Genomic DNA, 57370 nt, shown 5'->3' with positions numbered 1-57370 from the left:
GAGGGCCTCCCGCGCCGCACGGCGCTTCTGCTCCTCCGCGCGGTCGTCCAGCCCCTCATCCGGGTGCTCTTTCGGCGAGGGCTCTTCCCGCGGGGGCTCGGCGGGTCCGGCCTCGTCGAGCTTCGCGCCCCGGGCGACCGAGCCCCAGAACCCGTCCTCCAGGCCGAGGCTCCGTTCGACGGCGGCGTGGACGAGGTCGTGCGGCAGACGCCCCACGCGCACCGCGGGCAGCCTGAAGTCCGGGCCCTTTCGGCCGGTGACGCTGATCTCGCACCTGCTCCCGGGCAGCCGGGTGAACCTGATCTCCATGCCTTCCACGATAGGAACCCGGGATCCGCCGGGTGGATCCGGCCGGGGCCGACTCCGTGGTCTCAGGCGTGGCCGCCCACGGTGACCGGGCCGAGGGTCAGGTTCGGTTCGGCTTCGAGGACGGCGGCGACGCGTTCCGCCTGATGGCCGAGATCGTCGAGCCGGGCGGGGGACAGCGGGATCAGGGGCTCCACGGTGAGGTGGAGGTGGCGGCCCGAGCGGCGGTGGTGCCACAGGCCCGCGACGACGCCGTCGACCAGGAGGACCTGGAAGTTGCCCCGCAGTACGCGTTCGCCGGCGGCGCCGGGATAGAGGAACTCGGGCGGCTGGTTGCCCACGCGGTAGGCGTAGCCGTCGAAATAAGGAAGAAGCCGGACGCCCTGCGGGGGCATGGACGGTACTTCCAGGTCGTCGCGTGCCACCCAGGCGGGGACGCCTTCGACCTCCACCCGCTGGAGCTCGTCGTGCAGAGAGTCGAAGACGTCGACGGCCCAGCGTGCCGGGGCGTTCAGCCAATGCGCGAAACGTTGCGGTGTGGACGGCCCGTACGCGTGCAGGTAACGCTTCACTACATGTGCCAAGGCGGCCTGTGTCTCGGCGGGACGGAAGCCGGGAAGCCACCTTTGCGGGCTGGTGTAGGTGACCTTGCGTCCTCGGTTGGGGCCGAAGCACAACGCTCCGCGGATCCCGGCCAGGTGCAGGGCCTGCCGCCAGCGCGGCCACATGCCCTGGAAGGCGGGCATGACGAGGTCGCCCGCCCACGGGCCGGTGGCCTCGATCACCGCTTCGCTGAGTTCGTCGATGGTCAGTTCGGCCCCGTCCAGCCCCTTCGTGATCGCCGCGACCACTTCCTCTGTCTGCTCGGAGGTCATCCGGACATCGGCGGAAGCGGCGTTCGCCGACACGGGGACCGCTGAGAGAGCCGCCGTCCACAGCGGCAGCTCCTCGGCGGGCAGCAGATGAACGGTGCCGCGCGGCCCGAACGTCTTGATGACGCTGCGCTCGCTCCACAACGCCTCGCGAACATCGAGGCGAGTCGTCCCGGCGGCACGCAACCCGATGGCCAACTCGGCCGCGGACATGACCTGCGCATGCGTACCGGCCATCGCGGCGACGACGTCAACGGCCCGTACGCCCTCCGCCGGGGCGGCCAACCCGTGCCGGGCCAGCCGCCGCGCGCACACTTCGGACCACGAGAAACGCGGGACATCAGACATTCGGGGATCTCCTTCGAGGGCGTTCAGCGGACCTTGGCGAAGAACAGGCGCATGTCAGCGGCGACATGATCGGGCTGTTCCATCGCCACGAAGTGGTGTCCGCCGGGATTGCCTTCCGGCCAGTGGATGATCGTGTTGTGCCGTTCGGCGAGCCGCCGGATGGAGGGGGATTCGCCGCTGTAGACCCCGGTCGGAACGGCCATCTGCCCCTCCGGCCACGCGAATTCGGTGCTGTCGTACATGAGCCAGGACGATGAGCCGAACGTCCCGGTGAACCAGTACAGGCTCACGTTGGTGAGAAGCAGATCGCGGTCGAGGGCTTCGTCCGGTGCCTTCCCGCCGAAGCTGAACTCGTTGAACTTCTGCATCATCCAGGCCAGCGCGGCTACGGGAGAGTCGTGCCAGCCGTAGGCGAAGGTCTGCGGCGCCGCGCGGAGCAGGACGTGATGGTCCACGCCGGTCATCCAGTCCTGTTCCTGCATCCAGGCGAAGGCGGCGCGCTCGTCCTCGGTCATTTCCGGAAGGTCCTCCTCGGTGGGGAAGCCGAGTCCGCCGATGATGTAGACGCCGACGACGTTCTCCGGCGCGGCCTTGGCGATCTCCGGGGCGACGTACGCGCCGAGGTCGCCTCCCTGGACGCCGTAGCGGTCGTAGCCGAGACGACGCATCAGTTCCGCCATCATGCGTCCGACGCGGGCGGTGTTCCAGCCCGTCTCGCGCGGCGGCGCGGAGAAACCGAAGCCCGGAACCGACGGGACGACGACGTGGAACGCCTGGGACGGGTCGCCGCCGTGCGCGGCGGGGTCTGTGAGCCGGCCGATGAGGTCGGTGAACTCCACGAAGGAGTTCGGCCAGCCGTGCACGAGGACGAGCGGCAGCGCGTCCGGCTCTGCGGAACGGACGTGCAGGAAGTGCACGTCCTGGCCCTCGATCTCGGTGAGGAACTGCGGGAAGCCGTTCAGCCGCGCCTCCTGCCGGCGCCAGTCGTACCCGTCGCGCCAGTGGTCGGCGAGTTCCCTGAGGTAGGCGACGGGGACGCCGCGGCTCCAGCCTTCGCCGGGAAGCTCGCGGGACCAGCGGGTGCGGGCCAGCCGGTCGCGCAGGTCGTCCAGGTCCGCCTGGGAGACGTCGATGCGGAACGGGCGGATCTCGTCGTTCATGATTCTCCTGGTCGTTCGTGCTGACGACATCGACAGTAGAAGTGATCTAGGTCAGTTCCTGTCCTAGATCGACGTGCATGATGGATTCCGTGAACACCGCTTCCGCCCGGTTGCTCCGGTTGCTGTCCCTGCTGCAGACTCCGCGCGAATGGCCGGGCACCGAGCTGGCCGAACGGCTGGAGGTCAGCCCCCGCACGGTCCGCCGTGACGTCGACCGGCTACGCGACCTGGGATACCCGGTACAGGCGACGATGGGGACGACCGGCGGCTACCGGCTCGTCGCGGGCAAGGCCATGCCGCCGCTTCTCCTGGACGACGAGGAGGTGGTCGCCATCGCCGTAGGGCTGCGTACGGCGGCCTCCCACCCGGTGGACGGCATCGAAGAAGCGTCCGTACGCGCGCTGGCGAAGCTGGAACAAGTCCTGCCGCCCCGGTTGCGGCACCGCGTCAACGCGCTGGGAGCGGCCACCGTATCGATGTTCAACGGCGGTGAGCCCAACGTTGATCCGGAGATCCTGGTGGTGCTCGCCGGAGCCACAACCGTTCAGGAACGCCTGCGTTTCGCTTACGAGGCGGCCGACGGCACTTCTACCAGGCGTCTGGTCGAGCCATGCCGCCTCGTAGCCTCCGGTCGGCGCTGGTATCTGCTGGCCTACGACAACGACCGCGACGACTGGCGCGTCTTCCGTGTCGACCGCATCAGTGACCCGCACCCCACCGGCGTTCGGGTCCCGTCACGCGTCCCGCCGGACGAGGACGCCGCCGCGTTCGTCACCCGCAAGCTGTACTCCTCGGCCCCCACCTACGAGGTCGTGGCGACCCTCCACCTCCCGGCCGGAGAGGTGGCCCGGCGCCTCGGAGTCCCTCCGGACGCCCTTCAGCCGATCAACGAGCACACCTGCCGTCTGCACGGCCCCGGAGACACCCTGGAATGGCTGGCCGCCCGGCTGCTCATGCTCGGCTGCGAACTCGAAGTCCACGAACCCCCGGAACTACGGACCTACCTCAACGAATTGGGCACCCGCGCCGCCCGCGCCGCCGGGGGCGAGAGATCTGTTTCAGGATGATCGCTGTGGGCGAACACGGGAGAGGAATGAAACATCGCTCCGTTTTCTTGAGTGGTAGTGACTCAAGAATCGTGACTGGGGAGTGGAATGAGCGAGAAGCTGACGGTGCCGGTGCTGCCGCTGGACGACACGGTCGTGCTGCCCGGCATGGTCGTCCCGCTGGAACTGAGCGACGGGGAGGTCCGGGCCGCGATCGAGGCGGCGAGGGCCGCGGGCCAGGACGGGAAGCCGCGGGTGCTGCTGGTCCCCAGGATCGACGGGGCCTACCCGGCGATCGGGGTGCTCGGCGTCGTGGAGCAGGAGGGGCGGCTGCCCGGCGGAGAGCCGGCGGCCGTCGTGCGGGCCGTGTCCCGGGTGCGGATCGGCACCGGGACGACCGGGCCGGGCGCGGCGCTGTGGGTCGAGGGCGCCGTCGTGGAGATCCCCGAGGCCGCCGGCGCCGAGAAGCCGGCCAAGGAGTACAAGGGCCTCGTCCAGGCGATCCTCCAGCACCGGGGGGCCTGGCAGCTCGTCGACATCATCCAGCAGATCGAGGACCCGTCGGTCCTGGCGGACCAGGCCGGGTACGCGCCGTACATCACGGTCGAGCAGAAGGTCCGGCTGCTGGAGACCGTCGACGTGCTCGAGCGCCTCGACCTCGTGATCGGCTGGACCCGCGACCACCTGGCCGAGCTGGACGTCGCCGAGACCATCCGCAAGGACGTCCAGGAGGGCATCGACAAGCAGCAGCGCGAGTTCCTGCTCAAGCAGCAGCTCCGCGCCGTCCGCAAGGAGCTGTCGGAGCTCAACGGCGACACCGAGGGCGAGGAGGAGGACTACCGCGCCCGCATCGAGGCGGCGGACCTGCCGGAGAAGGTGGAGAAGGCCGCGCTCAAGGAGGTCGACAAGCTCGAGCGGTCCAGCGAGGCCTCACCCGAGGGCGGCTGGATCCGCACCTGGCTGGACACCGTCCTGGAGATGCCGTGGAACGAGCGCACCGAGGACGCCTACGACATCGCGGGCGCGCGCGAGATCCTGGACGCCGACCACGCGGGCCTCGATGACGTGAAGGAACGCATCATCGAGTACCTGGCCGTCCGCAAGCGGCGGGCCGAGCGCGGTCTGGGCGCCGTCGGAGGACGCCGTTCCGGCGCGGTCCTCGCGCTGGCGGGCCCTCCCGGAGTCGGCAAGACGTCGCTGGGCGAGTCCGTCGCCCGCGCGATGGGGCGTTCGTTCGTTCGCGTGGCGCTCGGCGGCGTGCGGGACGAGGCCGAGATCCGGGGCCACCGCCGCACGTACGTCGGCGCTCTGCCCGGCCGGATCGTCCGTGCCATCAAGGAGGCCGGCTCGATGAACCCGGTCGTCCTGCTCGACGAGATCGACAAGGTCGGAGCCGACTACCGGGGCGACCCGACGGCCGCGCTGCTGGAGGTGCTCGACCCGGCGCAGAACCACACGTTCCGCGACCACTACCTCGAGGTCGAGCTCGACCTGTCGGACGTGCTGTTCCTGGCGACCGCCAACTCGCTGGAGACCATCCCCGGCCCGCTGCTGGACCGCATGGAGCTGGTGACCCTCGACGGCTACACCGAGGACGAGAAGGTCACCATCGCCCGCGACCACCTGCTGCCCCGGCAGCTGGAGAAGGCGGGCCTGGAGGAGGGCGACGTCGTCCTCCCCGAGGAGTCGCTGCGCCTGATCGCCGGCGAGTACACCCGTGAGGCGGGCGTGCGCTCCCTGGAGCGGGCGATCGCCCGCGTGCTGCGCAAGGCCACCGCGAAGGCCGCGCTCGGCGAGACGGAGCTGCCCGTCACCGTCGACGACCTGGTGCCGTACCTGGGCCGCCCCCGGTTCACCCCGGAGGTCTCCCTCAAGGAGTCCGAGCGGCGCACCGCCGTCCCCGGAGTGGCGACCGGCCTGGCCGTGACGGGAACGGGCGGCGACGTCCTGTACGTCGAGGCGTCCCTGGCCGACGCCGAGACCGGCGACACCGGAGTGACGCTCACCGGCCAGCTCGGCGACGTCATGAAGGAGTCCGCCCGGATCGCGCTGTCCTACCTGCGCTCCCACGGCGCGGAGCTGGACCTGCCGGTCGGCGATCTGAAGGACCGCGGCGTACACGTCCACGTCCCCGCGGGCGCCGTCCCCAAGGACGGCCCGTCGGCGGGCGTCACGATGACGACGGCCCTGACGTCCCTGCTGTCGGGCCGACCGGTCCGCCCGGACGTCGCCATGACCGGCGAGGTCTCCCTGACGGGCCGCGTCCTGCCCATCGGCGGCGTCAAGCAGAAGCTCCTCGCCGCCCACCGCGCCGGCATCACCACCGTGGTGATCCCCAAGCGCAACGAACCCGACCTCGACGACGTCCCGGCCGAGGTCCTGTCCGAACTGACCGTCCACCCCGTCTCCGACGTCCGCGACGTCCTCGCGATCGCCCTGGAGGCCCCCGCCGCGGCCCGGACCGAGGCCGCCTGACCCGCACCACCCGGAAGCCCCGCCCACGGGCGGGGCTTCCGCCTTCCCGGCATCCGGTCCCGGCATGAGCGCCGACGCCGGCAGGTTGTCGGCGAGTCCTGCTTCAAGGGGGTCTCCGCCATGGGGGCGACGGAGGAAGAGGGCCCCGGCCGCTATCGGGGTGTGAGGCGGAAGATGCGCAGTTCGCGGTCGACGCGGGCCTGGTAGCGCTCGTAGACGGGCCAGACCTCGTTGAGGCGCTTCCATATGCGGACGCGCTCCTCGCCTTCGAGGAGGGTCCCGACGACCTTGCAGGTCCTCTTCTCGTACTCGACCGTGGCCTCGGGGGTCTTCAGGAGGTTGCCGGTCCAGGCGGGGTGCTTGTCCTGCCCGAAGTTGCTGCCCACGACGATCCATCCGTCGCCTTCGGGCATGCAGAGCAGCGGCGAGACCCGCTCCTGCCCGCTCCTGATCCCGACCGTCGTGAGGTACAGGGTCGGCACCAGCAGCTGGGACAGCATGACCCGGCCCCCGGTCATCTTGTGCAGCCCCCGGTCCAACCCCGGGATCACCTTGGGCCCGACCTTGCTGAACCACTTCGCGCCGGAGATCTTCTGGAAGAGCGGCCCGAACACGCGCTGGATCAGGGTCGGTTGTGCGGACATGGGCCCTCCCGGCGAGAAACGATGCAAGCAAACTAACGCTTGGTACCAGCCGGTGTCATCCTCTGCCGATCATCCGGTTCGGGGAATGCCCCGAAGGTCAGACGACGACTTCGAGAGTGGAGCCGGTACGGGACTTGCGGAGCCGGAGTTGGGCGGGGATGCGGGTGCGGAGTTCGGCGACGTGGCTGACGACGCCCACGGCGCGGCCGCCGTCCCGGAGGGAGTCCAGGACGGTCATGACCTCGTCGAGGGTGTCCTCGTCAAGGGTGCCGAAGCCCTCGTCGACGAAGAGGGTGGCGATCTCAGTGCCCCCGGCCTCGGTGGTGACGACGTCGGCCAGGCCCAGGGCGAGGCTGAGGGAGGTGATGAAGGACTCGCCGCCCGACAGGGTGGCGGGGTCGCGTTCCTGGCCGGTCCAGCCGTCGATGACGCGCAGGCCCAGGCCGCCGCTGGCGCGCTTGGTGTCGCCCGCGGACTTGTCGATGGTGTGCTTCAGGAGGTAGCGGCCCGCGGACATGGTGGTGAGGCGTTCGTTGGCGGCGGCGACGACCTGCTCCAGGCGGGCGGCCAGGACGTAGGCCGACAGGCGCATGTGGAGGGTGTTGGGGGGCTGGCCGTTGACGAGGTTGGCCAGGCGGGCGGTCAGGGCGTGGGCGCGGGCGGCGGGCTCCCACTCGCGGAGCCGCGCGCGCAGCTCGGAGTGCAGCTCCGTCAGGCGGGTGTGGCGCTGGGCGGCGCGGTCGCGGGCGGAGACCAGGGCGGTGTGGGAGAGCTCGGCCCGCCGCGCGGCGGCCTCCAGGGAGGCCGGGTCGGGGGCGGGCGCCGCCACGGCGGCGGTGAGGTCGGGGGAGGACAGGAGGTCGCCCACCGCGGCCTCCTCCGCGTCGTACTCCCTGGCCCGGGATTCCAGGCGGGCCCGGACGTCGGGGGCGAGGAGCGCCCGCGCGGCCTCGTCGGCGGAGGCGAAGCCCTCGGCCGTCCACGCCTCGACCAGCGCGCGTTCGGCGGCTTCCGACTCCGAGCGGGCCGCGGCGACGTGGCCGTCCGCTTCGATGGCGCGGGTGAGCAGGTCGGCTTCGCCGCCCAGCCTGGCGGAGCGGGCCAGGAGGGAGGCGTCCCCGCCCCGGGCGGCGTCCAGCTCGACGCGCAGCCTGGCCTCTTCGCCGTCCAGCGCGGTGAGGGACGCCCGAGTCTCGGCGAGTCGGCGGCCCGCGTCCGCGTGGGTCCGCTGGACGGTGTCCAGCTCGGCCTCGACGGCCTTCAGCCGGGGTGCGAGGTCCTCGGCGCGGACGGCGGCGGCCTGGCGCGCGGTGAATTCCGCCCTGGCCTCCTCCAGCGCCTCGGCGAGGGCCTCGACGGGCAGCCCGGCGCGTTCCAGCAGCATGTCCCGTTCTGCGCGCAGGCTCTCCACCTGCCCGGTCAGCTCCTCCCGGCGCCGCTGGGCCGCCTCGTCCTCCCGCGCGGCCCGTGCCTCCTCGTCCCGGGAGGGCACCTCGGCCGAGCCGAGGGCGGGCTCCGGATGCTCAGCCGAACCGCAGACCTTGCACGGCAGCCCGGGCACGAGGTCGGCCGCCAGCGCCGCGGCCATCCGGGTCAGCCGCAGCTCCCGCAGCTCCTGTACCCGGTCGCGGGTCCGCTGGGCCAGGTCGACGGCATGGCGGAACTCCTCCTCCGCCGCGGCCAGCCGCCCTTTCACCCGGTCGCGCAGCCGCGCGTCCTCCACGGCCTGCGCCGCGTCGTCGACGGCCTTGGCCGCGGCCTCGGCCCCGGCCGCCTGGATTCGCGCCTCCTGCAGCGATGTCCGCCGCTCCTCGACCTGGCCGGGCAGCTCTTCCAGACGCGCCCGCAGCCGCTCCTCCTCACCCGTCCAGTGCAGCTCCCGTTCGCGGTGGTCGATCAGTTCCCGCAGCACCTCGTGGTGCCGGACCTCCTGCCCTCGCAGGGCCTCCAGCCGCGCCAGCTCCGCCCGCCACACGCGTTCCGCATGTCCGAGCGCCTCCACCGGCGAGTCCGCGGACAGCGGCGGGCATGAGTGCCCCCGCCCGTCCCGAAGCGGGCCGCCCTCCTCGAAGAGGCGGCCGTCCGAGGCCCGGGGGCCTCCGGAGAGCGCGGACCCTTCTCCGGCCACCCGGTTCGCCTCATGGGGGAAGCCCTCGGAAGCGTCGCGTGGAGCAGCGTTCCCTTCTGAGGATCGGCCGTCCGGGACGCCGGGGCCGGCGATGGGCGTGGAGTTGCGGGCCGTCACCCCGCCCGCCTCGCCGGAAGGGGGGCAGACGCAGGAGGGCGGGATCAGCGAGGGCAGGCGGCGGCGCAGGTCGGCGGCGCGGGCGGAGGCCCGGGAGAAAGCGTCGCGGCGGGCCGTGACGGCCTGCGCGTAAGGGAGGACCCGGGCGGCGCAGTCGGCCAGGCCCAGGCTCTCGGCCCAGGACGTGCGTTCGCCGGCGCGGGCGGTGAGGGCGTCCCGGCGCTGGACGGCGTGGGCGTGGCGCGCCTTGCGGTCGGCCAGCTCGCGGCCCTCGTCGAGGCGGCGGCGAGCGGCGTCCAGATTCTCCTGGGAGGCGGCGAGCATGCCGGACGTCACCGTCAGGAGGTCGTGGTGGTGGGCGGTGAGCTCGGTCGCCCAGCCCAGGAGCGCCTCGTCGGGACGGGAGGCGGCGGCGATCTCGGCGACGCGGTCGGCGGTCGCCAGGGCCGCGGTGTGGAGCGCCTCGGCCTCGCGGTTGGTCCGGGCGCGCTCGTCGGCGAGCCACTTCTCGACGGCGGCGTAGATCTCGGTGGCGAAGAGCTTCTCCAGCACCTTGCGGCGGTCCTCGGCTCCGGCGCGCAGGAATGCCGCGAACTCGCCCTGGGGAAGCATGGCGACCTGGTTGAACTGGGGGGCCGTCATCCCCAGCAGGCGCTGGACGAGGTCGCCCGCCTCGTCCAGGCGGTTGGTGTGGCCGATCCACTCGCCGTCCGCCCACTCCTGGATGAGGACCTTCGACTGCTCCACGCGGGTCCCGGAGCCGCGGAGCTTGGGCCGCTCCCAGGCGGGGGAGCGGGTGAAGCGGAAGCGGCGGCCCCGGATGCCGGCCTCCAGCACCACCTCGGGCGCGGCGCCGGGGGCGGCGTGGTCGCTGCGCAGGAGCTTCACCGCGTTGCGCGCCCCGGGCACCTGGCCGTACAGCGCGAAGCACACCGCGTCGAGCACGCTCGTCTTGCCCGCGCCCGTCGGGCCGTTGATGAGGAACAGGCCCGCCTCGCCGAGCGCCCGGAAGTCGATCGTTTCCGTGCCGGAGAACGGGCCGAACGCGGTGACCTTCAGCTGGAGCAGTCTCATCGGGACGTTCCCCTCTCCCCGGGACGCGGGGCCGGAACCCGGGCGCGTTCCTCCTGGCGGCAGTGCGTGAACGCGTCCTCCAGAAGGGCGCGTTCTTCGGGCAGGGCCTCCTCGCCGCCGACCTCGTCCAGGAAGTCGCAGGCCAGCTCGACGCCGGAGCGCTCCTTGACCCTCTCGGCCCAGGTGCGTTCGCCCTCCACCGAGGCGGAGGGCTCGAACCCGAGCACCAGCGTGTGCGGGAACCGCGCCTTCAGCCGCTCCATCGCGCCCGAAGGGCGTTTGACGTCCGTCAGCGTCACCTTCAGCCAGTGCCCGGTGCAGGAGTCATGCCGCGGATCGGACAGCAGTTCCTCCAGCGTGCCGCGCAGCTGCGCGATCGGCCGGGGCACCGGCGCCTCGACGAACGAGGCCTCCCGCAGTCCTCCCGCGTCGACGTCGACCAGCCACGAGCCCTTCTTGTGACGCTCCTCGGAGAAGGAGTAGGCGATCGGCGAACCCGAGTAGCGCACGCCCTCGCGCAGCGTCTGCCGCCCGTGCAGATGCCCCAGCGCCGTGTAGGCGACGCCGTCGAACACGCTCGCCGGGACCATCTGCACCCCGCCGACACCGATGTCGCGCTCGCTCTCGCTGACCACCGGCTCGACGTTCCCGGACGTCACGAACGCGTGCGCCAGCACGACGCGGGCCCCGGGCGCGGCGTCCTCGGAGATCCGGCGCATCGCCTCGGTGAGCGCCGCCGCGTGCGAACGCTCCGCCAGCTCCCAGGAGGAGCGCACGAAGTCCGGTTCCAGGTAGGGGATCGGATAGACGGCGACGTCGTCCAGCACCACCGGCCGGCCCACCGACTCGGGAGAGGTGCGCACGTGCACCCCGGCGGAGTCGAGCAGCCCGGACCCCACGCCGAGCCGCACCGCGGAGTCGTGGTTGCCGGAGATGACCACCACCCGGGTGACGGCGGCGAGCCGCCGCAGCGTCTCGTCGTAGAGGCGGACGGCGTCGACCGGCGGGATCGCCCGGTCGTAGACGTCGCCGGAGACCAGGACGCAGCCGACGCGCTCGTCCCGGACGGTCTCGAGCAGGTGGTCGGCGAACGCGGCCTGCGCCCCGAGGAGGTCCTCCCGGTGGAAGGAGCGGCCCAGGTGCCAGTCGGAGGTGTGCAGAAGTCTCATGACGCTCAAGAGCCTAAGCGTTACCCACTGACAATTTGCGGGCCTCGGCGCCACCGGCGCACCAACGACATCGGATCGGTACGACTCTTCCGTCAGAACGCCGCGCGGGAGTTGTGCGGCGGCACAGTCGCGTCTTTCCGGAATGTGTGGGGGCATCGTGCCGTTCCGGGGCCCTGGATCGTGGGTGCGGCGCGTGTTGTAGTGAGCGCCGGCTCCGGGAGGTGCGCGCGATGGCCGTCCATGGGCGTGATCGGGAACTGGGTCTGCTGGACGAATTGGTCGTCAAGGCCCGGACCGGTCATGGCGGCGCGCTGGCCGTCCGGAGCGGGCCCGGGCTCGGACGCAGCACCCTTCTGCGCTGGGCGGCGCGCCGGGCCGCCCCCGACTTCCGGGTGCTCAGCCTTCCCGGCATCCGCGCCGAGGCGAAACTGAACCGGGCGGGCCTCGGCCGCATCCTGCCCGACATGCCGGACGATCCGCGCGATGTGCGCTGCTCTCTGGCGGAGATGGCCGAGGAACGCCCGCTGCTGTGCGTCGTGGACGACGCGCACTGGCTCGACCGGGAGTCCCTGGACGCGCTCGCCTACACCGCGCGCAGGGTGGCCGACGAACCGATCCTCATGCTGTTCGCCGCGCACAACGAGCACATCCTGATTCCCGAACGAGACCGCCTCGCCTCCATCCCGGCTCTCTCGCTGCCGCCCTTGGGCGACGAGACGAGCCGTCTGGTGCTGCGCGAGTGCGCCGAGGACATCCCCGAGGAACTGGAATCGATCCTGGTGGACCTGTCCGGAGGCAACCCCCGTGCCCTTCTGGAACTGGGACGCTCCCTCACTCCGGGGCAACTCTCCGGCACGGAACCGCCCCCGGAGACACTCCCGGCGAGCAGCGAACTGCGCGCCGTCTACCGCCGGCGTTTCTTCCGGCTGTCGGAGAGCGCGCGCCTCCTGCTCCTGATGGCCGTGGTGGACGACCATCTGGACACCGTCACGCTCGCCCGTGCTGCGGCCTCCGCCGGGCTGGACCTCGCGGAGTTGGAACCCGCCCGTGCTCTGGGACTGATCGCCGTCGAAGGAGACCACGTCACGGTCCCCGGCCGCCTCATCCGCAGCGTCCTGTACGCGGACGCCCCACTCGGCGAAAGACAGACCGCGCATCGTCTGCTGGCCGGCGTACTCGACCGCCCGGACCAGCGCGCCCGCCGCGTCTGGCACCGTGCGGCCGTCACCAGCCGTCTCGGCGACGCCACAGGTCTCCGGGCCGCGGCCCTGAACGCCGAACCCACGGAGGCCGCCCGTCTGTGGATGCGCGCCGCGGAACTCTCCGGAGACCCGGACGACCTGCTTGGCGCGGCCGGAGCGTTCTGGCGTTCCGGCGATCCCGCGCGGGCGCGCAACCTGATCCGCCGCGCACAGGCCGACCCCGGAGTCCCTCCGGGCGAAGCCGAACTCCTCTTGGGGGAGATCGAGCTGTTCGACGGCCTGCCCGGACGTTCCCGCGTCCTCTTCCAGACCGCCGCCGACCTTCTTCCTCCGGAAGGCAGGCTGGATGCCCTGGTCCGCGCGGGAGAGGCGGCCTTCCTGGCCGGAGACATGATTGCCTACCTGGAGCTGGCGGCCCAGGCGAAGGACGTACCCGGGCCGGAACTCCTCGCCCTGCACTTCGAGGGGACGTCCGCGGCCTTCGCCAACGGGGACTTCACCACTCCGCTGCGCAAGCTGCTCACCTTGCCCGTGAGCTGTCTCGACCACATCTGGGCGACCACGGCCGCCGTCCTGCTGGGCGACGACACCGCCGCGCACGAACTCGCAGGCCGCGCGGTACGCGCAGCACACGGCGGATACTCCACCCTGCGTCCCGCGGCACTCCACCTGCTCGCGCAGGCCGATGTCTGGCGCGGGCGTTTCGCCGAGGCGACGGCCTGCTCCACGGAAGGCCTCGCTCTGGCGAGAGCGATGGGCCAGGGCAACGTCGCGGCCGACCACCTGTCCCTGCTCGCTCTCCTCGCGGCCCTGCACGGGGACAGGGAGAGCTGCGAACGCCACGCCGCCCAGGCGATCCAGACGGCGTCCGTGAGAGGACTCAGCCGTTCCGAGGCGTTCATCTCCTGGGCCCGGGCCGCACTCGACCTGCTCGAGGACCGTCCCGCTGAAGCCGCGGCCCGTCTGGAGGTCATGACAGTGCATCCGGTCGTACGCGTGCTGACGACGCCGCTGTACGCCGAGGCCGCGGTGCAGTCGGGACGGCACGAGGCCGCTTCCGGAGCGCTGTACCTGTTCGACCGCTGGGCCCAGAGCACCGCCAACCCCGCCCGGATGGCCCTGGCCCAACGCTGCTACGCGCTGCTGTCGGGCAAGGACGACAAGGGCGCGGAAGAGCACTTCACCGCTGCCCTCGCGCTGCACCGCCTGGGCGGCTCCCCGTTCGAGCTGGCCCGCACCCAGCTTCTGTACGGAGCCTGGCTGAGAAGGGCGAGACGCCCCAGCGACGCCCGGATCCACCTGCGCCAGGCCCTGCACACCTTCCGGTACTACGAGGCGCCGGGATGGGCCGGACGCGCCCGCGCCGAGCTCCGCGCCGCGGGGGAGAGCAGCGCGGGTCCGCAGGGCGCCGAACCCGTCGCCGGGCTGACCGCCCAGCAGGAGCAGATCGCGCGCCTGGTCGCGGAAGGAGCCACCAACCGCGAGATCGCCGCCCGCCTGACGCTCAGCCCCCGCACCGTCGAGCACCACCTGCGCAACGTGTTCGCCAGGCTGGGCGTGCGCTCCCGGGTCGAACTGGCCAGGTTCTTCCCCTGACGAAGGGCCGGGAGGCATCCGAGCCGCCGCGCGCGGGGACGTACGGCCGGACAAGCGCAAGCGCACCAGCCCCCTTCGCGAGCCGCCGTGCGCGCGGGGACGTACGCTGGCACGGTGAGTGATCGCCCTTATGTGCTTCTCAGCTGCGCCATGTCGGTGGACGGGTACATCGACGACCTGACCGAGGAGCGGCTGACGCTCTCGAACGCGGCGGATCTGGACCGGGTGGACGCCGTCCGGGCCACGATGGACGCGATCATGGTCGGGGCCAACACCATCCGCAGGGACGACCCGTCGCTGCTGATCAAGTCGCGGGCCCGGCGGATGGACCGGATCTCCCGCGGCCTGCCCGAGGACCTCGTCAAGGTCACCGTGACCGGCGGCGGCGTCCTGGACCCGGACTCCCGCTTCTTCACCACCGGGGCGTCGCCCAAGCTCGTCTACGCGGGCGAGGAGACCGCCGAGGCGCTGGCCGCCGAACTCGGCGCCGCCGCGACCGTGATCGACATGGGGTCGCGCGTCGAGCTGCCCGTCCTGCTGGCGGACCTGGCCGCGCGCGGGATCCGCCGGCTCATGGTCGAGGGCGGCGGCACGGTGCACACCGGTTTCCTCTCCGCCGGGCTGGTGGACGAGCTGCACCTGGTGGTCGCCCCGTTCCTCATCGGCGACCCGGGCGCGCCCCGCTTCACCTACCCGAGCGTGTTCCCCCAGACCCCGAAGCACCCGATGCGGCTGGCCGAGGTCCGCAAGATCGGCGAGGTCGCCCTGCTGCGTTACACGATGGGACCCCATGACTGACGACGACCTGGGCTGGTTGGCCCTCGCCTGCGACCTGGCGAGGGAGTGCCCGCCGTCGGAGACGGCCTTCTCCGTCGGTGCGGTGGTGGTGGACGCAGGGGGCGTCGAGCTGGCGCGGGGGTACTCGCGCGAGACGGACGAGAAGGTCCACGCCGAGGAGTCCGCCCTGGCCAAGCTGGCCGGGCGCGACCTCACCGGCGCGACGGTCTACAGCTCGCTGGAGCCGTGCGCGCGCCGGCTGTCCCGGCCGAAGCCCTGCGCGGAGCTGATCATGGACCGGGGGGTCGGCCGGGTGGTCTTCGCCTGGCGCGAGCCGGCCCTGTTCGTCGAGGGGGACGGCGTGGAGCTGCTGGAGGCCTCGGGGGTGGAGGTCGTCGAGCTCTCCGCGCTGGCGGAACGGGCGAGGGAGCCCAACCTGCACCTGCTGGGATGAGACTGGAGTCTAGGCTCAAGTATCGACAATGACGTCGGGCTTGTGGAGAATCGGGGCATACGCGAGATGCGGGCCGAAGATCCATTGCGGCCGCGCCCTCCGGAAGTCCACCCCTGGTTGGAGGAACCCCTTGCACGAGTACACCCGCTTCTTCATCGGCGGAGACTGGGTCGAGCCCGCGGGCACGGGCACGATCGACGTCGTCTCCCCGCACACCGAAGAAGTCATCGGCCGGGTGCCCGAGGGCACCGACGCCGATATCGACAGGGCGGTGGCCGCCGCGCGGCAGGCCTTCGACCACGGGCCCTGGCCCCGGATGACCCCGGCCGAGCGGGCCGAGGTGATGGGCCGCCTGTCGGCGATCTACGCGGCCAACGCCCAGGCGATGTCCGACCTGGTGGTGGCGGAGGTCGGCACGCCCGCCCTGTTCTCGATCTTCGCGCAGGCGACGATCCCGCAGATGACGCTCCAGTACTACGTCGACCTGGCCGCCACCTACACCTGGGAGGACGAGCGTCCCGGCATGCAGGGCCCGGTGACCGTCGTCCGGGAGCCCGTCGGCGTCGTGGCCGCCATCTACCCCTGGAACGTCCCCCAGTTCACGCTGATCATGAAGCTGGCCCCCGCGCTGCTGGCCGGCTGCACGGTGGTGGCCAAGCCCTCCCCGGAGACCCCGCTGGACGCCTACCTGCTCGCCGAGTGGGTCAAGGAGGCCGGCTTCCCCGACGGCGTGGTCAACTTCGTGCCCGCCGGACGCGAGGCCGGCGCCCACCTGGTGGCCCACCCCGGCGTCGACAAGGTCGCCTTCACCGGCTCCACCGACGCCGGACGCAAGATCGGCGAGGTGTGCGGCCGCCAGCTCAAGCGCTGCACCCTGGAACTGGGCGGCAAGTCCGCGGCGATCATCCTGGAGGACGCCGACCTCGCCACCACCGTCGAGGGCTTCAAGCTCGCCTCGCTGATGAACAACGGCCAGGCCTGCGCCGCGCAGACCCGCATCCTGGCCCCCCGCAGCCGCTACGACGAGGTCGCCGAGGCGCTGGCCGCCATGGTCGGCGGCCTGGCCGTGGGCGACCCCGCCGACTTCGGCACCGAGATCGGCCCCCTGGTCGCCAAGCGCCAGCAGGAGCGGGTGGAGGGCTACATCCGCATCGGCCAGGAGGAGGGCGCCAAGCTGCTCGTCGGCGGCCTCGACCGGCCGTATGACCGCGGCTGGTACGTCGCCCCCACCGTCTTCGGCAACGTCACCAACGACATGCGCATCGCCCGCGAGGAGATCTTCGGCCCGGTCCTGTCCCTGATCCCCTACGACGACGAGGACGACGCCGTCCGCATCGCCAACGACAGCGAGTTCGGCCTGGGCGGCTCGGTGTGGACCGCGGACGTCGACCACGGCATCGAGGTCGCCCGCCGCGTCCGCACCGGCAGCTGCGGCGTCAACCTCTACGGCATGGACCCCAACACCCCGTTCGGCGGCTACAAGAACTCCGGCCTCGGCCGCGAGCTCGGCCCCGAGGGCCTGGAGGCCTACCTCGAGCACAAGTCCATCCCGCGCCCGGCCTGAGTGCGGCGAAGGGGCCGGACGCGCGCGTCCGGCCCCTTCGGCTTGCTCGGAAGGACCTGCTGGGGTGAAGACGTCAGAGGTAGAGGCCGGTGCCGTGCTCCGGGCGCTCGTTGGCGATCGCGTGAAGATCACGTTCGCGCATCACCAGGTAGGTGGCGCCCTGCAGTTCCACCTCGAACTGGTCGTCGGGGTGGTAGAGGACGCGGTCGCCGGGCTTGACCGTCCGCACGTGGTGACCGGCGCCGCATACCTCGCCCCAGGCCAGCTGGTTGGAGGTGTCGGAGGTCGCGGGGATGACGATGCCGCTGCTGCTGGTTCGCTCGGCTTCCTTCTCCGGCTTGATCATCACCCGGTCGTGCAGCATCTGGACTTCGAACTTCGGCTCGGACACGCCATGGATTCTACCGACCTGGGGATCAAAGCCGCTTCTCGAGGACTCCCCGGAAGGCGGAGAGCTCGGTGTAGACCCCCGGACGGCCGGGCTCGGCGCACCCGTCGGCCCAGGACGCCAGGCCCACGACCCGGTTCTCCAGCCGGATCTCGGTCTGGCCGCCGAACCGGACCTTCCTCTTCACCCGGACGACCAGCGGCCCTCCGTCGTCGAACCGGCAGGCAGCGGCCCTCGTGGAGCCCGCGCAGACCATGCCGGAATTCAGGACGCCCCCGTAGGCGGCCCGGCACTCGGCCTCGCCGACCAGGGGCACGGAGGCCTTGCGCAGGACGGCGTTCGCCGTGTCGGCCTCGTTGACCGAACCCCAGCCGAGGACGAACCCCGTGCTTCCGGTGACCTCGCCGACCTTGACCGGCTTGATCTTCTTGGCCTTCCGGGCGAGCGTCAGGACCGCGAGATCGTTGCGCGGGACCTCCAGGCCGTCGAGATCCCCCAGCCGGTGACCGGGATGGACCCAGATCTTCTTGACCTGGTAGGTCGTGCCGTTCTTCTTCTTGAGGTTCGTGCGGCCGAACGTCACCTTGAGCTGGTCCGGGGCGTACTTGAACTGGCGGGCGCAGCGCGCGGTCGTCAGGACCTTGTCGGCGCGCACCAGGACACCGCCGCAGTGCTGGCCGCCGGGCCGGAGGAAGGCGGCGGAGGAGTGCAGAGCGCCCATCCAGGGATAGGCGGTCGCCTTGACCGCGGTGCCGCCGACGACGGCGGACGCCGGAGCGCCGGAGAGCACCACGGGCAGGGCGAGGAGAGCGATGAGGGGGGTGATGATGCGCATGGCGCTCAGTCGTACCGTCTTCCGGTCTTGGAGGAGAGGATTCCGGCGAGATTGCGGGGAACGAACTTGCCCAGCCCGACGATCGTCTTGTACTGGGGGCCGGGAACCGAGACCTGAACGCCCTTCTTCAGGTCCTTGAGGGCGGAGCCGACCACGTCGTCGGCGTCCAGCCACAGCGCCTCGGGGATGCCGGAGACGTCCATCTTCGCGCGCTCGTGGAACTCCGTGTGCACGAAGCCGGGGCACAGCGCCATCACCTTGACGTTCGGGTCCTTCACGTCCTGGGCGACGGCCTGGCTGAAGCTGACGACCCACGCCTTGGACGCGCCGTAAGTGCCCCGGGAGAAGAACGCGGCCACGGAGGCGACGTTGACGATGCCGCCCTTACGGCGGTTGCGCATGCCGGGAAGCGCGGCGTACGTCAGGCGAAGGACGGCCTCGCAATGCACCTTCAGCATGCGCAGCTCCTCCTCGACGGGGACGTCGAGGAAGGTTCCCTGGTGCCCGAAACCGGCGTTGTTCACCAGCAGGTCGACACCCTGGCGGAGCCTGTCCTCCGCCCTGCTGATGCCCTGGTCGTCGGCGAGGTCGGCCTGCATGACCTCGACGGTCACGCCGTAGTCGCCGCGCAGGCGGTCGGCTGTCTCGGCGAGTTTCTCGGAGTTGCGGGCGACGAGGACCAGATCGAGCCCGTCCTTGGCGAGACGGCGGGCGAAAGCGGCACCGATGCCCGCCGTCGCCCCGGTGATGAGTGCGGTTGGCATAGGCCTACCCTACGGAGAAATCCCGCGGGTCCGGGCGGCGGGTGGCTCTGCGGTACGCAAAAGTGAAGCTCGGCCAGTTGTTGACGTGCTTGCCGTCCTCCGTCTGGTACCAGCTCCTGCATCCGGCGTCCCAGACGGTTCTGCGCATACGTTCTTGGAGGTTCTTGTTGAAGGCGTTCTGCGTCTCCTTCCGCACTTCCAGGACGCCGTCGATTTGCAGGCAGCCGAGGATGTAGCGGAACTGGCTCTCCAGCATGTAGACGATGCTGCTGTGGCCGAGATTCGTGTTCGGTCCGTAGAGCAGGTACAGGTTCGGGAAGCCGTGGACGGTCATGCCGAGATGGGCCTCGGCGCCGTCGGCCCACGCCTTGTCGAGGGTGAGCCCGTCCCGGCCGGTGACGCGCATGGGCGCGAGGAACTCCGTCGAGCGGAAACCCGTGCCCAGGACGATGGTGTCGGCCTCGCGGAAGGCGCCGTCGCCGGTGACCACGCCGTTCCGTCGTACCTCCCTGATGGGATCGGTGACGAGGTCGACGTTCGGCCGTTGCAGGGCCGGCAGGTAGTCGTCGGAGATCAGGACGCGTTTGCAGCCGAGGGGGTGGTCGGGGAGCAGCTTGCGGCGCAGCTCCGGGTCGGCGACCTCCTTGCGCAGGCGCCTGCGGTAGGAGTGCTCGATCGGCTTGAGGAGGGCCGGATGGCGGACGAACCCGAAGGCGCGGGATTCGAGCAGCAGGTAGGTCCGCAGCCGGTCCAGGTCCTGGAGGAGGGGGAGCGCGGAGTAGACGCGCCTGGCCAGGGGGCCGTAGAGGCGGTCGGGCTTGGGGATGATCCAGGTGGCCGAACGCTGGTACACGTCCAGCCGGGCGGCCTTCGCGGCCAGGTGCGGAACGAACTGGATGGCGCTGGCCCCCGTGCCGACGACGGCGACCTTCCGGCCGGTGACGTCGTGCTCGTGGTCCCAGCGGGCGGAGTGGAACACCTTGCCCTCGAAGCCCTCCAGCCCCGGCAGGTCGGGGACGGCCGGCCGGTTGAGCTGCCCGCAGGCCGAGACGAGCACCTCGGCGGCGACGGGCCCTGAGGAGGTGTCGAGCAGCCAGCGCCCGTCCTCGAAGACCGCGGAGCGGACCTCGGTGTCCAGCCGGGGCTCGAGACCGTACTCGTCCACGCAGTGCCGCAGGTAGTCGAGGATCTCCGGCTGCTCGGCGAACCGCCGGGTCCAGCCCGTCCATCGCTCGAACGAGAACGAGTACAGGTGGGACGGCACATCACAGGCCGCTCCCGGATAGGTGTTGTCCCGCCATGTGCCGCCGACCTCCGCGCCCTTGTCCAGCAGCACATGGCTGATCCCCGCCCGCTTCAGCAGGACGGCCAGCCCGATCCCGCCGAACCCGGCCCCGACGATGGCAACCCGAAAAGTATCCACTTACCCATACTGTGACGCCCCTCACGAACCGTCCAGAGCCACCACCCCACGAGAACCGCCGGACGGGGCCCGCGGACGCCGGGACGTCCGGCTCAGGTGTCGGGGAACTCGCGGGGGACCAGGACGCGCAGGGCGTTCGGGAGGAGGCGGACGCTGACGGGGGTGCGGGCGCGGAGCTCGCCGTCGACGTCCACCGCCATGGGCGGGTCGGTGACGACCTCGACGGCGTTGGTGGTGAGGAAGGAGGGCTCCGCCAGGGTGCGGAAGCGCCCGGTCGCGGCGTGCCGGGCCGTGGCCGACATCAGCTGGAGCCGCGCGTCGTCGCCGAGCTGGTAGACGGCCAGCAGCCGGTCGTCCGGGCTGGCGTCCTTGGCGATGACCCGCCCGCTGTGGTGGCTGCCGTTGGCGATGTTGAGCTGGTGGGTGACCACCTCCTGCTCCTTGCCGCCGATGGTGAGGGAGGCCTTGAAGGCGTGGTGGCGGGGGAGCTTCCACAGCGCGGTCAGCAGGTAGGACAGGCGGCCGAGATACCGCTTGAGCAGGTGCGGAACGGAGCCCGCGACCTGGACGGACAGGCCGAGGCTGACCATGTTGGCGAACGTCTCCACCGGCTCGCCGGTCCTGGGGTCGAACTCCCCGAGGTCGACGTCCGCGACCTTGCCGGAGCGGATCACCTCGACGGCGCCCTTGAGGTCCAGCGGCAGCCACAGCCCGCGCGCGAAGTTGTTCGTGGTGCCCAGCGGCAGCAGCCCCAGCGCCACGTCCTGGTAGGCCAGATGCCGGACGGCCTCCTTGAGCGTGCCGTCGCCGCCGCCGACCACGATGAGGTCGGGCTTCAGCTCGAGGGCCCGCTCGAAGACCTCCGGGAGCCGCTCCGGGTCGTGCACCGGGTGGAGCTGCACGAACCCGACGCCCGCCTTGATCAGCAGCCGCAGGGCCTCCACATAGCGGTGCCGCCCCCGGCGGGACCGGGCGTTGACGATGAGAACGGCCCGTCCCCCCGACCGGATCGCGTCCTCCAGTTCGGCCTTGCTGCGCATGGAGCGTCCATCCCGTTCAGAAGTGCCAGGCGTGACCGGGCGAAGCCCCGTACCCGCGTACCCCCATCCTACGAAGGAGAACCCGCCTCTCAGCCCCGACCCGGCATCCCGGCACCACACCTTTCTCCTCGGCCATGACCCACCCGCCCCGTGCGCGGCTCTCCACGGGAGAGCCCGAATGATCGCGAAGGCCGGGGCGGCGTTCAGACGGGGGCCCGGGACGCCTTGAAGAGGCGCGGGCGCGGTCGGAGCGGGTCAGGAGGCGAAGGGGGCGAGGTCGCGGCGTTCTATGGCGGCGGCCATGAGGTCGGGGAAGCGGTCGGGGGTGCAGGCGAAGGCGGGGACGCCGAGGGCCGCTAGGGCGGCGGCGTTCTCGTGGTCGTGGGCGGGGGCGCCGTCGTCGGAGAGGGCGAGGAGGGCGATCACCTGGGTTCCGGCGCGGGTGAGGGCGGCGGCCCGGCGCAGCATCTCCTCGCGCGGGCCGCCCTCGTAGAGGTCGCTGATCAGGACGACGATGGTCTCGGACGGGCGGGAGACGAGCCGCTGGCAGTAGGCGAGGGCGCGGTTGATGTCGGTGCCGCCGCCCAGTTGCGTTCCGAACAGCACCTCGACGGGGTCGTGGAGCCGGTCCGTCAGGTCGGCCACGGCGGTGTCGAAGGCGACGAGCGACGTTCGCAGCGCCGGCATCGAGGCGAGAGCCGCGCTGAAGACCCCCGCGTACACCACGGACGCCGCCATGGAACCGCTCTGGTCCACGCACAGGATCACGTCCCGCTGCGCGCCCTGCCTCCGCCGCCCGAACCCCACCAGCTTCTCGGGGACGATGGTGCGCTGCTCGGGCAGGTAGTTCCGGAGGTTGGCGTGCACCGTCCGCCGCCAGTCGACGTCCCCCTGCCGCCGGGGCCGCGTCACCCGGGCCGACCGTTCCAGCGCCCCCAGCACCGCCGACCGGAGCCTCTGCTCCAGCCGCTCCTCGAGTTCCCGCACGACCTGGCGCACCACCTGCCGAGCCGTCTCCCGGGCCCGTTCCGGCATCACGGAGTTCAACGACAGCAGCGTCCCCACCAGGTGCACGTCGGGCTCGACCGCCTCGAGCATCTCCGGCTCCAGCAGCAGCCGCCCCAGGTCCAGCCGCTCGATGGCGTCCTGCTGCAGCACCCGCACCACCGGGGCCGGAAAGTACTCCCTGATGTCGCCCAGCCACCGCGCCACCTGCGGCGCCGACCCCTGCAACCCGCCACGCCGCTTCCCCGCCCTCCCTCCGTACAGCGCCTCCAACGCCGAGTCCATCCGCCCGTCCGCCTTCCCCAGCGCCGTTTCGACCCCGGCGTCCTCCCCCAGGACCATCCGCCACCGCCGAGCCCTCTCGGACTCCGCCCCGCTCACGGCGCTCGCCGTCTCCTCCGTCACAGCCCCTCCTCGCGACCCGTTCCCGTACCCGGACGCAGCGCGTGACGGAAGTGGACGCAGCGGGCGATGAACCGCCGGGTGCTCTTCGACGTGGCTTCGTCGTCTTCTCTGCGTGTGGTGGTGGAGACCGGCTCGTTCACAGGGCCTCCCTGGAGTCGGTTCTGGTGTCCGGGCGCAGTGCGTGACGGAAGTGGACGCAGCGGGCGATGAACCGCCGGGTGTTCTTCGATGTGGCTTCGGCTTCGGGTGCGGTGGTCGGGGTGTGTTCGATCACGGGTCTCCTCGGGCGGGCGCAGGGCGTGGTCAGGGGCGGGTGGGGAGGAAGGAGAGGACGGTGGTGACGGCGGGGGCGGCTCGGGCGAGGTCCAGGTCCTCGGCGGGGAGGGGGGCGGGGGCGGTCAGGTTGTGGAGGCGGGCGGCCAGGGTGCGGCGTTCGGGCGGGGTGTGGGAGCCGAAGGTGCGGCGGAGAAGGGGGAGGACGGCGGTGAAGGCGTCGGGGGGCAGGGCGGTGAGCCAGGAGTCGAGGAGGGTGAGCAGGGCGGTGTCGTGGATGAGGAGGAGGGCGCCGTCGGAGAGGAGGCCCTCGAGCCAGGCGGCGGTGCGGGCGGGCGGGGTGCCGGGGGAGACGGCGCGGGACATGCGGGCGGGCAGGTCGGCCAGCCGGCCGGCGTCGTGGAGCACGCGGGTGAGGCGGCCCTCCAGCAGGCCGTGCAGGGAAGGGGAGTCCGCCAGGGAGGTCAGGGCGTCGAGCCAGCGGGCGGTGTGGGGCGGCTCGTCGAGGAGGGCGAGGGTCTCGTGGACGGTGTCGAGTCGCTGGAGCAGGTCGCGGGCCGCGCCGTCGTCCAGGGACGCCGCGGCCCGGGGGAGGCCCAGGCAGATACGGATGACCAGGCCGTCCACGACGGTGCGCAGCGGGCCGGTCGGGGTGCCGCGGACGTCGCCGTAACGCAGCGCCCGCACCAGCGGGGGAAGCGCGGCCATGAGCCGGACGGCGTCGTCGTCCGCGGTGGCGTGGGCGGAGAGCGCGCCCATCACGGCGGGCAGCGCCTCGTCCAGGTCGGCGAGCAGGGCGCGTTCCGCCAGGGCCGTCAGCTCGGGGAGGTCGCGGGCGTCGGCCGCCTCGGCCCGGAGCCTCGCGGCCGCGGCGTCGCGCACGGTGGTGCCCCACACGCCCGCCTCGATCAGGCGGACGTCGAACTCCGGATGCCAGACGCGGGTCCACGTCTCCTTGAACGTCCCCTGGGTGCGGCCCGCGCGGTCCGTGACGGGCGTTCCCCATGCGACGTCCAGGACGCGCAGGCGGTGCAGCAGCCTGCTTCGTTCCAGGTCGACGGGTTTGCGGAGGTCGAAGGAGTCCTCCCGCGGGTCGGCGGACGGCTTCATGCGCAGCCGTTTCCGCTGGGCGAGCAGGTCCTGCTGGAGCGGCACCATCGGGGTGGAGTCCGGCACGGACCCGAGCTCCTCGCCCACCACCATGCGCCGCCGGATCAGCTCCAGCGGTGGCTCGGCGCCCTCGCACAGGACGGAGAGGGTCGCCTCGGTGACCTCGTCGAGCCCGGCCAGGGGACGCCCGCGCAGCGCCGCCAGGGCCTCGGCCAGCCGCACCGCTTCGATCACGTGGGCCGACGAGACCGGCAGCCCCTCCCCGCGGAGCAGCCTCGCGCTCTCGGTCAGCCAGCGCTCGACGGGCCTGTCCCCGGCCTGGAACAGGTGCCGGTACCAGCCCGGCGACCGCACTCCCGCCCCGTAGCCGGAGTCCTGCGCCAGCCGCCCGTGCGTCCACGGAACCCAGGTCACCGCCACCTTGGCCTTGGGCAGCCCCTTCAGCGTCGCGACATCCCGCGCGGCCGGCACCGCGGCCTTCAACGCCGGCACGTGCCAGGCCCCGCACACCACCGCGACCCGCTCGAACCCCTCCCGGACGGCCTTGCGCACCGCCTGCCGCATCCAGGCCTCGCGTTGCTCCTCCCGTTCGGAGGCGGCCCGCTCCATCCCCTCCCGCAGCACGCCCATCGCCTCGGCGACCGCCCCGAACACGTCCTCCCGCCCGCGCAGCTCGATGACGTCGTCCCACCACCGCTCCGCGTCGTCGTAGCCCGCCGTCTCCGCCAGCACCCCCAGCGGATCCCGCCGAGCCCTCTCCACCAGCCCGTCCGCCTCCGCGGGGCCACCGGCCTCCGCACGCGTACCGGTCACCGCTTCGGCGGCAGGTTCGGTTCCCCCTCCGCTTTCCGCAGCGTCACCGGTCTGTACGCGCCCACCGCTCGTCCTTCCCGCGGCGCGTGCGGTTCCTCTTTCGCCTCCTGCGGGGCTGTCAGCGCGTACATATTCACCGCTTGTCGCTTCTGCGGCGCGTGCGGTTCCTCTTTCGCCTCCTGCGGTGCCGTCAGCGCGTACGTATTCGCCGCTCGCCGCCTCCGCGGCGCGTGCGGTGCCTTCTTCGTCGGCGGTGTTCGGGTCCGGGGCGCCCCGGGTGCCGGCTCGCCCGGCCGGCCTCGGCTCCGCGTCGCCTTCCGCCCGAAGGTCCTCGGGAGGTGCGGCGAGGGTGTGGGCGGCGGGGAGATCGATGAAGCGGGCGGGCAGGCGGTGGGCGTGGGCGTACCGGAGGGCGGTCCATTCGGGGCTGAAGGAGGCGAAGGGCCAGAAGGCGGCCCGCTGGGGAACGGCGAGGGTGTAGGCGAGGAGGGCGACCGGGGGGCTCATGGTGGGGTCGGCGGACAGGGGGAGGAGGGGGTCGGCCTCGGGGGGTCCCTCGATCAGGACGAGGTCGGGGCGGTAGGCCTCCAGGGCCCGGCGCAGGGCGCGGGCCGAACCGGGGCCGTGATGGCGGATGCCGAAGACCTCGACGGTCAAGCGGACCTCCGGGTGTGAGCGGGCGGGGAAGGGGACGGGTGGATCGGCGGAACAGTGGATCAGAGAGCGGTGTCCCGGCAGGCCTGGTAGAAGTCGCGCCAGCCGGGACGGTCGCGGACGACGGTCTCCAGGTACTCCCGCCAGACGACGCGGTCGGAGACGGGGTCGGAGATGACGGAGCCCTGGAGGCCCGCGGCGATGTCGCCGGGGCGCAGGGAGCCGTCGCCGAAATGGGCGGCGAGGGCCAGGCCGCCGGTGATGACGGAGATCGCCTCGGCGGTGCTCAGGGTGCCGCTGGGGGTCTTCAGGCGGGTGCGGCCGTCCTCGGTGAGGCCGGAGCGCAGCTCGCGGAAGACGGTGACGACCCGCCGGATCTCGGCCAGGCCCGTCGAGGCGTCGGGGAGCTCCAGGGCGCGGCCCAGCTGCGCGACGCGGCGGGAGACGATCTCGACCTCGTCCTCGGCGGAGGCGGGGACGGGCAGGACGACGGTGTTGAAGCGGCGGCGCAGCGCGCTGGACAGCTCGTTGACGCCGCGGTCGCGGTCGTTGGCGGTGGCGATCACGGTGAAGCCCCGGCGGGCCTGGACCTCGGTGTCGAGCTCGGGGATCGGCAGGGTCTTCTCCGACAGGATCGTGATGAGGGCGTCCTGCACGTCGGAGGGGATCCGGGTGAGCTCCTCGACGCGCGCCACCGCGCCCAGCCGCATCGCCCGCATCAGCGGCCCCGGCACCAGCGCGCGCTCGGACGGGCCCTCGGCGAGCAGCCGGGCGTAGTTCCAGCCGTAGCGGATCGCCTCCTCCGGGGTCCCGGCCGTGCCCTGCACGAGCAGGGTGGAGTCCCCGCTGATCGCCGCGGCCAGATGCTCCGACACCCATGTCTTGGCGGTGCCCGGGACGCCGAGCAGGAGCAGGGCGCGGTCCGTCGCCAGGGTCGCGACGGCCACCTCGACCAGCCGCCGGGGACCGACGTACTTGGGCGTGACGACCGTCCCGTCGGGGAGTTCTCCGCCGAGCAGGTACGTCGTGACGGCCCAGGGCGAGAGCTTCCAGCCCGGAGGGCGGGGCCGCTCGTCCAGCTCCGCCAGCCGGGCGAGCTCCTGCGCGTACTCCTGTTCGGCGTGCGGGCGCAGGACCTCGCGGTCGGCCTCGCGCGTGCCGTCGGTCATCGTCTGTCTCCTCAAGTGGTCTGTGGTGCGGCGGGCGGCCCGGGGGGCGGCGCCAGCTCCTGGAGCATGTCGCGGCGGAACCGGAGGGTCTCGGCGAGCTCGACCAGCGGCCATTTGCCGTGCCGCTCGGCCAGGGCCTGCAGCCGGGGCGCGGCCTCGGACGTGAGCCGCTCGTCGGCCAGCCGGCACAGCTGGGCGACGAACCGGGTGGAGTCGGGATCCTTCATGACGGATTCCAGCATGGACAGCACGGCTTCGGCCATCGGCCCCGTCCAGGGGGAGGGGAGCCGGGCCAGCAGCCGCAGCAGGTGCGCGTGGTCCTCCGCGGCGCGGATGAGCCCGGCCGCGGCGGCGTCCCGCTCGTCCTCGGGCAGCACCTCCAGCAGGTCGGCCAGCGCCTCGGCCTCCTCGACGACGGCCCCGTGGCCGACCAGGCTCCGCGCCCATCCGGCGGCGCCCTGCCGCAGAGCGGCCCGCGACCAGCCCAGGTGCACGTCGCGGGCGAGGTCCCCGGCGACGGGAAGCGCGACCACCTCGCCGGGGGTGAGGCCGAAGGCGCCGGTCCAGCTGTCGAGCGGGGTGCGCGCCAGGATCTCGCGCAGCCAGGCGGCCCGCACCCCGATCCTGGCCGCCGAGGGGGAGAAGGACCCCGGCGGGTGGAACGGGATGCCGTCGCGCGCCATCGCGTCGTCGTGCTCCCCGGGGAGGTCCACGACGAGGCAGTGCCGCCTGCGGGCCCGCACGGTGCGTTTCTCCAGGCGGAGCAGCCGGTGGGCGCGTTCGGCCATGCGCCGGGCGTAGGCGGAGCGGGGCAGCCGGGCGAGGAGGTCGGCGGCGTGCTGCCGGACGTCCTTGCCGCGGTCGTCCAGGGACCGTTCGAGGAACTCCTCGTCCGCCTCGGACAATCCGTGCTCGAAGGTGGCGAGGAAGGCGGCCCTGTCCGGCGCGGCCTCCCCGGACCAGCGCTCCAGGAGCTTCTCCCGGGCCGCGGCGGGGTCGTTCAGGCGCAGCGCCGTCAGGTAGGCGACCCGCTGCGCCCGTGTCCCGCCCTCCCAGTCCGCGACGGCCTCGACGGAGGCCTCCGACTCGGTCAGCAGGTACGCCCAGTCCGGGTTCTGCAGCGCCAGCCAGGCCCCGCGCTGTCCCGCGGTCCGCGCGATGAACGGCCGGATGCTCCGGTCGCCGCGCCCTTTGTCGAGAAGGTCCGGCAGGCTCCGCGCCGGCACCCGGTATCCGTGCGCGGCCGCCTCGCCGAGCCACTCGGGCAGCAGCCGGGCCCTGTCCCCGCCGAGCAGCCGCTCCAGCCGCCTGCCCGCCGCGGACGGAACCACCGGCAGCGTCTCCGCCGGCGCCGGGGCGACGGCCTCGGCCTTCCCCGGCCGCCGCCCTGCCCGCCGCTGCACCGCCAGCAGGCCGGCCTGGTCCAGCAGCCGGGCCGCCGCGTCCTCCTCGGCCAGCGGCACCTCCTCCAGCTTCGGCGCGGCCTTCCGCTGGGTCCCCAGCAGCGCCGCCGTCACATGCTCCTCCCACACGCTCACGCCGGCCGCCCTTCCGGCCTCGTGCCGTCACAGCCCCGCATCCCGACCCGGTCCGCGCCCTTCTGCGGGACGGGAGGCGCCCCGCCGGGGCGCTGCGAGGCGCAGTCGGAGCGTGGGCCGAAAGGGACGAGTGACGGGCCGGAGGGCGCGTCGGTCCGGGCGGGGTCCGCGTCGCTTCGGATCCTCGTCGGGGCGGGATCCCCCCGCAGGACGAGGTCGGGCGAGGAAACGGGGTGCGGTCGGACGTCGGTGACGAGGAGGGCCGCGGCCGCGAGGGGCGGGAAACCGGGGCGGGACAGAGGGGTGAAAGCGGGACGGGAGGCGGGGCGCGGGGGCGGGGTGGAGGGGACGGACGGGGGGATCGGGGTGCGGGGGCTCATGGGAAGGTCACCAAGCCTTCGGTGGGGTGCCAGGCGGACAGGGGGTGGAGGCCCGAGGGGGTCCATTCGCCGGAGACGGTCAGGGGGGTGCCGCCGGAGAAGGACAGGAGGCGCCACGGGTCGTGGGTGTCGAGGGGGAGGGCGTCGCCGGAGGGGTCGACCAGGTGGAGGCCGTCGGAGCGGGCCAGGCGGACCGAGGAGAGGTCGGCGGGCCAGCGGTCCAGCCAGGGGTCGTGGGAGAGGGCGGCGGCGTACTCGCGCAGGAGGTCCATGACGGTGGTGCCGGGGGGATCGGCGGGCTCGGGAGGGGCGTGCCGCAGTGCCACGGCGGCGCGCAGGGGCGGGGCGTCGGGGTGGAAGGCCAGCGAGGCGTCCACGGCGGTGCCGGGGAGGAGGTCGGGAGGGTCCAGGGGGTGGGAGGGGACGCTGAAGGCCAGGAGCAGGGCGGGGCGGCCGGTGGTCAGGCCGCGCAGCCAGGTGCGGCGGGTCAGGAGGCCGTCCTGCTCCGACTCGTGGACGCCCGAGACGTACCAGGTGTCGCGGACGTGGGGGGAGGCCAGCACCTCCTCGCGGGAGACGGTGAAGCCGACGCGGGTGCGGACGGTGGCGCGCAGCCCGGGCGGGAGGGAGTCCTGGCGCTGGTAGGCGCGGACCAGCAGGTGCAGCAGGCCGTACTCCTCCAGCAGGCGGGACGGCCAGCGCTCGCCGCGGCGGGGGACGGCGGCCAGCGGCCTCACCCGGTCGGCCAGGGCCCTGGCCTGGGCGTCGACCAGCCTCCGGGAGGCCTCGTCCCACAGGGAACGCGGCGCCCGTTCGGCGCTCGCCAGGCCGTGGGCGACCTGGTCGCGCAGCCACTGGGCGAACTCCGCGACCCCGGCGTCGACGAGCCGGGCGCGTCGCTCCGCCGTCTCTCTGCTTCCGTTGGGGATGCTCGCTCGTTCGCTCACATAATCGAATCTAGTGATGCCCCCCGACAAAATCCGGCCCCCGTTATCCTGGCCCGCTGGGGGGTGGGCGATGGGCGCGGGGCACGGGCACACGCACGGGGCGGGACACGCCGGAGGGCACGGGAGGGGACCGGCGGACCGCCGGGGCCTGGGCGCCGCGCTGGCGCTGATCGTCGCCTTCATGGCGGTGGAGGTCGCGGCGGGGCTGGCGGCGGGGTCGCTGGCGCTGCTCACCGACGCCGCGCACATGCTCACCGACGCGGTCGCGATCGCCCTGGCGCTGCTGGCGATGCGGATCGCGGCGGTCCCGCCGAAGGGCGGCTACACCTACGGGCTCAAACGCGCCGAGATCCTCTCGGCCCAGGTCAACGGGCTCACGCTGCTGCTGCTCGCCCTCTCCTTCGGCTACGAGGGCGTGCGCCGGTTCCTGGCCCCGCCGGAGGTCGAGGGCGGCCTGGTGCTGGTCACCGCGCTGGCCGGCATCGCGGTGAACCTGGCCGCGACCTGGCTGATGAGCCGCGCCGACCGCTCCAGCCTCAACGTGGAGGGCGCCTACCAGCACGTCCTGAACGACCTGTTCGCCTTCGTCGCCACCGCCGTCGCGGGCGGCGTCGTCCTGCTGACCGGCTGGCACCGTGCCGACGCGGTGGCGTCGCTGGCCGTCGCCGTCCTCATGGCGAAGGCGGGCTACGGCCTGGTCCGGGACTCGGGCCGTGTGCTGATGGAGGCGGCCCCGGCCGGCCTGGACCCCGCCGAGATCGGCGGGACGATGGCCGAGCGGCCCGGCGTGCTGGAGGTGCACGACCTGCACGTCTGGGAGGTGACGTCGGGCTGCTCGTCTCTATCGGCGCACGTCCTGGCCGAACCGGACGGCGACCGCCGCGCCGTGCTCCTCGATCTCCGGAGAGTCCTCCGCGAACGGTACGAGATCACCCACACCACCCTCGAGGTGGACCACCCGGCGGAGGGCCCGCACTGCGGCGAGTCCCACGGCCCGCGGCACGTCCCGCGCCGCGTCCTCGTCCCGGGCCAGGGCGCCGGCCGTCACTGAGCGGAGGTCTCCGGCCTCCTCTCGCGCCCGCGCGCCAGCGCCAGCGCCAGCAGCCCGATCACCAGGAGGGGGGAGAGCACCTGCAGGACGACGGTCTCGGTGCGCGGCGGCACCTGGCCCAGCGTCGCCAGCCACACCGCCACCCGGACGAGGCGCACCACGATGATCGTCCAGACACCGGAGGCGAACCCCCTCCAGGCCGCCAGGATCCCGAACAGCGTGATGACCGCCAGCGAGGTGTAGACGAGGGACAGCACGAGCGCCCACTGCTGCCGGATCTCGGTGACGGTGCCGCCGGCCAGCACCGACAGGGACGCCATGTCGAGCAGCGACACCAGGGAGACCAGCGCCAGCCCCAGGAAGAGGGGGACGGTGCGGCGCAGCGGCCCGTGCCCCTTCTTCCCGCCGGTGAGCCCGCCGAGGTCCTCGGTGTGGTCCACGTCGGTGGCCGGGTTCCCCGTGAGCACCGGCTCGACCCGGGTGGACGGGTCGTCGACCGCCGTGACGTCGTCCTTCCTCCCCGCCGCCGGGATGGAGGACAGGACGATCTCCGGACGTTCGCCCAGCAGCCGCCACAGCAGCTCGTCCGCGGTGGGCCGCGCCGCCGGGTCCCTGGACAGGCAGGCCAGGACGGGGCGGGCCAGCTCCTCGGGCAGCCCGCCCACGTCGGGCTCCCCGTTGCGCATCCGGTTCAGCATCACGTAGACGTCCCCGTTGCCGAACGGCGTGCGCCCGGTCGCCGCGAACACCATGGTCGAGCCCCAGGCGAACAGGTCGCAGGGCGGCCCCACCACGTATTCGGTGAACTGCTCGGGCGCCATGTAGGCGGGGGTGCCGATGAGCTGCCCCGTCATGGTGTGCTCGACGTTGTCGAGGGCCCTGGCGATGCCGAAGTCGATGACGCGCGGCCCGTCGGAACCCATGAGCACGTTCGGCGGCTTGAAGTCGCGGTGGACGACGCCCGCCTGGTGGATGGCGGTCAGCGCGGTGGCGGTGCCGACGGCGAGCCGCATCAGCGCCCCGTCCTCGCGCGGCCCCTCCTCGCGCACGAGCTGCTGGAGGGACGGCCCGGGCACGTACTCGCTGACGATGTAGGGCCGGTCCCCGTCGAGGTCGGCGGCGTGGACCCGGGCGGTGCAGAACCCGGCGATCCTCTCGATGGTCGTCAGCTCCCGGACGAACCGGGCCCGGGCCACGGGGTCGCGGCTGAGCCTGGCGTGCAGCAGCTTCACCGCGACCCGTCCCCGGGGCCCCTCGCCCAGGAACACGGTGCCCTGGCCGCCTTCGCCGAGCCTGCCGGTCAGGGTGTGGTCGCCGAGCCGGTCGGGGTCTCCTGGTTCCAGCGGAAGCACGCTCTCGTCCCCCTGTCGAAAACCTCTCGAGAGTTGTGCACTTTTCTTCTCTATGAGACATCAAAGTGGAGAGGAGTACCAATCCCGGACGGGGGCTCTAGATGAGCACGAAGACGAGGACGGCGATCATCGCGCTCTTCCTCACCTTGATGTCCGTGACGGCCTGCGGGGAGGCCGGAAGGACGATCACCCGGTTGGCGGTCGGCGATCCCGGCCCCGACCCCTACACGCTGGCGGCGAGCGCAGACGACGACGCCGAGGTCGACCGCAGGGCCGCGTCCGGCGGGGAGGTGAAGGGCGACGCCCCCGGCCTGTACGGCGGAACCCGCAAGGCCTCTTCCTGCGACAAGGCCGCGCTGGTGGAGTTCCTGCAGGTCAACACGGACAAGGCCGGCGCGTGGGCGGGGGCCCTGGGCATCGCGGCCGGGGAGATCCCCGCGTTCGTGGAGGACCTGACCCCCGCGGTGCTGCGCGTCGACACCCTGGTCACCAACCACGGCTACCGGAACGGGACGGCGACCGGGGCTCCCGCGGTGTTGCAGGCGGGGGTCGCGGTGCTGGTCGACCGGAAGGGGATGCCGGTGGTGAAATGCAACTGCGGTAATCCCCTGACGCCTCCCGATGAGGAAATCGATCCGAAGGACAGCAAATTCAAGGGGGCCTCGTGGCCACAGTTCAATAGCGAGAAAGTGACGGTGATCGAAACCCCCGCGCAGGAGGTGGAGACCCTGACGCTGGTGGACTCGGAGTCGGAGACGGCGTTCGAACGCCCCGTGGGAACCGGAGGGGACGAGGACGGCGAGCCCGAGCCGATCCCGGCCGCCGCCCGGTCCGAGCCTCCGGTGTCCACAAGCGGTCAGCCCACCGGCGGCCCCTCGACGGACGGGCCCGGCCGGAGCGGGACTCCGGGGAAGCCCACGAAGAGCGGCGCCCCGACGATCCCCGGGGAGTCCGCGGAGCCGGAGGAGAGCACACCGTCCGTGAACCCCGGAGACGGCGTCACGGAAGGGCCGGCCTCCGAACCCGCGACGGCGGACCCCCAGAAGCCGGAGAGCCCGAAGACCCAGGTGGAGGAGACCGCCGAGACGGGTGAGACGGGCGGGACGACGGAGGTCGCCACCAGGCCCGCCGAGGCCGAGACGACGCGGCAGGAGCCCGAACAGCCGGAGAAGACGGAGGAGGCACAGCCCGCGTCGAAGGAGCCGGAGCCCGGCCCCGGCCCGGAGGTCACCGCCGGGTGATCCTCACGGGGCCGTCCAGCTGAAGGAGGGCGCCTCGAAGGTCTCGGCGGGGATCAGCAGGTTCCCGCCGAGCACCAGCGAGGCCAGGGCGACCAGCCCGAACACGAACACCCACACCAGCCCCGGCACCCCGGTGAGCTGGGAGAGCTGGTCGGCGTCGGAGCTCGGCGCCTGGCGCATGGCGCGCAGCCGCTGCAGTTCGATGACCGGCCGCGCGCCCGCCAGCAGCAGGAAGGACGCCCCGAAGTAGGCGAAGGCGGCCTGGACGTCGGTCGGCGCGAACCAGGAGACGGCGAAGATGATCCCGCCCGTGGTCACCACCGAGACCACGCCGAAGACGTTGCGGATCATTACCAGCATCCCGGCCAGCAGGAGCAGCGAGAACCACAGCATGAGGGTGATGCGCCCGAGCTCCAGCAGCCAGGCGAACAGCAGGCCCAGCAGCGGGGGCGCGACGTATCCGGCGAGCGCGGTGAGCACCATGCCCGCCCCTTCGGGCCTGCCCCGGGAGACGGTGACGCCCGAGGTGTCGGAGTGCAGCCGGATGCCGTCGAGCTTGCGGCCGGTGAGCAGCGCCACGAGGGCGTGCCCGCCTTCGTGGGCGATCGTCACGATGTTGCGCGACACCCGCCAGGCGGGCCCGTAGGCGACCAGGAGGAGGGCGAGCACGGCCGCCGCCGCCACGATCCACATCTCGGGGTCGGCCTGTGGCTCCCAGAGGTCACTGAACTCCGTCATATTTCGCGTTCCGCCCTTCACGTGCGCCCAGGTTATGACGTGCGGCGCCGTCCGCGGGTTCAGATCCGGGCCGGTCCCCGGAAGACCTGCCGGGTGTGCCAGTCGACGTTGCGGACGTCGGGCCGGGCGAAGCCCGTCTGCGGAGGGGCGACGCCCTTGCCGTTCAGTTCGCTCACCATCCGCCGGGAGGTCTCGGTGGTGCCGACGAAGTGCCGCGAGACCAGGATCTTCCCGGACGGGACGACGCCCAGCACGCCCTTGTCGAACAACCGGTGGTGGAGCGCGCACAGGCACAGGCAGTTGGTCAGGTCGTCCTGCCCGTCGAAGGCCCACCAGCGCAGCCGCGCCACCTCGAGGCCGATCACGCTGTTGCCGATCCAGCCCTCGTAGCCGCAGAACGCGCAGCGGCAGTCGTAGGCCACCAGGATCTTCTGCCGGAGCGTCGGGTCACGTTCGGCGCGGGGCAGGTGGTCCTTCAGGTACGGGGCGATCGCCGCGGTCTGCGCGATCTCGGGCATGAGTCCGGAGGCCGAGCACAGGTCGGGGTGGAGGCTGGGCTCGAAGTTGGTGTCCAGCAGGATCCGGACGATCTGCGACATCAGGGCGGGGTCGGCCAGCATCTCCTTGGCGAACTCCGGCATCAGCCTGCCGTGCACGTCGCCGGCGGTCATCAGGTCGCGGTCGGCTCCCGGGCTGGGCCTGCCGCCCGCCGCGGCGACCTCCCACAGGCCGTCGGAGGCCAGATGGTGAAAAGGGTAGGCGGGTCCCGCCAGTTTCGGCGGCCCGAACTCGGCGAAGAGCAGTTCCAGCGCCGGTTCGGCCTCGCGGAAGCGGACGGGCTTGAAACCGGTCCGCTGCAGTTGCCCGATCGCGTAGAGGAGGAGGAGCGCCTTGTGGGGATCCCGTTCTCCGCCTCGGGTCCAGCGCCGCAACCTCGTGACGCGCTCCAGCCACTCCATTGGTGAATCGTAAAACTTTTCACGGCTATTGTCCCGGTCCATCAGGTTACAAGTGCGCACCTCATCAACCGATGCGGGATCAGTAGTCGGGGCCGCTGTCGGAGCAGCCACTCGAGGGGGGAAACGTCCCTCCGATCAGGTAGTCGTCCACGGCCCGGTTCACGCAGGCGCCCCGTCCGTAGACGCCGTGCCCTTCCGCCTCGTTGGCGAGAAGGAACGCGCCGGAGAAGCGCTCGGCGACGGACCGGGCCCAGATCATCGGGGTGCGCGGGTCGCGGGTGTTGTTGAGCAGGAGAACGGGCCCGGTGTCACGCGGTTCGATCGCCTTCTGAGGGAGGGACGCGGGCTTCCAGTAGGAGCACGCGATGGTGTTGTTGACGTCGGCGAAGATGGGCGACCTTCCGGCCATCCAGGCGATCTGCCCGTCGGTGGCGCGCTTGCGGCGGGTCTCCTCCGGGGTCTCCAGACAGGTGACGGCCATCCACGCGGGGATGCTGGAGTCGTAGAGGCCCTTCGGGGAACGTCCCCGGGCGGTGTCGGCCAGCCGCCGGAACAGCCTTCCCTCGCCCCGTGCGGCCTCGGCGAAGGCCTGCCGTCCGGTGCTCCACAACCGGGGTTCCATCGCCAGGAGGACGGCCGCCGTGTGGATGTCGGTGTCGCTCACCTTTCGCCGGTCCGGGCTGCGGAGGTGCTGCTCGTCGGTCCTTCCCAGCAGCTTCCACACGTTGGAGCGGGCCTCCTTGAGGGTGCTCCCGAGCGCGCACCCGTGCCGGACGCAGCTGTCGAGGAACCGGTTGAACTCCTCGTCGAGGGCGATCAGCTGCTTCTCCTGCACCTGGCCGGCCCAGTACGCCGAGTCGACGACCGAGTCCAGCACCATCCGCCGGATCCTGCCGGGGAAGAGCCCCGCGTAGACCTGGCCGAGCTGCGTCCCGTAGGAGGCCCCGTAGTAGTTGAGCCGCCGGTCGCCCAGCACGGCGCGGAGGATGTCCAGGTCGCGGGCCACGTTCTGGGTGCCCATGTGCGGCAGGAGCCAGCCGGACTTGTCCTGGCACTCCTCGGCGTAACGGCGTGACATCGTCCGCAGCCTCCGCCGTTCGGCCGGGGTGTCGGGGGTGGAGTCGGTGGCGTGGTAGCGGTCGAGCTGGTCGTCGTCCAGGCAGCGGATGCCGTTGCTCTGGCCCACTCCGCGCGGGTCGAAGCCCACGATGTCGTAGCGTTCCCGGACCCGGGGGGTGAAGGCGTCGCGTGCGGAGCGGGCGAAGGCCACTCCGGACTCCCCGGGCCCGCCGGGGTTGACCAGCAGCGAGCCGAGCCGGGGGCCGGCGGCCTTCAGCCGGGTCACCGCGATCTGCAGCGTCCTGGCCTCCGGGTCCCGGTAGTCCAGCGGCACCTCGACGTCGGCGCACTGGAAGCCCTTGTGCCCCTTGCAGGGCCGCCACTCGGGCTTCTGCTCGTAGAAGCGCCCGAGCGCGGCGGTGTCGATGGTCCGGGCGGGTTCGGGCAGGGCGGGCGCGGGCCTGCTCTGGCAGGCGGCGGCGCCGAGCAGGACGAGCGGCAGGAGCAGGGCCGGGAGCAGGGGGTTCAACGGCGCCTCGCGGCCCGGCACTCGACGGGCCTGGTTCCGGCGGGCTCGTCGCTGACCAGCCCCATCCGCAGCGCGGTCATGACGGCCTGGGTCCGGTTGGTGACGCCGAGCTTGTCGTAGATGCGGGCGGTGTAGGTCTTGGCGGTGTGCGGGCTGAGGTTCATGTAGTGGCCGATCTTGGCGATCGGAAGCCCCTGCATGAGCAGGCGGAGCGTCTCCCGCTCCCGCGGGGTCAGCAGGTCCCTGCCGCGCCGCCGGTGCTCGAGCGCCTCGGCGAGCCCGTCGGCGGTGAACGAGCCGGGCGCCACGGCCGCGTGGCGGATCGCCGTCACCACCTGGGAGACCGGCGCCGCCACCGAGACGAACGCGCTGGCCCCCGCCTCCATCGCCCGGAACAGCGGGACGGACGCGCCAGCCTCGCCGAGCACCACCACCCCGAGCCGCTCGTCGAGTGAGCGCAGTTTCCGGGTCAGTTCGAGCCCGTCCCCGTCCGGGAGGGAGATCGCGGTGACGACGACGTCGGGATGGTACGTTCCCGCCCGCTCCAGTGCCTCGGGGACCGACGCCGCGGTGGCGACGAGCTCCAGGTCGGAGTTCTCGCCGATCAGACGGGTCAGGCCGAACCGGCACAAAGTATGGTCGTCGACCACCACGACGCGCACTGCCACTGCGGACCTCCCATGAGTCGGGCCCATTCTCAGACAAAAGACGCCCAACGCAAACCACCGGTTTACCGAAGGCCACTCAGAACTTATCGGTTATCGGTAATTGCGAACTGTCGCTAGAGTGATATAGCGCCCTGGTGTCGCGATCTGTTAGGGGCTCTCTGACAGCCCCCCTTTCGGGTGACATGTCGTCCGTTCGGGTGATGACATAAGGCCAAAAGGTGTCTTTCGCCAAAGCCGGACAGTCTCCAAGCTGGGCCTTTGTCGAGTCCGGGTGGTGACCATGCCCGGGCGGCTTCCGGAAGGATCCCCCGAAATGATCAACAAGGCAGTGATCCGGCTGCACGTCGGCTACCGCGCACTTCGGGACACGGTGCTCGAGCACGAGCGGGACCGGGGCGCGACCGCGGTCGAGTACGCCCTGATCGTCTCCCTCATCGCCGTCGCCATCGTCGGCGTCGTCGCGGCGCTGGGCGGCACCATCACCGAAATCTTCACCACGACCAACGATCAGATCCAGGGGCCCGGCGACGGCGGCAACCCTCCGGCCGGAGGCTGACCGGCCGACGTGTCATCGGGCATGACGAGTGACCGCCGGGGCGACCGGGGCGCCACGGCGGTCGAATACGCGTTGTTGTGCGCGCTGCTGGTCGTCGTCTCCGTCGGCGCGGCCAGGGCGCTGGGCGGCGGCCTGGACGGGCTGGTCCACCGGCAGGCCGGCCAGGTCAGCGCGGAGGCGACGCCCCCGTGAGCCGCCGTTCCCCCATGAGCCCGCCCGTAACACGCCGGACGATCCCGCAGGAGGTGAAGTGCGTCCCCCCGAACGCGAGGCAGGAGCCGCCGCGGTGGAGTTCGCGCTCCTCCTGCCGGTACTGCTGCTGGTCGTCTTCGGCATGATCGACACCGGGCTCTGGCTCAACCAGAAGATCACCGCGACGAACGCGGCCCGCCAGGGCCTGCGCTCCTACCAGCTGAGCGAAGGCGACCCGGCGGCCAAAGCCGCGGCCGGGCGCGCGGTCATCGACCGGCTGGTGGGCCGGACGCTGCCGCCCGGCTCCGTCACTTTCACCCCCTGCGCCCCCGTCGACGGGGGCGGGCTGCGCACCGCGACGGTGAGCTTCACCTACGACTCCGAAGCCGCCGTCGGCTTCATCCCGGGCTGGGACACCCTCGAAATCGGAGGACGAGCGGAATCACCATGCGAGGACTGATGATCCGGTTGCGCGGGGACCGCGGGTCGATGGCCCCGCTGGTCGCCGTGCTGCTCACCGGCGGCATCCTGTTCGGCGCCGCGGCCGTCGTCGTCGACGTCGGCCGGATCTACGGCGAGCGGGAGGAACTGCAGAGCAGCGCCGACGCCGCCGCGCTCGCCGCCGTCACCGCCTGCGCCCAGGGGGCGGGCACCCGGCAGTGCACTCCCGAGGCGCTGCTGGCGGCGGCCGCGCCGATCGCCGAGCGCAACGCGTCCGACGGGGCGGTCGACCTCCTGCCGGTGTGCGGGAGGCAGCGCGGCGCCGCGCTGGTGGGGCAGTGCCGACCCGTGCCGGAGAACCTCTCCGGCTGCGTCGGGGAGCGTCCGAAGGAGGGGAACTACTTCGAGGTCCAGGCCAGCACCCGTCAGCGCGACGGCTCCCGGCTGCTGCCCCCGACCTTCGCCCGCGCCCTCGCCGGAGAGCCGGAGGGCACCACCGTCGCCGCCTGCTCCCGGGTCACCTGGGGCGCGGCGCTGGGCGTGCCCAAGGCGTTCAAGATGATGGTCTCCGAGTGCGCCTGGGAGGAGCTGACCGGCAACGGGACCCTGGTCGCCGCCAAGCCCACGGCGTTCCCCTGGAACCCTCCGGGGAACGAGGTCGTGCTCCGCAACGAGGTCGCCGGATGCGGCGGCCGCGACCTGGGCTTCTTCATCGGCCCCCAGGTGGTCACCTGCGTCGACGGGGTGGAGACCGGCCGCGACTACATCGGCTTCGACCTGGAGAACCTGCTGGGCGTCGTCGGGGCGGGCGGCATCGGCGCGCTCTGCGGGATCCTGGCCTCCCTGCAGGACTTCTTCGCCTACATCAGGGACTTCATCCTCGGGACCTCCCCCGAACTGCGCGTCGTCTACCTCCCCGTCTACGAGGACGACCCGGACCCCTTCCTCCTGCTGTTCCAGCGCTACCGCGTGATCGGCCTCGCGCCCTTCGTCATCACCGGCGCGAACCTGGGCCTCTACCGCTACCCGCCCCTGGGCCAGGGGCCCGTGCCCTGCACCCCCAACCCCTGCCTGAAGGGCCACTTCGTCAAGGACACGATCAAGGGCCCGTTCGGACTGCAGGACGACTACGGCCTGAGCAGCCTCAAGCTGGCCGGCTGACGAACGAATGAAGGTCGCATGAACCGTCGGCTCATCTCCGTCATCGTCGCACTGGTGCTGGCGGGCGCCGGAACCCTGGCCGTGCTGGCCTACGCCCGCGCGGCCGACGACCGGGCCGCCGAGCGCAGCCGCCCGGTGAGCGTGCTGGTGGCCGCCCGCCCCATCCCCGCGGGGACCGAGGTGGCGAAACTGGAGAGCGGCGGCTACCTGCGGCTGCGCAACTACCCGGCGGGGGCCGTCCCCGACGACGCGCTCTCCCGGCTCACCGCCGGCGACCAGGGCCTGATCGTCAACACCGCGGTCGGCGAGGGCGCGCTGATCACCCGCTCGCTGATGGAGGAGAAGGAGGCCAGCCAGGCCTTCGCCATCCCCGAGGGCAGGATCGCGCTCACCGTCGAGATGGGCGAGCCCCAGCGGGTGGCCGGCTACGCCAAGCCCGGCAGCAAGGTCGTCATCTTCATCTCGCTGAAGCAGGTGAAGGCCCGCGGCTCGGGGTCGGCCAGGATCGAGGCCACCGAGCAGCGGGTCCGGATCCTGATGTCGGACGTGCCGGTGCTGGCGGTCGGCCCGGCCAGCGCGGACGGTACCGAGCAGGACAACCGGGGCGACCGGGCGCTGGTCACCCTCGGGGTGACCCAGGAGCAGGCGGAGCGGCTCATCCTCGGCGCCACCCAGGGCACGGGGGAGGGCGAGGGCAACGCCCTGTACATGGGCCTCCAGACCGATTCCTCGGAGCTCGACGTGAAGAGCCCCGGCGTCAGCAACTTCACCATCGTCAAGTGAACCGGAGGAGGCATGCCCGTCATCTGTGAACCCGACGAGTCCGTGGCGAAGCGGCTGGCCGCCGGCTTCCGGGAGCACGGACGGATCGTCCGCACCCTGCGGGCCGTGGACGAGCGGCTGGCCGCGGACCCCGCGGAACTGGTCGTGATCATCGGCCCCCATGTGGAGCTGTCCGGCGCGTTCGCCTTCGCCGCGGCCCGCCGCTCCGACCGCCCCGAGGTCGGGGTGGTGCTGGTGCGGGAGAAGGTTGACGTGGGCGTCATGGGCGAGGCGATGCGGGCGGGCATCCGCGAGGTGGTGCCCGACCGCGACTTCCAGGCGCTGATGGACGCCTGCCGCCGCTGCTGGGAGGTCTCCCGGGGCATTCAGAAGGCGGGCCGCCCCGAGGCCCCGCCGTCCCCGGGCCGCGACGGCAAGATCGTCGTCATGTTCGCGGCCAAGGGCGGCTGCGGCAAGACCGTCCTGTCCACCAACCTGGGCGTCGCGCTCGCCGAGCGGGAAGGCCTGCACGTCTGCCTGGTCGACCTGGACCTGGCGTTCGGCGACGTGGCGATCATGCTGCGGCTGAGCCCGCAGCGCACGATCGTGCACGCCGTGCCGATGGCGGGGCGGCTGGACGAGACCGGCATGCAGTCGATGCTGGTCCGGCACGAGTCGGGGCTGGCGACGGTGCTGGCGCCCGTCTCGCCGGGGGAGTCCGAGCAGGTCTCCGGGCCGCTGGTGACCGAGCTGCTCGGCATGCTCAAACGCAGCTTCGACGTGGTCCTCGTCGACACCCCCTCCCAGCTCAGTGAGCACGTGCTGGCCGCGATGGACGTCGCCGACCGGCACCTGCTGCCGGTCACCCCCGAGGTGACCGCGCTCAAGGGCCTGCGGGTGACCCTGGACATGCTCGACCTGCTGGGCTACCCGCCCGCGGCCCGCTCGTTCCTGCTGAACCGCGCCGACATCAAGGCCGGCCTGTCCGTCGCGGACATCGAGAAGGTCGTCGGCGCACCGGCCACCGTGCACCTGCCGCACAGCCAGGACGTCCCCGCCTCGGTCAACCGCGGCGTCCCCCTGGTCCGGCAGGATCCCGGGCACGCCTTCAGCCAGGCCGTCGCCCGGGTGGCGCTGGCCGTCACCGAGGGGAACGAGGCAGTGCGCGATCCCGGCGGCCGCAAGCTCTTCCGGCGCTCCAGGGCGGGCCGCGGATGAGTTCGCTGAGCGAACGGCTGGCCCGGCTCAACGCCACGATCAAGGAGGGGGCCGACCAGGCCGAGCCCCAGCCCACCGCCGCGCTGGCGGTGTCCCCGCCGGGGCGTACGGGCCGCAGGTCAGGCCGGCCCGTCGACCCCTTCTCCGGGCTCAAGCGCAGGGTGCACCAGTCCCTGGTGGAGACGCTCGGACCCAAGCTGTACGACGCCAACCTCAGCCCCGGCGAGCTGGAGCAGCGGGTGCGCACCACGCTGCAGCAGGTCATCGAGCAGGAGCAGACCCCGCTCACCCTGCTGGACCGGGGCCGCGTGCAGCAGGAGGTCCTCGACGAGATCCTGGGCCTCGGCCCGCTGGAGCCTTACCTCAACGACCCCGAGGTCTCGGAGATCATGGTCAACGGGCCGGGCCAGATCTACGTGGAGCGGGCCGGCCGGATCCATCTGGCCGAGGGCGCGTTCGCCGGGGAGGGAAGCCTGCGCCGGGTGATCGAGAAGATCGTCTCCCGGGTGGGGCGGCGCATCGACGAGTCCAGCCCGATGGTGGACGCGCGGCTCCCCGACGGCAGCCGGGTCAACGCGGTGGTCCCGCCGGTGGCGATCGACGGCTCGCTGCTGACCATCCGCAAGTTCTCCGCCGACCCGCTGACCGTCCACGACCTCGTCGGCTTCGGCACGCTGACCCCGCAGGTCGCCGAGCTGCTCGCGGCCTGCGTGCGGGCCCGGCTCAACATCGTCATCAGCGGCGGGACGGGCTCGGGCAAGACGACGACGCTGAACGTGATGTCGTCGTTCATCCCGGCCGACGAGCGCATCGTGACGATCGAGGACGCCGCCGAACTCCAGCTCCGCCAGGAGCACGTGCTGCGGATGGAGTCGCGGCCCGCCAACGTCGAGGGACGCGGCGAGGTGACGATCCGCGACCTGGTGCGCAACTGCCTGCGGATGCGGCCCGACCGCATCGTCATCGGCGAGGTCCGCGACGGGGCCTCCCTCGACATGCTGCAGGCGATGAACACCGGCCACGACGGGTCGCTCACCACCGTCCACGCCAACGCGCCGCGCGACGTGCTCTCCCGGCTGGAGACGATGGTGCTGATGTCGGGCATGGAGCTGCCCGTCCGGGCGGTGCGGGAGCAGATGGCCTCGGCGATCGACCTCATCGTGCACCAGTCCCGGCTGAAGGACGGCACCCGTCGCATCACACACGTGACGGAGGTGTCCGGCATGGAGGGCGACATCATCACCCTGCAGGACCTGTTCCTGTTCGACATGCGCGCCGGGGTCGACCAGTCCGGCCGCTTCCTGGGCACGCTGCGCTCCACGGGGCTGCGGCCCCGCTTCCTGAGCAAGCTGAGCGACCTCGGCATCGCCCTGCCCCACGAGATCTTCGGCTATGAGCAGGCGCCGTGGTGAGCCGGGGGCGCGCGTTCCGCGCGGTGGTCCTCGCCGTGTCCTTGACGTTCCTGACGCTCCTGACACTCCTGGCGTTCTGGCCCTCCACGGCGTCGGCCCGCGCCCCGGAGCGCACCGTCGTGATCGTGCTGGACAACGGGCCCGCCATGACGAAGACGGGCCTGGAAGCGGCTCGCCGGGGGGTGGCGGGACTGGTGAAGGCGCTGCCCGCGGACGTGTCCGTCGGCCTGGCGCTGCCCGGCGCGTCCCTGGCGCCCGCGACGGACCGCGGACCCCTGCTGGCCGCCGTGGAGAAGACCGCGCTGAGCGGGCAGGGCCGGGTGCTGGACGCGATGGCCGGCGCGCTGGAGGCCCTTCCCGCGAGCGGGGAGCGCCGGCTCGCGGTCGTCACGGCGGGGAAGGACACGGCGTCCCGCGCGGGACTCTCTGCGCTCGCGCGGGACGTGGCGTTGAAGGGCGTGCCGGTGGAGCTCTTCGGGGTGGGCGAACCCGCCGCGAAGAGTCCGCTGCTCCGGCGGCTGGCGGCCGCACCGGGCAGCCGGGCCCGAACCGCCGGGAACGCCGGGGAACTGGTCTCCCTGATGGAGGAGACGGGACGGAGCATGTTCGGGGCGCCCGCGGCCGTCGCCGAGCCTGCGACCGCCGCCTCCGTCACGTCCGAGGCGGCGGCGGTACCGGACACGCGCCCCGTCGCGGATTCCTCGGGGATCGCGGCCGGGCCGGCGCTCGGCCTGCTGCTCGGCTTCTGCTTCGCGGCGGTCCTGGTAGCGGCCTACCTCGTCGGCGACGCCTTCTTCGGCCCGCGTTCGGACATCACGCACCGGATCGAGCAGTACCGTCCGGGCTCGAGCCGGTCCGGCGGCGGGCGGGCGCGCGGCGCGGGAGAGCTCCTCGGAGGCCTGCTGGAGCTCAGCAGGAAGCTGGTGCAGGCCACCGGGAGGAGTGACAAGATAGCCGGCCAGCTGGCCAAGGCCGGCTGGTCGTTCGCCCCGCACGAGTGGGGTCTGGTGCGGGGCGTCGCCTGCCTGCTGACGGTCATCGGCCTGTGGCTGTTCACCGGCAACCTCCTGATCGCCCTGATCCTGGGTCTCGGCCTGCCCCTGGCGGTCGCGCGGATGGTGCTGTCGAACGCGCGCGACCGCAGGGTGCAGGCCTTCGCCGACCAGCTTCCCGACGCCCTGGCGATGATCGCGGGCAGCCTGCGCTCGGGCTTCACCGTGTCGCAGTCGCTGGAGCGCCTGGGCGCCCAGGAGGTGCAGCCGCTGGGCGTGGAGATGGCCCGCGCCCTGGCCCAGACGAAGATCGGCGTCTCCGTCGAGGACGCGCTCGACCAGGTCGCCGACCGCATGGACTGCTCCGACCTGCGCTGGGTGGTGATGACCATCCGGATCCAGCGGGAGGTCGGCGGCAACCTCGCCGACGTCATCGAGACCACGATGGAGACGATGCGCGAGCGCACCCGGCTGCGCCGCCACATCCGGGCCCTGTCGGCCGAGGGCCGGATGTCGGCGCAGGTGCTCATCGCGCTGCCGATCCTGCTCACCGTCGGGCTGGCGCTCTTCCGGCCCGAATACCTGAAGCCCATGTTCGAGTCGCCTCTGGGAGTGCTGATGCTGGTGTCGGGAGCCCTGCTGGTGGCGGTCGGCTGGTTCTGGATCAGCCGCATGATCCGGATCGAGGCCTGAGGTGGGGGCGGGGCTGCTCTACGGCGGGTTGGCCGGCGTGTTCCTCGGCTCCGTGCTGCTGGTCCTCACCCTCGCCCCCGGCAGGGGGGACGAGAAGGACGGGGTGGCGGGCGCCGTCCGCTCCATCGAGCACGACTACACCGGGCACGGCCGCCCCCTCGCCGAGGGCGGAGCCGAGTCCTCGCTCATGCGGCGGTTCCGCTCCCTGGCGCTGCGGCTGTCCCCGGCGGGCGTGGTCGGCGCGATGCAGGAGCGGCTGGACAGGGCGGGCAATCCCGGCGGCTGGTCGCCCGAGCGCCTGCTGTCGTTCAAGGGATTCGGGCTGGTGGCCGGGGCGGCCGTCGGCCTGCTGTTCATGCTCCGCGCGCCGGGCTACGGGCCGCTGCTGGTTCCGGGCTTCGGCGCGGCGGGCTTCTTCGTGCCGGACGTCCTGCTCTACAACCAGGGCCTCAGGCGCCAGGAGGACATCGGCCAGACCCTGCCGGACGTGCTGGACCTGCTGGTGGTCAGCGTGGAGAGCGGGCTGGGCTTCGACGCGGCGCTGGCCCGGGTGGGCCAGAACACCCGGGGCCCGCTCTCCGCCGAACTGGTCCGGGTCATGCAGGAGGTGCAGATCGGCAAGTCCCGCGAGGAGGCGCTGCGGGCCATGTCGCACCGCTCGTCGGTGCCGGAGCTGCGGACGTTCGTCGGCGCGCTGGTGCAGGCGTCGGACCTGGGCATCCCGATCGGCAAGGTGCTGCGGGAGCAGGCCGGGGAGATGCGGGTGAAACGGCGGCAGAGGGCCGAGGAGCGGGCGCAGAAACTGGCGGTGAAGATCACGATTCCGGTGGTCTTCTGTCTGTTCCCGGCGATCTTCCTGGTGCTGTTGGGGCCCGGGATCATCGCTTATCTCTCAGGTTCGGGCCTGCGCTGAGCGAATGGTCGCGAAGGGGTCACAGCTAGGTCACCAGCCGGGAACTCGCCACTGTGCCGCATATCGAGATGTTTAATCTTGAAATGTTCGTTACAGAAGGTGATGAAGGGGTCAAATGGGATTTCGGCTGGCAGTGATCGACGGTCACACGCTCTGCCGCCACGGGCTGGCCGGGGTGGTGGAGGGCCACCCCGACCTGGAGATCGTCGGCGAGGCGTCCTCTCTCGCCGAAGGGCGGGCCCAGGTGGCGCTGCACCGGCCGGACACCGTGGTCCTGGCCGCGGCGCTGCCCGACGGGGACGGGCTCGGCCTGTGCCGCGAGATCCGGGAACTGCACCCGGACACGGGCGTGGTGGTGATGGCCTCCTCCGACGACGACGCCCCCCTCTTCCGCGCGATGGAAGCCGGGGCCAGCGCCCACGTCTCCCGCTCGGCCGACCTGCCCGAACTGCTGGCCGCGATCCGGCACGCCGCCGTCGCGCCCGGCTCCTTCACCGCCCGCGGCCTGGCCCGGGCGCTGGCCCGGCGCGGCACGCGCGAGCGGCTGCTCAGCCCCCGCGAGCTGCAGACCCTGCAGCTGATGGCGCAGGGCCTGTCCATCGCCGAGATCGGCCGCCGGATGCACCTGAGCCACTCGACCGCCAAGACCTACACCGCCCGGATCTACGACAAGCTCGGCGCCGCCAACCGGGCCCAGGCGCTGATGGCCGCGCTGCGCCTGGGCCTGGTGGAGGAGCCCGTTCAGGCCGGCGCGGCGCGCCGTCCCGCGGCGAAGGCCGCCAGGTAGAGCAGCGCGGCCACCAGCAGCAGGAAGTGGTAGCCGGTGGCCAGGCCCAGGTACTCCAGGCACCCGCCGATCATGGCGCCCAGCAGGTTGGCGCCGAACGCGGTGGTCGCGTCCGCGGTCCCCTCGAACCTGCGGGCGAAGATGATGTTCGCGGCGAAGATGGGGAGGAACGCGACGACGACCGCGGCGACCGCGCGCAGCGGGACGGGCAGGGTGAGCAGCCACGGCTGGGGCACCAGCCAGGCCAGTGCCAGCCCCGCGAACAGCAGCCCGAACATGACCGGCGGTGAGGGCGTGCGGAACCGGCGCGTCACCTCCACCGCGGCCAGCACGGCGACGAGGACCCCGGCGAACACCACCGCGTTGACCACCCAGGTGGTGCCGAACAGCAGCGCGAACCCCGTGATGCTCTTGGTCTCCAGCAGCATGAAGGCGGCCCCGAGCAGCACCAGGTCGCCGTAGGGGCGCATCTGGCGCAGCGGCCCGCCGAACACCCGGACCATCAGCAGCGACACCGCGAGGATCAGCCCGAGCACGGCCAGGTGCAGCCCGGGGACGCCCGCTTCGCGCAGGTAGAGGAACGGGCGGTCGTCGGTGGCGGGGGCGACGGACGACTGGTCCTGCCAGCGGGCCTCGCAGGACTGCGCGGCCTCCGACGTCCCGACCGTCATGACCGCGAGCTGCCCGGCCTGCGACGGCACGTCCAGGCAGGGGGAGTGGCCGAAGACGGAGGCCGCGGTGCCCGCGAGCCGGTCCACCAGCCAGCGTTCCCGGTAGAAGTTGTACATCGCGAAGGCGCCGCCCTCCTTCAGATGCCCGCGCGCGGACTCGAACGCCTCCCTGGTGAACAGGTAGGACTCCAGCCGCAGCGCGCCCTGCCCCGGGACGAGGGTCAGCGAGTCGGGGAGGGCGAAGAGGATGAGGTCGTACTCGCGCGAGGTGGAGGACAGGAACGCCCGGCCGTCGTCGACGTGGACGTGGACGCGCGGGTCGGAGTAGGGGCGGTCGGGGTTGCGCTCGTCGCCCAGTTCCTTGAGGCGGGGGTCGATCTCGACGGCGTCCACCCGGGTCGCGCCGTAGGCGAGGGCGATGGCCACGTCCGTGCCGGTGCCCGCGCCGACGATCAGCACGTCGCGGTGCGGGTTGGCGGGCGTCCGGGTGTAGGGGTAGCCGTAGAACGGCGACTCCTTCAGCCGGTACCCGGCGTCCCAGACGCTCTGGTGCGGCACTCCGTTGGAGGTGATGTGGGTGCCCTGGTGGTCGTACCAGGTGGCGGCCCGCCAGGTGAGCTTGCTGTAGGGGGACCACAGGGTCTGCGGCACCGACGACTCCGCGGCCAGCATCGCCACCAGTGAGAGCGCCGGGACGACCACCAGCATCCGGCGCAGCCACCCCCGGGGCGCCAGCAGAACCGGGTAGACGACCGCGACGATCGCCCCCCACACGACCGGAGGCGCGTAAAGGAAGGACAGCGCGGTGAACGCCCCGATGCCCAGCAGGCTGCCGACGAGGTCCCAGCGGTAGGCGTCCAGCCGCTCCAGGTCGGCGAAGCACTCGGCGACCAGTTGCGCCGGCCCCATGAGGACGGCCGCGACGGCCAGGAAGACGACCGGCAGGACGGCCCAGGCCGGAGGCCCTTCCAGAGCGACGGCGGTGAAGTAGATGACGTCGCTGCCCGACCGGTTGATCGTCACCGGAAAGCTCAGGACGAACCACACCAGAGCCGTCAGCGCGAACAGCGACGCGTACGGGCGTCCGGGGGAACGTCCCGCCCGGAGGAAACCCACTCCGATCCCTAGGAAAGAGCCAAGAAGTACGAAATTGCTGAAATAGGCGAGATGGACGACGTTCGAGCCGGTCCACCGGATCAGCGCCAACTCCAGGAAGAGCATCAGCGCGCTGCCGGCGACCAGCCGGACCCGCACCCGGGAAGGGGAGCGGACCGGCGATTCCGGAGGTGATTCCTCAAGGCTGTTCATGGCGCTCTCCGGTGCGGGGGGTGGAGACCGAACCTGTCGGGACAGGATCTTTCACCATGGATCGCCGGAGCGACAGGTAAACGAAACTCCAATTCGGCACGCTCCCGCCAAAGGTGTTCCTAGCCTGACCGTCGATCCGGCAGATCTCAGAGAGGTCCCCACACCATGACGGACAGCGCAGCCCAGAAACGCCACCGGGAACTGATACGGCTCTCGTATCTGATCCTGCCCGGCGGGGGTTCCCAGGAGGCACGGCTGGCCCTGGCACGGCGGATCGTCGAGCGCAACCTCCCGCGCCGCCCCCTCGGCCCCCAGGCCCACGCGGAGGCCAGGGTCAGGGTCTTCCGCCAGTCGATGCGCCCGCCGCGGCGGCTGCGGCGGCCGGCGGTCCGCCCGCGCGCGGGCGGACCGCCGGGAAACGCGGCCCTGGCGGCCCTGACCCCCGAGGAGAGGGTGGCCTACGTCCTGAGCCGGGTGGCCGGGCTGCGGCGCCATGTGGTGCGCGAGCTCCTCGCCGACCTCGGCGTCCCCGGCAGCAGGGAACTGCTCGACCGGGTCGACTCCATGGAGGACCTGCGCGTGGTCGCGCCGGCCGCGGCCGTCCACGTCCGCTCCCGCAGGTCCTCCCGGCTGCCGGTGCTCGCCGCCTGCGCGGCCACCTGCGCCCTGGCAGGCGTGGCGATCGTGCAGGAGCGCCACGTCCCCGCGGCGGCCGTCCGCACCGTGGAGCCGTCGCCCTCGCAGGCCCCGGCGGCCTCGCGGCTCCCCGAGCCGACCGAGGTGCGCTACTGGCGGGGCAGGCTGCCCGGCGGCGCAGGGCCCGGCGAGCTGCTGTGCCGCCACACCCCGCTCCCCGGCGGCGGCTTCGAGCGGCAGGGCCTGCTGGTGTGGCGCGGCGAGGGGCACGCGGCCCGCGACTGCGCCGACGGCCGTACCGGCCTGTGGTGGCGCTCGCCCGCCGGACGCTGGTTCTACCTGGCCGCGGCCGAACCCGGGACGGAGCTGGAGGTGGAGGACGGGCGGCGCAGGGGCGCGCTGTGGACGGTGCGCGGACCCCGCGGAGGGAAGGTGCCGGACCGGGAGATCCCCCTGCTGAAGGGCTGAGCGCGCGCACCCCGGGTGGTGTCAGTCTCCACTTACGCGACATGGCACACTGTCCTCGTCATCGCTAGTCAAGGGGAGGGTGCTCATGGCCGGTCCGCTGTCCGGAGTGCGTGTGATCGAACTGGCCGGGATCGGTCCCGGGCCGTTCGCTGGGATGCTGCTGGCCGATCTGGGCGCCGAGGTGATCAGGATCGACCGGCCCGGCGCCGGTCCCGGGGGTCCCGCCCTGGACAAGGACATGACCAACCGGTCCAAGCGCTCGGTCGCCGTCGACCTCAAGAGCGAGGCCGGCCGCGAGGTGGTCCTGCGCCTGGTCGAGCAGGCCGACGCGCTGATCGAGGGCTTCCGCCCCGGCGTCACCGAGCGCCTGGGCCTGGGCCCCGAGCAGTGCCTGGAGCGCAACCCGAAGCTGGTGTACGGGCGGATGACCGGCTGGGGCCAGCAGGGCCCGCTCAGCCACACCGCCGGGCACGACATCGGCTACATCGCCATCACCGGCGCGCTGCACGCCATCGGCAGGGCGGGCGGCCCGCCGCAGGTCCCGCTGAACCTGCTCGGCGACTTCGCCGGCGGCAGCATGTACCTCGTCGTCGGCGTGCTGGCCGCGCTGCTGGAGTCCAAGACCAGCGGTAAGGGGCAGGTCGTCGACGCCGCCATCGTGGACGGCACCGCGCACCTGACCACCTTCATCCACGCCTTCCTGGCCTCGGGCACCTGGCAGGACAAGCGCGGCATCAACACCCTCGACACCGGCGCGCCGTTCTACGACGTGTACGAGACCGCGGACGGCGAGCACATGGCCGTCGGGGCGATCGAGTCGCAGTTCTACGCGGAGTTCCTCAGGCGGCTCGGCGTGTCCCCCGAGGACGCGGGCCACTACGACTTCGCCAACTGGGAGAAGAACCGCGCCCTGTTCGCGGAGAAGTTCAAGGACAAGACCCGCGACGAGTGGACGGAGATCTTCGTCCCCTCCGACGCCTGCGTCGCCCCGGTGCTGAGCATGCTCGAGGCCACCGAGCACCCGTGGAACACCGAGCGCGGGGTCTTCGTGGACACCGCGTACGGGGCCAAGGAGCCCGCTCCGGCGCCGCGCTTCTCCCGCACGCCCGGCGAGATCACCGGCCCGCCGTCCCAGCCCGGCCGCGACACCCGCGCGGTGCTGACGGACCTGGGATTCAAGGACGTGGACGAACTGCTGGCCTCCGGGGCGGTCGCCGAACGCTGACCCCGCGCGGGCGGGAGCCTGTTCGGACGCCGCAATTCAGGAAGTTCCGTAGGGAACCGGCTGTATAACTTTGGCGTCAGACTTCGCGAGAAGCCGAACAGGCTCCCGGCGTCGTGCTCCTCGGTCTGGAGGCCTCCGTTGTACAACCCCCCGCCCGCCCCCGCCCCCTACTATCCGCCGTCCCCGCCCGCCCGCCGCCGGAAGTGGCCGGCGGTCCTCGCGGTTGTGGCGCTGCTGGCGGGCGTCGCGATCGGGGTGACGGCCGTCGTGGTCGTGCTGGACCCGTGGGGCAAGGCCGCCTCGTGCGGCGCGGACGGGGTGAGGCTCAACGTCGTCTCCTCGCCCGAGAAGTACGGCGTGATGAGGGACCTCGCCGCGGAGTACAGCGGCCGCACGGTCGACGGCGTCTGCGTCGAGGTCGCGGTGGCGTCCAAGTCGTCCGGCGAGGCGATGACCGCGCTGGCCCGCGGCTGGAACCCGGCCGCCGACGGCTCCGCCCAGCCCGACGTGTGGAGCCCCGCCGCCGGCACCTGGGTCTCGCTGCTGCGCCAGCGCCTCCAGGAGGAGGGCCGGACCGACGTCCTGCCCGCCGAGACCCCCGGCCTGGCCGTCTCCCCGCTGGTCATCGCGATGCCCCGGCCGATGGCCGAGGCGATGGGCTGGCCGTCGGCCCAGCTCGGCTGGGCGGACATCCTCAAGCTGGCTCGCGACCCCAAGGGCTGGGGACTGTACGGGCACCCCGAATGGGGCAGGTTCAAGCTCGGCAAGACCAACCCGAACTACTCCACCTCCGGGCTGAACGCCACGGCCGGCGCCTACTTCGCCGCCACCGGCAAGAACGACGGGCTCACCGCCGAGGACCTCGACCGCGCCGGCGTGCGCTCCTTCGTCCGCGACGTGGAGAGCAGCATCGTCCACTACGGCGACACCACGCTGACGTTCCTGTCCGGCCTGCAGCGCGCGGACGACGCGGGCCAGGCACTGAACTACGTGTCGGCCGTCGCCGTCGAGGAGATGTCCGTCCGGTACTACAACCAGGGCGACCCGACGGGCGAGGCCAGAGGGGACCACGCGCCGCCGAAGGTCCCGCTGGTGGCGATCTATCCCAAGGAGGGGTCGATCGTCTCCGACCACCCGTACGTCGCGCTGGGCACGATGGAGCCGCGCAAGCGGGCGATGGCCACGGACTTCCTGCAGTACCTGCGCGGAGAGAAGGGGCAGGCGCGCTTCGCCGAGGACGCCTTCCGGGGCTACGCCAACCAGGTCACCCCGGCCATCACCCGGGAGAACGGGCTGCTGCCCGACCAGCCCGCCCAGATGATCGCGCCGCCCGCGCCCGAGGTGCTCGCCAAGGCGCTGGACGGCTGGGAGTCGCTGCGCAAGCGCTCCAACGTGCTGTGGGTGGTCGACGTCTCCGGCTCGATGAAGGAGCAGGTCCCCGGCACGGGGCAGACCCGGATGGAACTGGCCAAGGCCTCGCTGACCAAGGCCATGGACCAGTTCATCGGGGTCGACCGGGTCGGCCTGTGGGAGTTCGCCACCAGGCTCGACGGCTCCAGGGACTACCGGGAGCTGGTGCCGATCGGCCCCGTCTCGGCCAACCGCTCGCAGCTGAAGGCCAAGGTCGGTGCCCTGCAGCCGGTGTCCGACACCGGTCTGCACGACACCGCCTTGGCCGCGTTCGAGAAGGTCCGCGCCCAGCGGGTCAACGGAGCCATCAACTCGGTCGTCCTGCTCACCGACGGGGTCAACGACGACCCCGGATCGATCTCACTCGAGACCCTGCTCGGCAAGCTGGACAAGGAGAGCGGCGTCCGCCTGTTCACCGTCGGGTTCTCCGCGGGAGCCGACCACGCCGGCCTCAAGAAGATCGCCGAGGCGACGGACGCGCAGGCCTACGACGCCAGTGACGCGGCCAGCGTCGACAAGGTCATCGCCAACGTGACCGCGAACTTCTAGCCGCCGTACGAGCCGGGCTGCACCTGGAACACCGGAAGGCGGTGGTATCCGGAGAACAGGTTGTCGTAGCCCCGGTGGTGCTCGCGGCCGTGGTCCTTGTCGTCGCCCTTGTAGTCGCCCTTGTAGTCGCCCTTGTGGTCGCGACCGTCGTGGTGGCGGTCGCGGCCCTCGTGGTCGCGGTCGCGGCCGTCGCGGTGGTCGCGGCCGTCGTGGTGGCGCCACTCGTCCCGGTGACCGCGGTCGTCCCGACCGTGGTGACGGCCTTCGTGGTCGCGGCCTTCGTGGTCACGGCCCTCGTGGTGACGGCCTTCGTGGTGGCGGCCCTCGTCCCGGTGGTCGCGGTAGTCCCGGCCGTGGTCGTGGTGACGGCCTTCGTGGTGGCGGCCCTCGCCCTCGTGGTGGCGGCCTTCGTGGTCACGGGAGTGCTCGTGGTGCCCGTGCTCGTGGTGCCCCTCGGTCCGCGGGCCGGGGCTGGAGGACCGGTGCTCGGGCCCCGCCTTCTTGTCGAGCCTGGCGTCGGACTTCTTCGGAGGAGCCTGCTTGGCGTCCTTCCTGACGTCCTTCGACATGTCCTTGGTCGACTTGACCTCGTACCCGGAGTGCTTCGAGTCCTTGCCGAAGGGCACCGTGGTGCAGAGGATGGGGTCTCCGGCCTTGCCGGTGCGCTGGTCGGTCGCCTTGCCGTGCACGACCACCGAGTTGGCGGCGCCGGCCTTGACGGCCCAGGGGCGTTCCGCGGTGACGCGGGCGCGGCCGTTCTTGTCGACGGTGAAGTCGAGCCACACCTCCCGGTCCTTCAGGCTGCCCTTGGCGGAGTGCTGGTAGTGGTCTCCGGCGTCCGTGGGCTTGGGCCCGCACCGGTCGACGTGCACGTGGGCGCCGAAGGTGCGGCCGTGGGCGCTGCGCGGGAAGTTCGAGGCGTCCAGCGTCACCTTGGTGGAACGCTGGGTGGCGCGGACGGTCACCGCGGTCAGGACCTCGGAGTAGGCGTCGTCGTAGACGAACGAGGGCCCGAGGGTCCGCGGGTCCGGCCCGGCGGCGGCGGAGGAGGAGGCGGCCAGGGAGACCACCGCCCCCACACAGGTCAGAGCCGTGGCCGCGCCGCAGAGTACTTTCATGTTCACTCCAGGATGATGACGAGCAGGGGTGTTGCCCTACTGGTCTCTCCCACCGGCCGCCACGGCAGCGCCATACGGGCGTCAACCGCTTTCCAATATCCCGGAGCCATCATGGAGAAATGCTGATTCATCTCAAGAAACTCGGCAGGGGACTGCTCGCCGCCCTGGTGTTCGGTGTTCTGTGCGGCGCGGCGGTACGTCTCCTCATGCGCTTCTTCACCCTGATCAGCGGTCAGGTCTCGGAATTCACCTGGGGAGGAACCGCGGGCATCGTGTTCGTCGCGGCGGTGTTCTACCTGCCCGGCGCGCTCGCGCTGTCCTTGCTGCGCGGTCGGTGGCGGCTGCTCGGCCACGTGCTGGTCGCGGCGACCGTCGCCCCGCACGCGGTACAGGCCGCGGCCTTCCGCGGCGACGTCCTCACCTTCTTCTGGAGCACGCAGCGGTGGGCGGTGTACTGGACGGTCCACGCGCTGTACCTGGCGGTGCTCCTGGCCTGCTGGTACGGGATCGCCCGGATGACCCGCGGACGCGCCGCAGGCAAGGCCCCCGGAGACGACGAAAGGGCCTCCGACACCGTTGGCGGAGACCCCGTCTTGGAAAAGCTCTGAGCTTTTAGAAGTCGTCGTTGAGACGCGCGATCAGAGCGTTGTACTCATCCCACAGTTCCTTGGGCAGGTGGTCGCCGAAGGACTCGAGGTGCGCCGGCATGAGGGAGGCCTCGCGCTTCCAGGTCTCCGTGTCGGCCGACAGCAGGACGTCCAGGTCCTTGCCGTCGATCTTCAGGCCATCGAGGTCGAGCGCGGCGGCGGTCGGGACGTGGCCGATGGCCGTCTTGGTCCCGTCGGCCTTGCCCTCGAGGCGCTCCACGATCCACTTCAGGACGCGGCTGTTGTCGCCGAATCCCGGCCACAGCCACTTGCCGTCCTCGTCCTTGCGGAACCAGTTGACGTAGTAGATGCGCGGAAGCTTCTCCGGGTCCGCCGAAGCGCCCATCTTCAGCCAGTGAGCGAAGTAGTCGCCCATGTTGTAGCCGCAGAAGGGGAGCATCGCGAACGGGTCGTAGCGCAGCTCGCCGACGGTGCCCTCGGCGGCGGCGGTCTTCTCCGAGGCGACGTTCGCGCCCAGGAAGACGCCCTGCTGCCAGTCGAAGGATTCGGTGACCAGCGGGACGGCGGTGGCGCGGCGGCCGCCGAAGAGGATGGCCGAGATCGGCACGCCGTTCGGGTCCTCCCACTCCGGCGCGATGATCGGGCACTGCCCGGCCGGGGTGGTGAAGCGCGCGTTCGGGTGGGCGGCCGGAGTACCGGACTCCGGCGTCCAGTCGTTGCCCTTCCAGTCGGTCAGGTGCGCGGGCGGCTCGTCGGTGAGGCCCTCCCACCACACGTCACCGTCGTCGGTGAGGGCGACGTTGGTGAAGATGGAGTTGCCCCAGAGCGTCTTGATCGCGTTGGAGTTGGTGGACTCGCCGGTGCCCGGCGCGACGCCGAAGAAGCCGGCCTCCGGGTTGATGGCGTACAGGCGGCCGTCCTCGCCGAACCGCATCCACGCGATGTCGTCGCCGACGGTCTCGACCTTCCAGCCGGGGATGGTCGGCTGGAGCATGGCCAGGTTGGTCTTGCCGCAGGCGCTCGGGAAGGCGGCGGTGACGTACTTGGCCTCGCCCGACGGCGGGGTCAGCTTGAGGATGAGCATGTGCTCGGCGAACCAGCCCTCGTCACGGGCCATCGTCGAGGCGATGCGCAGCGCGTAGCACTTCTTGCCCAGCAGGGCGTTGCCGCCGTAGCCCGAGCCGTAGGACCAGATCTCACGGGTCTCGGGGAAGTGCGAGATGTACTTCTCGGTGTTGCAGGGCCACGGCACGTCCTGCTGGCCGGGCTCCAGCGGGGCGCCGACGGTGTGGACGGCCTTGACGAACCCGCCGCGCTCCTCGATCAGACGCAGGGCGTCGCTGCCCATGCGGGTCATGATCTTCATGGAGACCGCGACGTAGGCCGAGTCGGTGAGCTCAACGCCGAGCTGGGAGATGTTGCCGCCCAGCGGTCCCATGCAGAACGGCACCACGTACATGGTGCGGCCCTTCATGGACCCGTCGAAGATCTCGCCGAAGGTGGCGCGCATCTCCGCGGGCGCGATCCAGTTGTTGGTGGGGCCCGCGTCCTCCTGCTTCTCCGAGCAGATGTAGGTGCGGTCCTCCACACGCGCGACGTCGCGCGGGTCGGAAGCGGCGTAGAAGCTGTTCGGGCGCTTCTCAGAATTCAGCCGCTTGAAGGTGCCCTGCTCGACGAGGAGGTCGGTCAGCCGTACCCACTCCTCCTCGGAGCCGTCACACCAGACGACCTCGTCCGGCTTGGTCAGCGCGGCGATCTCGCCGACCCACTCGATCAGTTCCTGGTTGCTGGTAGGTGCCGGTTTGAGCCCGGGGACCTGGTCAGACACGCCTACTCCTCACACCTCATTGGGGTTGTACGCATCGTGAACGAAGACTCGAGGTTTTGGCCAATTGGCCCAGACCAATGCGTTACTTTGCGGAAACATCATCTCACGCAGAAAAATCTCCAGACTTCTCCCGTCGGACCCGCGACGACGCGGAAGTACCGTGCTCATCCTGCGTTGTGCGGGATGAAGAAGGACATACCCATCTCTTCGCGTAGGCTCGCCGATGTGGCGTAGATCTCATTGTCCGGACCGGTGTGGACTGGACCGGCCTCCACCTGCGCAGACGGACCCGCGGTGCCGACGGACGCGATAGTTTGTAATGGCGGTTTTCAAAAGTGAAGGGCTTTCCCTAAAAAAGTCGATCCCGCCAGAAACGAGAAAGGCCGGCCCTTCTCGCCCTCCGGCGTGATTGTCAGGGAGGAAAAACCGGTTCCCTTCCGGGGGCGCCCCTGGAAGCATGCGCACATGAGTCGCCTGCACGTGTTCGACCTGGACGGCACCCTTCTGCGCGAGACCACGGCGGGGCTGGAGATAGCCCGCGGCCTCGACTGCCTGCCCGACCTCCTCCTGCTGGAGGACGCCTTCGCCCGGGGCGCGCTCGACACCCGGGGCTTCGCGGCCGGACTGTGCCGCCTGTGGCGCGACCTGGAGGCCTCCGTGGTGGCCGAGGCGTTCGCCTCCGCCCCGTGGATCGGCGGCATGCGGGAGGTCTTCGCCGACATCGCCCGTCGCGGCGAGCACGCCGTCGTCATCACGATGTCGCCGGACTTCTTCGCCGAGGGCCTCCTGGCGCACGGCCTTCGCGAGGTCGTGGCGTCCCGCTTCCCGGCCCTGCCGCTCCGCGAGGCGGCCGACCCCTCCGGCATCCTCACCCCGGCCGACAAGGTCACCGCCACCGACCGCATCCTGTCGGCGCTGGGCCTGTCCCGCCGTGACTGCGTCGCCTACGGCGACTCCGGCTCCGACATCCCCCTCTTCCAGAGCCTCCCCCACACCGTCGCGATCAACGCGACCCCGGCCCTTCGCGCCCTCACTTCCGACCACTACGACGGCGACGACCTGCGCGTCCCCTACGAAAGGGCCCGGCTGCGCCTGGACGCGCCGGAAGTCCGGTCCGGCGGAAGCGAGGCGGCCTCCGCGTCCCCGGAG

Annotated in this window: 49 protein-coding genes (1 of these 49 only partly in view); 23 read left to right on the top strand and 26 right to left on the bottom strand. The window is 72.0% G+C overall.

Translation table 11 applies throughout. The annotated features are described in order from the left end of the window. The 3 genes from ABD327_RS16305 to ABD327_RS16295 form a co-directional block, all read right to left on the bottom strand. Nucleotides 1-309, bottom strand: the 5' portion of a protein-coding gene (locus ABD327_RS16305) for a hypothetical protein (RefSeq protein WP_344451230.1). Its footprint begins 204 nt before the window's first position; the window shows 309 of its 513 coding nt (coding positions 1-309); its start codon is at nucleotides 307-309; the stop codon falls past the left edge of the window. Between the two features lie 62 nt (nucleotides 310-371). Continuing rightward, nucleotides 372-1526 (bottom strand): winged helix DNA-binding domain-containing protein, encoded by a 1155-nt coding sequence (locus ABD327_RS16300; protein WP_344451229.1) that lies wholly within the window; start codon nucleotides 1524-1526, stop codon nucleotides 372-374. 23 nt (nucleotides 1527-1549) lie between these two features. Next, nucleotides 1550-2686, bottom strand: a complete 1137-nt coding sequence (locus tag ABD327_RS16295) for an epoxide hydrolase family protein (protein ID WP_344451228.1) — start codon at nucleotides 2684-2686, stop codon at nucleotides 1550-1552. Nucleotides 2687-2775: 89 nt separating this feature from the next. Here ABD327_RS16295 and ABD327_RS16290 point away from each other — a divergent pair, with 89 nt between their 5' ends. Both ABD327_RS16290 and lon read left to right on the top strand, forming a co-directional pair. Continuing rightward, nucleotides 2776-3753 carry a helix-turn-helix transcriptional regulator gene (locus ABD327_RS16290; protein ID WP_344451227.1) on the top strand — a complete coding sequence of 326 codons (978 nt, stop codon included), beginning with the start codon at nucleotides 2776-2778 and terminating at the stop codon, nucleotides 3751-3753. Nucleotides 3754-3840: 87 nt separating this feature from the next. Next, nucleotides 3841-6207, top strand: coding sequence for an endopeptidase La (gene lon, locus ABD327_RS16285; RefSeq protein WP_344451226.1), 2367 nt, complete (start codon nucleotides 3841-3843; stop codon nucleotides 6205-6207). Nucleotides 6208-6359: 152 nt separating this feature from the next. On the opposite strand, the gene ABD327_RS16280 is transcribed toward lon, so the two are convergent. The 3 genes from ABD327_RS16280 to ABD327_RS16270 form a co-directional block, all read right to left on the bottom strand. Further along, nucleotides 6360-6851 (bottom strand): nitroreductase family deazaflavin-dependent oxidoreductase, encoded by a 492-nt coding sequence (locus ABD327_RS16280; protein WP_344451225.1) that lies wholly within the window; start codon nucleotides 6849-6851, stop codon nucleotides 6360-6362. Nucleotides 6852-6948: 97 nt separating this feature from the next. Next, nucleotides 6949-10170, bottom strand: coding sequence for an AAA family ATPase (locus tag ABD327_RS16275; RefSeq protein ID WP_344451224.1), 3222 nt, complete (start codon nucleotides 10168-10170; stop codon nucleotides 6949-6951). Further along, nucleotides 10167-11339 carry an exonuclease SbcCD subunit D gene (locus tag ABD327_RS16270; RefSeq protein ID WP_344451223.1) on the bottom strand — a complete coding sequence of 391 codons (1173 nt, stop codon included), beginning with the start codon at nucleotides 11337-11339 and terminating at the stop codon, nucleotides 10167-10169. The genes ABD327_RS16275 and ABD327_RS16270 overlap by 4 nt, the downstream gene beginning before the upstream one ends. Before the next feature lie 230 nt (nucleotides 11340-11569). On the opposite strand from ABD327_RS16270, the gene ABD327_RS16265 reads away from it, so the two are divergent. From ABD327_RS16265 to ABD327_RS16250, 4 genes are all read left to right on the top strand, one after another. Beyond that, a complete protein-coding gene (locus ABD327_RS16265) occupies nucleotides 11570-14137 on the top strand; it encodes a helix-turn-helix transcriptional regulator (protein WP_344451222.1) in 2568 nt (855 codons plus the stop codon). A gap of 114 nt (nucleotides 14138-14251) precedes the next feature. Next, complete coding sequence (locus tag ABD327_RS16260) at nucleotides 14252-14935, top strand: RibD family protein (RefSeq protein ID WP_344451221.1); 684 nt, start codon at nucleotides 14252-14254, stop codon at nucleotides 14933-14935. Beyond that, nucleotides 14928-15368 (top strand): cytidine/deoxycytidylate deaminase family protein, encoded by a 441-nt coding sequence (locus ABD327_RS16255; RefSeq protein ID WP_344451220.1) that lies wholly within the window; start codon nucleotides 14928-14930, stop codon nucleotides 15366-15368. The genes ABD327_RS16260 and ABD327_RS16255 overlap by 8 nt, the downstream gene beginning before the upstream one ends. A 130-nt stretch (nucleotides 15369-15498) precedes the next feature. Next, nucleotides 15499-16932, top strand: coding sequence for an aldehyde dehydrogenase (locus ABD327_RS16250; RefSeq protein ID WP_344451219.1), 1434 nt, complete (start codon nucleotides 15499-15501; stop codon nucleotides 16930-16932). Between the two features lie 73 nt (nucleotides 16933-17005). On the opposite strand, the gene ABD327_RS16245 is transcribed toward ABD327_RS16250, so the two are convergent. The 12 genes from ABD327_RS16245 to ABD327_RS16190 form a co-directional block, all read right to left on the bottom strand. After that, nucleotides 17006-17323: a GroES family chaperonin gene (locus ABD327_RS16245; RefSeq protein WP_344451218.1), complete on the bottom strand. Its 318-nt coding sequence runs from the start codon at nucleotides 17321-17323 to the stop codon at nucleotides 17006-17008. 25 nt (nucleotides 17324-17348) lie between these two features. Beyond that, nucleotides 17349-18155: a S1 family peptidase gene (locus ABD327_RS16240; RefSeq protein WP_344451216.1), complete on the bottom strand. Its 807-nt coding sequence runs from the start codon at nucleotides 18153-18155 to the stop codon at nucleotides 17349-17351. A 5-nt stretch (nucleotides 18156-18160) separates the two neighbouring features. Beyond that, a complete protein-coding gene (locus ABD327_RS16235) occupies nucleotides 18161-18919 on the bottom strand; it encodes an SDR family NAD(P)-dependent oxidoreductase (protein ID WP_344451215.1) in 759 nt (252 codons plus the stop codon). 4 nt (nucleotides 18920-18923) lie between these two features. Beyond that, nucleotides 18924-20342, bottom strand: coding sequence for a flavin-containing monooxygenase (locus tag ABD327_RS16230; RefSeq protein ID WP_344451214.1), 1419 nt, complete (start codon nucleotides 20340-20342; stop codon nucleotides 18924-18926). Nucleotides 20343-20434: 92 nt separating this feature from the next. Then, nucleotides 20435-21382: a diacylglycerol/lipid kinase family protein gene (locus ABD327_RS16225; RefSeq protein ID WP_344451213.1), complete on the bottom strand. Its 948-nt coding sequence runs from the start codon at nucleotides 21380-21382 to the stop codon at nucleotides 20435-20437. 255 nt (nucleotides 21383-21637) lie between these two features. Then, nucleotides 21638-22729: a VWA domain-containing protein gene (locus ABD327_RS16220; RefSeq protein WP_344451586.1), complete on the bottom strand. Its 1092-nt coding sequence runs from the start codon at nucleotides 22727-22729 to the stop codon at nucleotides 21638-21640. Between the two features lie 59 nt (nucleotides 22730-22788). Beyond that, complete coding sequence (locus tag ABD327_RS16215) at nucleotides 22789-22932, bottom strand: hypothetical protein (protein ID WP_344451212.1); 144 nt, start codon at nucleotides 22930-22932, stop codon at nucleotides 22789-22791. After that, nucleotides 22929-23066 carry a hypothetical protein gene (locus tag ABD327_RS16210; protein WP_344451211.1) on the bottom strand — a complete coding sequence of 46 codons (138 nt, stop codon included), beginning with the start codon at nucleotides 23064-23066 and terminating at the stop codon, nucleotides 22929-22931. Before ABD327_RS16210 ends, ABD327_RS16215 begins: the two co-directional genes overlap by 4 nt. A gap of 29 nt (nucleotides 23067-23095) precedes the next feature. Then, a complete protein-coding gene (locus tag ABD327_RS16205; RefSeq protein WP_344451210.1) occupies nucleotides 23096-25645 on the bottom strand; it encodes a DUF5682 family protein in 2550 nt (849 codons plus the stop codon). A gap of 59 nt (nucleotides 25646-25704) precedes the next feature. Further along, on the bottom strand, nucleotides 25705-26811 hold the full coding sequence (locus ABD327_RS16200) for an ATP-binding protein (RefSeq protein WP_344451209.1): 1107 nt from the start codon (nucleotides 26809-26811) through the stop codon (nucleotides 25705-25707). Between the two features lie 11 nt (nucleotides 26812-26822). Next, nucleotides 26823-28349 (bottom strand): DUF5691 domain-containing protein, encoded by a 1527-nt coding sequence (locus ABD327_RS16195; protein ID WP_344451208.1) that lies wholly within the window; start codon nucleotides 28347-28349, stop codon nucleotides 26823-26825. 376 nt (nucleotides 28350-28725) lie between these two features. Next, the gene (locus tag ABD327_RS16190) at nucleotides 28726-29676 is read right to left on the bottom strand and encodes an SWIM zinc finger family protein (RefSeq protein ID WP_344451207.1); all 951 of its coding nucleotides are present in this window, start codon (nucleotides 29674-29676) and stop codon (nucleotides 28726-28728) included. Nucleotides 29677-29746: 70 nt separating this feature from the next. On the opposite strand from ABD327_RS16190, the gene ABD327_RS16185 reads away from it, so the two are divergent. Continuing rightward, nucleotides 29747-30727: a cation diffusion facilitator family transporter gene (locus tag ABD327_RS16185; RefSeq protein ID WP_344451206.1), complete on the top strand. Its 981-nt coding sequence runs from the start codon at nucleotides 29747-29749 to the stop codon at nucleotides 30725-30727. On the opposite strand, the gene ABD327_RS16180 is transcribed toward ABD327_RS16185, so the two are convergent. Next, a complete protein-coding gene (locus ABD327_RS16180) occupies nucleotides 30721-32079 on the bottom strand; it encodes a serine/threonine-protein kinase (protein ID WP_344451205.1) in 1359 nt (452 codons plus the stop codon). The genes ABD327_RS16185 and ABD327_RS16180 overlap by 7 nt on opposite strands. A 101-nt stretch (nucleotides 32080-32180) precedes the next feature. Between ABD327_RS16180 and ABD327_RS16175 the strand changes: the two genes are divergently transcribed. Then, entirely contained in the window at nucleotides 32181-33320 is a 1140-nt protein-coding gene (locus ABD327_RS16175; RefSeq protein WP_344451204.1) for a DUF6777 domain-containing protein, read from the top strand. A gap of 3 nt (nucleotides 33321-33323) precedes the next feature. Here ABD327_RS16175 and ABD327_RS16170 read toward each other — a convergent pair whose 3' ends face one another. From ABD327_RS16170 to ABD327_RS16155, 4 genes are all read right to left on the bottom strand, one after another. Further along, nucleotides 33324-34058, bottom strand: coding sequence for a M50 family metallopeptidase (locus ABD327_RS16170; protein WP_344451203.1), 735 nt, complete (start codon nucleotides 34056-34058; stop codon nucleotides 33324-33326). 59 nt (nucleotides 34059-34117) lie between these two features. Then, a complete protein-coding gene (locus ABD327_RS16165) occupies nucleotides 34118-35017 on the bottom strand; it encodes a phosphorothioated DNA-binding restriction endonuclease (protein WP_344451202.1) in 900 nt (299 codons plus the stop codon). Nucleotides 35018-35096: 79 nt separating this feature from the next. Next, nucleotides 35097-36605: an alpha/beta hydrolase gene (locus ABD327_RS16160; RefSeq protein WP_344451201.1), complete on the bottom strand. Its 1509-nt coding sequence runs from the start codon at nucleotides 36603-36605 to the stop codon at nucleotides 35097-35099. Continuing rightward, nucleotides 36602-37273 (bottom strand): response regulator transcription factor, encoded by a 672-nt coding sequence (locus tag ABD327_RS16155; RefSeq protein WP_344451200.1) that lies wholly within the window; start codon nucleotides 37271-37273, stop codon nucleotides 36602-36604. Before ABD327_RS16155 ends, ABD327_RS16160 begins: the two co-directional genes overlap by 4 nt. Nucleotides 37274-37586: 313 nt before the next feature. Here ABD327_RS16155 and ABD327_RS16150 point away from each other — a divergent pair, with 313 nt between their 5' ends. From ABD327_RS16150 to ABD327_RS16105, 10 genes are all read left to right on the top strand, one after another. Next, nucleotides 37587-37829: a Flp family type IVb pilin gene (locus ABD327_RS16150; RefSeq protein ID WP_344451199.1), complete on the top strand. Its 243-nt coding sequence runs from the start codon at nucleotides 37587-37589 to the stop codon at nucleotides 37827-37829. A 21-nt stretch (nucleotides 37830-37850) separates the two neighbouring features. After that, entirely contained in the window at nucleotides 37851-38021 is a 171-nt protein-coding gene (locus ABD327_RS16145) for a Flp family type IVb pilin (RefSeq protein WP_344451198.1), read from the top strand. Nucleotides 38022-38079: 58 nt separating this feature from the next. Beyond that, nucleotides 38080-38481, top strand: coding sequence for a TadE family protein (locus ABD327_RS16140; RefSeq protein WP_344451197.1), 402 nt, complete (start codon nucleotides 38080-38082; stop codon nucleotides 38479-38481). Further along, nucleotides 38469-39623, top strand: a complete 1155-nt coding sequence (locus ABD327_RS16135; RefSeq protein ID WP_344451196.1) for a pilus assembly protein TadG-related protein — start codon at nucleotides 38469-38471, stop codon at nucleotides 39621-39623. The genes ABD327_RS16140 and ABD327_RS16135 overlap by 13 nt, the downstream gene beginning before the upstream one ends. 18 nt (nucleotides 39624-39641) lie before the next feature. Next, on the top strand, nucleotides 39642-40406 hold the full coding sequence (cpaB, locus tag ABD327_RS16130) for a Flp pilus assembly protein CpaB (RefSeq protein WP_344451195.1): 765 nt from the start codon (nucleotides 39642-39644) through the stop codon (nucleotides 40404-40406). Nucleotides 40407-40418: 12 nt separating this feature from the next. Beyond that, nucleotides 40419-41603 carry a CpaE/TadZ family protein gene (locus ABD327_RS16125; RefSeq protein ID WP_344451194.1) on the top strand — a complete coding sequence of 395 codons (1185 nt, stop codon included), beginning with the start codon at nucleotides 40419-40421 and terminating at the stop codon, nucleotides 41601-41603. Next, nucleotides 41600-43015, top strand: coding sequence for a TadA family conjugal transfer-associated ATPase (locus ABD327_RS16120; RefSeq protein WP_344451193.1), 1416 nt, complete (start codon nucleotides 41600-41602; stop codon nucleotides 43013-43015). Before ABD327_RS16125 ends, ABD327_RS16120 begins: the two co-directional genes overlap by 4 nt. Then, nucleotides 43012-44700 (top strand): type II secretion system F family protein, encoded by a 1689-nt coding sequence (locus tag ABD327_RS16115; protein WP_344451192.1) that lies wholly within the window; start codon nucleotides 43012-43014, stop codon nucleotides 44698-44700. The genes ABD327_RS16120 and ABD327_RS16115 overlap by 4 nt, the downstream gene beginning before the upstream one ends. Before the next feature lies 1 nt (nucleotide 44701). Further along, nucleotides 44702-45613: a type II secretion system F family protein gene (locus ABD327_RS16110; protein WP_344451191.1), complete on the top strand. Its 912-nt coding sequence runs from the start codon at nucleotides 44702-44704 to the stop codon at nucleotides 45611-45613. Between the two features lie 115 nt (nucleotides 45614-45728). Then, nucleotides 45729-46400, top strand: a complete 672-nt coding sequence (locus ABD327_RS16105) for a response regulator (RefSeq protein WP_344451190.1) — start codon at nucleotides 45729-45731, stop codon at nucleotides 46398-46400. Here ABD327_RS16105 and ABD327_RS16100 read toward each other — a convergent pair. After that, nucleotides 46355-48379, bottom strand: coding sequence for a spermine/spermidine synthase domain-containing protein (locus tag ABD327_RS16100; RefSeq protein WP_344451189.1), 2025 nt, complete (start codon nucleotides 48377-48379; stop codon nucleotides 46355-46357). The genes ABD327_RS16105 and ABD327_RS16100 overlap by 46 nt on opposite strands. 165 nt (nucleotides 48380-48544) lie before the next feature. On the opposite strand from ABD327_RS16100, the gene ABD327_RS16095 reads away from it, so the two are divergent. From ABD327_RS16095 to ABD327_RS16085, 3 genes are all read left to right on the top strand, one after another. Further along, nucleotides 48545-49483, top strand: a complete 939-nt coding sequence (locus tag ABD327_RS16095; protein WP_344451188.1) for a hypothetical protein — start codon at nucleotides 48545-48547, stop codon at nucleotides 49481-49483. 85 nt (nucleotides 49484-49568) lie between these two features. After that, entirely contained in the window at nucleotides 49569-50708 is a 1140-nt protein-coding gene (locus ABD327_RS16090) for a CaiB/BaiF CoA transferase family protein (RefSeq protein WP_344451187.1), read from the top strand. Between the two features lie 138 nt (nucleotides 50709-50846). Further along, a complete protein-coding gene (locus tag ABD327_RS16085; RefSeq protein ID WP_344451185.1) occupies nucleotides 50847-52667 on the top strand; it encodes a substrate-binding and VWA domain-containing protein in 1821 nt (606 codons plus the stop codon). Here the strand turns inward: ABD327_RS16085 and ABD327_RS16080 are convergent. Continuing rightward, a complete protein-coding gene (locus tag ABD327_RS16080) occupies nucleotides 52664-53785 on the bottom strand; it encodes a hypothetical protein (RefSeq protein ID WP_344451184.1) in 1122 nt (373 codons plus the stop codon). The two genes, ABD327_RS16085 and ABD327_RS16080, sit on opposite strands and share 4 nt — an antisense overlap. 119 nt (nucleotides 53786-53904) lie before the next feature. On the opposite strand from ABD327_RS16080, the gene ABD327_RS16075 reads away from it, so the two are divergent. Continuing rightward, entirely contained in the window at nucleotides 53905-54393 is a 489-nt protein-coding gene (locus ABD327_RS16075; protein ID WP_344451183.1) for a hypothetical protein, read from the top strand. Between the two features lie 4 nt (nucleotides 54394-54397). Here the strand turns inward: ABD327_RS16075 and ABD327_RS16070 are convergent, their stop codons facing one another. Then, nucleotides 54398-56221 (bottom strand): phosphoenolpyruvate carboxykinase (GTP), encoded by a 1824-nt coding sequence (locus ABD327_RS16070; protein ID WP_344451181.1) that lies wholly within the window; start codon nucleotides 56219-56221, stop codon nucleotides 54398-54400. 465 nt (nucleotides 56222-56686) lie between these two features. Here ABD327_RS16070 and ABD327_RS16065 point away from each other — a divergent pair. Further along, nucleotides 56687-57370, top strand: a 684-nt coding sequence (locus tag ABD327_RS16065; RefSeq protein ID WP_344451180.1) for an HAD family hydrolase, incomplete at its 3' end; no start/stop codon positions are given.

The sequence above is a fragment of the Actinocorallia aurantiaca genome (assembly GCF_039533685.1).
In the GTDB taxonomy this organism is placed as follows: domain Bacteria; phylum Actinomycetota; class Actinomycetes; order Streptosporangiales; family Streptosporangiaceae; genus Actinocorallia; species Actinocorallia aurantiaca.
This window is presented reverse-complemented; position numbering and strand designations above follow the sequence as displayed.

Excerpts from the sequence above, each read along its gene's own strand:
- ABD327_RS16300 (WP_344451229.1), bottom strand. The coding sequence starts at position 1,526 with ATGTCTGATGTCCCGCGTTTCTCGTGGTCCGAAGTGTGCGCGCGGCGG.
- ABD327_RS16295 (WP_344451228.1), bottom strand. The coding sequence starts at position 2,686 with ATGAACGACGAGATCCGCCCGTTCCGCATCGACGTCTCCCAGGCGGAC.
- lon (WP_344451226.1), top strand. The coding sequence starts at position 3,841 with ATGAGCGAGAAGCTGACGGTGCCGGTGCTGCCGCTGGACGACACGGTC.
- ABD327_RS16280 (WP_344451225.1), bottom strand. The coding sequence starts at position 6,851 with ATGTCCGCACAACCGACCCTGATCCAGCGCGTGTTCGGGCCGCTCTTC.
- ABD327_RS16275 (WP_344451224.1), bottom strand. The coding sequence starts at position 10,170 with ATGAGACTGCTCCAGCTGAAGGTCACCGCGTTCGGCCCGTTCTCCGGC.
- ABD327_RS16270 (WP_344451223.1), bottom strand. The coding sequence starts at position 11,339 with ATGAGACTTCTGCACACCTCCGACTGGCACCTGGGCCGCTCCTTCCAC.
- ABD327_RS16265 (WP_344451222.1), top strand. The coding sequence starts at position 11,570 with ATGGCCGTCCATGGGCGTGATCGGGAACTGGGTCTGCTGGACGAATTG.
- ABD327_RS16255 (WP_344451220.1), top strand. The coding sequence starts at position 14,928 with ATGACTGACGACGACCTGGGCTGGTTGGCCCTCGCCTGCGACCTGGCG.
- ABD327_RS16240 (WP_344451216.1), bottom strand. The coding sequence starts at position 18,155 with ATGCGCATCATCACCCCCCTCATCGCTCTCCTCGCCCTGCCCGTGGTG.
- ABD327_RS16235 (WP_344451215.1), bottom strand. The coding sequence starts at position 18,919 with ATGCCAACCGCACTCATCACCGGGGCGACGGCGGGCATCGGTGCCGCT.
- ABD327_RS16225 (WP_344451213.1), bottom strand. The coding sequence starts at position 21,382 with ATGCGCAGCAAGGCCGAACTGGAGGACGCGATCCGGTCGGGGGGACGG.
- ABD327_RS16220 (WP_344451586.1), bottom strand. The coding sequence starts at position 22,729 with ATGGTCCTGGGGGAGGACGCCGGGGTCGAAACGGCGCTGGGGAAGGCG.
- ABD327_RS16200 (WP_344451209.1), bottom strand. The coding sequence starts at position 26,811 with ATGACCGACGGCACGCGCGAGGCCGACCGCGAGGTCCTGCGCCCGCAC.
- ABD327_RS16185 (WP_344451206.1), top strand. The coding sequence starts at position 29,747 with ATGGGCGCGGGGCACGGGCACACGCACGGGGCGGGACACGCCGGAGGG.
- ABD327_RS16175 (WP_344451204.1), top strand. The coding sequence starts at position 32,181 with ATGAGCACGAAGACGAGGACGGCGATCATCGCGCTCTTCCTCACCTTG.
- ABD327_RS16170 (WP_344451203.1), bottom strand. The coding sequence starts at position 34,058 with ATGACGGAGTTCAGTGACCTCTGGGAGCCACAGGCCGACCCCGAGATG.
- ABD327_RS16165 (WP_344451202.1), bottom strand. The coding sequence starts at position 35,017 with ATGGAGTGGCTGGAGCGCGTCACGAGGTTGCGGCGCTGGACCCGAGGC.
- ABD327_RS16150 (WP_344451199.1), top strand. The coding sequence starts at position 37,587 with ATGATCAACAAGGCAGTGATCCGGCTGCACGTCGGCTACCGCGCACTT.
- ABD327_RS16145 (WP_344451198.1), top strand. The coding sequence starts at position 37,851 with ATGACGAGTGACCGCCGGGGCGACCGGGGCGCCACGGCGGTCGAATAC.
- ABD327_RS16135 (WP_344451196.1), top strand. The coding sequence starts at position 38,469 with ATGCGAGGACTGATGATCCGGTTGCGCGGGGACCGCGGGTCGATGGCC.
- cpaB (WP_344451195.1), top strand. The coding sequence starts at position 39,642 with ATGAACCGTCGGCTCATCTCCGTCATCGTCGCACTGGTGCTGGCGGGC.
- ABD327_RS16125 (WP_344451194.1), top strand. The coding sequence starts at position 40,419 with ATGCCCGTCATCTGTGAACCCGACGAGTCCGTGGCGAAGCGGCTGGCC.
- ABD327_RS16120 (WP_344451193.1), top strand. The coding sequence starts at position 41,600 with ATGAGTTCGCTGAGCGAACGGCTGGCCCGGCTCAACGCCACGATCAAG.
- ABD327_RS16105 (WP_344451190.1), top strand. The coding sequence starts at position 45,729 with ATGGGATTTCGGCTGGCAGTGATCGACGGTCACACGCTCTGCCGCCAC.
- ABD327_RS16100 (WP_344451189.1), bottom strand. The coding sequence starts at position 48,379 with ATGAACAGCCTTGAGGAATCACCTCCGGAATCGCCGGTCCGCTCCCCT.
- ABD327_RS16095 (WP_344451188.1), top strand. The coding sequence starts at position 48,545 with ATGACGGACAGCGCAGCCCAGAAACGCCACCGGGAACTGATACGGCTC.
- ABD327_RS16090 (WP_344451187.1), top strand. The coding sequence starts at position 49,569 with ATGGCCGGTCCGCTGTCCGGAGTGCGTGTGATCGAACTGGCCGGGATC.
- ABD327_RS16080 (WP_344451184.1), bottom strand. The coding sequence starts at position 53,785 with ATGAAAGTACTCTGCGGCGCGGCCACGGCTCTGACCTGTGTGGGGGCG.
- ABD327_RS16075 (WP_344451183.1), top strand. The coding sequence starts at position 53,905 with ATGCTGATTCATCTCAAGAAACTCGGCAGGGGACTGCTCGCCGCCCTG.